This is a genomic window from Nocardioides sp. CFH 31398, from assembly GCF_022436705.1.
GTDB lineage: Bacteria > Actinomycetota > Actinomycetes > Propionibacteriales > Nocardioidaceae > Nocardioides.
The window spans coordinates 56771-113636 of sequence record NZ_JAKUHT010000010.1; the positions used below are offsets into that span (position 1 = coordinate 56771).

The window sequence follows — 56866 nt, forward strand, 5'->3', positions numbered from 1 at the left end:
ATCCGCGGTGCCACGTCGGCCACCACCTCGTCCTCGCTGGCGACGTAGAGGCCGGGGACGTCACCGCGCGGCACGACCACGGCGTTCGGGGACAGCAGGACCAGCCGGTCCGCGCAGTCCGCCTCGGCTGCGCACAGGGCGAGGACGGCGTCCGCGCCCGCGCTCGCGCCGACCAGGGCCACCTCGCGCGCCCCGTCCGTGCGTGCCCGCTCGACCGCCGCGGCGAGCGCCTGGGGCGTGATCTCCTCCGTCGCGACGACGGTGGCGCCGTCCTCGGCGATCACCGTGGCCTGCTCGGCCCAGCTGGCCGCGTCGTACGACGCCCCGTGGGCCAGCACGACGGTGCGGTCGCCGTCGCCCCACACGAACGCGGGCCCGCCGCCGACCTCGACCTCCTCGGCCCCGTCCGGCGTCGACGAGCACGCCGCCAGGAGGGCGGGCAGCAGCGCGACGGCGCCTAGAGCAGCGACGCGGCGTCGGCGTCCAGCCACCACGTGCGGTCCCCGCCCCTCACCCCGCGGGCCGGCGTCTCGTCGACCGTGCCGTCCTCGGCCAGGGCGCGTCGCACGGCGTCCGCCTTGGCTTCGCCGCTGACCAGGAACCAGACCTCCTCGGTGCGCTCGAGCGCGGCGAAGGTGAGCGTGACGCGCTCCGGCGGTGGCTTCGGGGAACCCGTGACGCCGACGGCGAGGTCGTCGGCCCCGAGCTGCGCGAAACCGGGGAACAGCGAGGCGACGTGACCGTCGGGCCCCACTCCCAGCATGACGAGGTCGAACCCGCCACCGCCCTGGCTGCGCACCTCGTCGGCGTAGGCCGCCGCCGCCGCGTCGACGTCGGCGTGGCCGTCGTCGGTGGTCGGCATGCGGTGGACGTTCGCGGCCGGGACGCCCAGGGGCTCGAGGAGGTCGCGCACGGTCGCCCGGTCGTTGCGCTCGTCGGAGTCCGCGGCCACGTACCGCTCGTCGCCCCACCAGAACGTGACCCGCGTCCAGTCCACCGACGACGTGTCGAGCGTCGGCACCAGGGCGTGGATCCGTTCCGCGATGGTCCCGCCGGTGAGGGCGACGGCGGGCTCGCGGCCCTCGGCCTGCCAGGTCGCCAGCCGGTGCACCAGGGCGACCGCCACGCTGTGCGCCAGCGCGTCGGCGTCGGGGTGGGTGCGGACGGTCGGTGCGGAGTCGTCGGCGCTCATCGGCTGCGGTGCTCGCGGTAGTAGGCGATCAGCGCCTGCGTCGAGGCGTCCTGCGCGGCGAGGGCGTCGGCGTCGCCGGCGAGGGCGGGTCCCACCTCGAGGGCGAGCTTCTTGCCGAGCTCGACGCCCCACTGGTCGAAGGAGTCGATGCCCCACACGACGCCCTGCGTGAACGTGATGTGCTCGTAGAGCGCCACCAGCTGCCCCAGCACGGACGGCGTCAGCGCGGGCGCCATGATCGAGGTGGTCGGCCGGTTGCCGGTGAACACGCGAGCCGGGACGACGGCCTCGTCGGTCCCCTCGGCCCGGACCTCGTCGGCCGTCTTGCCGAAGGCCAGCGCGCGGGTCTGGGCGAGGAAGTTGGCCAGGAACAGCTCGTGGACGTCGGTGTCACCGTCCGAACGCGGGTACGACGGCTCCGCGAAGGCCAGGAAGTCGGCCGGGATCAGCCGCGTGCCCTGGTGGATCAGCTGGTAGAACGCGTGCTGGCCGTTGGTGCCGGGCTCGCCCCAGAACACCTCGCCGGTGTCGGTGACGACGGGTGAGCCGTCCCAGCGGACGCCCTTGCCGTTGGACTCCATGGTCAGCTGCTGCAGGTACGCCGGGAACCGGTGGAGCAGCTGCGAGTAGGGGAGGACGGCGTGGGTCTGGGCGCCGAGGAAGTCGGAGTACCAGACGTTGAGCAGCCCCATCAGCATCGGCACGTTCTCCGCGGGCGGGGCGGTGCGGAAGTGCTCGTCCATGGCGTGGAAGCCGGCGAGCAGGTCGGCGAACCGCTCGGGCCCGACGGCGATGACGAGGGAGGTGCCGATCGCGGAGTCGAGGGAGTAGCGACCGCCGACCCAGTCCCAGAAGCCGAACGCGTTGTCGGGGTCGATGCCGAAGTCGGCGACCTTGTCGAGGGCGGTCGAGACGGCGACGAAGTGCTTCGCGACGGCCTCGGCGTCGTCCACGCCCGCCGACGACAGGCCCTCCAGGAGCCACGACCGGCACATCCGGGCGTTGGTCAGCGTCTCGAGCGTCCCGAAGGTCTTGCTGGACACCACGAACATCGTCGTCGCCGGGTCGAGCCCCTGCAGGGTCAGCGCCACGTCGGTGGGGTCGATGTTCGACAGGAAGCGGCACTCGAGGCCCTCCTGCCGGTACGGGGCCAGCGCCTCGTAGGCCATGACGGGGCCCAGGTCGGAGCCGCCGATGCCGATGTTCACGACGGTGCGGATGCGCTCGCCCGTGACACCGGTCCAGGAGCCGTCGCGGACCTTCGTGGCGAACGCGTAGACCCGGTCGAGGACCTCGTGGACGTCGGCGACGACGTCCTGACCGTCCACGACCAGCTGGGCGTCCCGCGGGAGCCGCAGGGCCGTGTGGAGCACGGCGCGGTCCTCGGTGACGTTGATCCGCTCGCCGGCGAGCATCGCGTCGCGGCGGGCCTCGACGCCCACGGCGTCACCCAGGGCGAGCAGCGCGTCGAGGACGTCGCCGTCGAGCAGCGCCTTCGACAGGTCCACGTGGAGGTCGGCCGCCGCGAACGACAGCCGCTCGACGCGGCCGTCGTCCTCGGCGAACCAGGCGCGCAGGTCGGGGGCGAAGCCGTCCGCCAGCGTCCGCAGCCGGTTCCAGGCCTCCGTCGTGGTGGGGTCGACGGGCTGGTCGGGCGCCGCCCCCTGGCTCATGCCGACTTCTCCAGCTGGTCCTTCACCGTCTGGGTCAGCTCGGCCCAGGAGTCGTCGAACTTGTCGACACCCTCGTTCTCGAGGACGACGTACACGTCCGCGAGGTCGAGGCCGACGCCCTCGAGCGCGTCGAAGACCTGCTGGGCCTCCTCGGCGCGGCCGGTGACCTGGTCACCGGTCACCTCGCCGTGGTCGGCGAAGGCGTCCATCGTCTTCTCGGGCATCGTGTTCACGGTGCCGGCGACGACGAGGTCGGTGACGTAGAGGGTGTCGGGGTAGTCGGGGTTCTTGACCCCGGTGGACGCCCACAGCGGACGCTGCACGTGCGCCCCGGCGTCGGCGAGCGCCTGCCAGCGGTCGGAGGAGAAGACCTCCTGGTACGCCGCGTACGCGAGCCGGGCGTTGGCCAGCGCCGCCTTCCCCTTGAGCGCGGCGGCCTCGTCGGTGCCGACCGCGTCGAGGCGCTTGTCGACCTCGGAGTCCACGCGCGAGATGAAGAACGACGCGACGGACTGGATCGAGGACAGGTCCTTGCCCGCCTCCTTCGCCGACTCCAGCCCGGTGAGGTAGGCGTCCATGACCGCGCGGTAGCGGTCGATGGAGAAGATCAACGTGACGTTGACGCTGATGCCCGCGCCGATCGTCTTCGCGATCGCCGGCAGGCCCTCCTCGGTCGCGGGGATCTTGATCATGGCGTTGGGCCGGTCGACGGCCGCCCACAGCGCCTGGGCCTGCGCCTCGGTGGCGTCCGCGTCGCGGGCCATGCCGGGGTCGACCTCGATCGAGACGCGGCCGTCGGCGGGCTCGCCGGAGAACACGGGGGCGAGGACGTCGCAGGCCTCGCGGACGTCGTCGGTGGTGATGGTGAAGATCGCGTCGTCGACGCCGACGCCCTTGCCGGCCAGCTCGCGCAGCTGCTCGTCGTAGGCGTCGCCGGAGCCGAGGGCGGAGGCGAAGATGGACGGGTTGGTCGTGACGCCGACCACCGACTTCTCCTTGACGAGCTGCTCGAGGTTGCCGGTCCGCAGGCGCTCACGGGACAGGTCGTCGAGCCAGATGGAGACGCCGGCGTCGGCCAGGGTCTTGAGACGGTCGGTCATGGGTCCTCCTCGAGGAGCGTTCGAAAGGGTCGGTGGGTCAGGCGCTCGCGGCGCCGACGCTGGCGATGCTGTCGTGCGCGGCCTGGGCCACCGCGGCGGCGGTGATGCCGTACTCGGTGTAGATGCGCTCGTAGTCGGCGCTGGCGCCGAACGTCTCGATCGAGACGACCCGGCCGTGGTCACCCACGACCTCGCGCCAGCCCTGCGCGACGGCGGCCTCGACGGAGACCCGGGCGCGGACGGTCGGCGGGATCACCGAGTCGCGGTACGCCGCGTCCTGGGCGGCGAACCACTCGCGGCACGGCATGGACACCACGCGGGCGCTGACACCGTCGGCCGCGAGCTGCTCGCGGGCGGCCACGGCGAGCTGGACCTCCGAGCCGGTGCCGACGAGGACGACGTCCGGCTCCGAGCCGTCGGCGGTGTCGAGCAGCACGTAGCCGCCGCGTGCGACACCCGCCGCGTCGCCCCAGGCGGTGCCGTCGACCTCGCCGCGCGGGAAGGTCGGCACGTTCTGCCGGGACAGCACGAGGCCGGCCGGACGGTCGGTGTGCAGCATGATCGTGTGCCAGGCGGCGGTGACCTCGTTCGCGTCGGCCGGGCGGACGACGTCCAGGCCCGGGATGGCGCGCAGCGCGGCGAGGTGCTCGATCGGCTGGTGCGTGGGGCCGTCCTCGCCGAGCCCGATGGAGTCGTGGGTCCACACGTAGGTGACCGGCAGGCCCATGAGGGAGGCGAGGCGGACGGCGGGCCGCATGTAGTCGGAGAACACCAGGAAGGTGCCGCCGAACACGCGCGTGCCGCTGTGCAGCGCGATGCCGTTCATGATCGAGCCCATGCCGTGCTCGCGGATGCCGAAGTGCAGCACGCGGCCGCCGTAGGGGTCGCCGGTGAACTTGGCGCTCGAGCGGTCCTTGGGCAGGAACGAGTCGGCGTCCTCGATGGTGGTGTTGTTCGAGCCCGCGAGGTCGGCCGAGCCGCCCCAGAACTCGGGCACGGTCGCCGCGATGGCCTGGATCACCTCGCCGGACGCCTTGCGCGTCGCGACGCCCTTCTCGGATGCCTCGAAGGTGGGCAGGTCGGCGTCCCAGCCGCCGGGCAGCTCGTGCTGGCGCAGCCGCATGAGGGTCGCGAACCCGTCGGGGTTCTCGGCCTTCCACTGCTCCATGCGCTCGTCCCACGCGGCGCCCTCGGCGGCACCGCGCTCACGCAGCGCGCGGGTGTGCTCCAGGACGCCCTGCGGCACCTCGAAGGTGCGGTCCGGGTCGAAGCCGAGGATCTTCTTCGTGGCCGCGACCTCCTCCTCGCCGAGCGCGGAGCCGTGCGAGGAGCCGGTGCCCTGGGCGTTGGGGGCGGGCCAGGCGATGATCGTGCGGAGCTCGATGAAGCTGGGGCGGTCGGTGACCTGCTTGGCCTCCTGGATCGCCTCCCACAGCTTCTCGGTGCTCTCGGCGTACCCGTCGGACTTGTCGGTCCAGTCGACGACCTGGGTGTGCCAGCCGTAGCCCTCGTAGCGCTGCGTGACGCTCTCCGAGAGCGCGATCGAGGTGTCGTCCTCGATGGAGATCTGGTTGGCGTCGTAGATCAGCGTGAGGTTGCCGAGGCGCTGGGTGCCGGCCAGCGACGAGGCCTCGCTGGCGACGCCCTCCTGGATGTCGCCGTCGGAGGCGAGGCAGTAGACGTGGTGGTCGAACAGCGAGTCGCCGTCCGCCGCGGAGGGGTCGAGCAGGCCGCGCAGGTGCCGGCCGGCCATCGCCATGCCGACGGCGTTGCCGATGCCCTGGCCCAGGGGACCGGTGGTCGTCTCGACGCCGGTGGTGTGGCCGTGCTCGGGGTGACCGGGGGTCTTGCTGCCCCAGGTCCGCAGCGACTTGATGTCGTCGAGCTCGAGGCCCCACCCGCCCAGGAAGAGCTGCAGGTAGAGCGTCAGCGACGAGTGGCCGCAGGAGAGGACGAAGCGGTCACGCGCGATCCAGTCCGCGTCGGCGGGGTCGTGGCGCATGACCTTCTGGAACAGCAGGTACGCCGCCGGCGCCAGGCTCATGGCCGTGCCGGGGTGGCCGTTGCCGACCTTCTGCACGGCGTCCATGGCGAGCACGCGGACGGTGTCCACGGCGCGGTCGTCGATCTCGGTCCAGTCCAGCTGGGGGTGGGTGCTCACGTGGTTCCTTCACGATCCGTGCCGGTGTCGGTGAACCCGGTCCGTGGGGAGCGCGACGTTCGGTGGGACGTCGGCTCGGGTCACCTCGAGCCTACTGTCGTCAGCGGGCTAGACTCGACCGGGAGTGCGTGCGATGGACACGTGGTACTGACGACCACGTCCTCGTGCCCGCGAGCACCGGCGCCATGCACCCCATCACCCCGTCGTCCAGTTCTGCGAGGACCTTTCGTGACCCGATCCGGCCCGCCGGCCGCCCACGGCCGCGCAGCCGGTGTCCCACCGCGCCCGGCCGACGCCGGCGTGGTGGACGCGCCGGTCGGACGGGCGTCCGCCCGCGACGTCGTCGCGGCGTACGTCGGGCTCACGAAGCCCCGCGTCATCGAGCTGCTGCTGCTGACGACGGTGCCCGTGATGTTCTTCGCGGCCCGCGGCGTCCCGCCGCTCGGGCTCGTCGTCGCGACCGTGGTCGGCGGCACCCTGTCCGCCGGCTCGGCGTCGGCGCTGAACTGCGTCTACGACCGCGACATCGACGAGCAGATGCGCCGCACCCGGCGCCGGGCGCTCCCGCGTCACATCGTGTCGCCGCGCGCCGCCCTCGTGTTCGGTCTCGCGCTGGGCGTGGTGTCGACCGTCGTCCTGGCGGTCTGGGTGAACTGGCTGTCCGCCGGGCTGTCGGTGGCGGCGAACGCGTTCTACGTCCTCGTCTACACGATGGTGCTGAAGCGCCGTACCGCCCAGAACATCGTCTGGGGCGGCCTCGCGGGCTGCTTCCCGGCGCTCATCGGGTGGACGGCGGTCACGAACGAGCTCGCGTGGGCGCCCGTCATCCTGTTCCTGGTGGTCTTCTTCTGGACGCCGCCGCACACCTGGGCCCTCGCCCTGCGCTACCGCGAGGACTACCGCCAGGTCGACGTGCCGATGCTGCCGGTGATCAAGCCGGCCGCCACCGTCGCGACGCAGATCATCGCCTACAGCGTCGTCATGGTCGCGACCTCGCTGCTGCTGTGGCCGATCGCCGGCACCGGCTGGTTCTACCCGCTCGCCGCGACCGTGCTCGGCGCGGTCTTCCTCGTGGAGGCGGTCGCCCTGCGCCGCCGGGCCCGCGGCACCGAGGACCTCTCGGAGATCCGCCCCATGCGGCTGTTCCACAGCTCGAACCTCTACCTGTCGCTGCTGTTCGTCGCCGTCGCGATCGACCCCCTGGTCCAGCGCTCCTTCGGCTGACGCCGCGTCGACGGCTTCTCCCGCTGGTCGGGAGAACGTCCCGACCCGCGCGATCGTGCGGGTGGGGTGCAACCGATCGGCGGTCTGGCGCGTCTCAGGTGGTGACGGCGGTGGACCCGTCCACGGGGGTGCGGGTCCGCCGTCGTACCAGCGGGCGCGCGGAGAGGACGACGGCGGTCAGCGAGGCCGAGATGAGCGCGGCGCCGAGCATGTGGATCGCGACGAGCACGACCGGCAGGTCGGTGAAGTACTGCACGAAGCCGACGACGCCCTGCGCGAGCTCCAGCCCCAGCAGCAGGCCGGTCGCGGCGGCCACGCGGGCGGCCCCGGCGCGGCGCGCCAGGACGAGCAGGACGACGGTCGCGGCGACGAGCGCGTAGACGGACCAGGCGTGCACGTGGGACATCCACTGCGGGTCGAGCCCGGTCCGGCGGGCGTCGAGGTCGCCGGCGTGCGGCCCGGAGCCGGTGACGACGGTGCCGAGGTAGAGCGAGAGCCAGCCGAGGGCGAAGACCACGAGGGTGGCGCGTCGCACCGGCAGCGGCGCGGCGCCGCGCTCGGGCCCCCGGAGCTCGTCGAGCAGCAGCACGCAGACCGCGATGATCGCCATCGACACCAGGAAGTGCAGGGCGACGATCCAGGGGTTCAGCTGGGTCAGGACGGTCACGCCGCCGAGCACGGCCTGCGCGGGGATGCCCAGGAACACGACGAGGGCCAGCCGGCTCGCGCGTCGCCGGCCGCTGCGCCAGGCGGCGAGCAGCGTGAGCACCGCCACCAGGGCGACGGCGAAGGTCAGCAGACGGTTGCCGAACTCGATGGCCCCGTGGAGGCCCAGCTCGCCGTGGCTGACGTAGGACTCCTCGCTGCACCGGGGCCACGTCGGGCACCCGAGGCCGGACGCGGTCAGTCGCACCGCGCCGCCGGTCACGACGATCAGCACGTTGGCCACGAGGTCGGCCACGGCCAGCGGCCACAGCCACGGCACGAGACGGTCGAGGGGGCGCAGCAGGGTGCTCACGCGCCCATTCTCCCTGTCACTCCCAGCGGAAGAACCTCGACGCCAGGCTGGCGCCGAGGGCGGCCCAGACGGCGAGGACGACGAGGGGCAGGACGGCGAGGGTCCCGTCGAGGAGGGCGGCGCGCAGCGCGTCGCCGAGCGCCGCCGACGGGAGCAGCGCGAGCACCTCCGACGCCGCGCCGTACGACGAGCGCGGCAGGACGACGGCCCCGCCGGCCAGGAGCAGCAGGTAGACGAGGTTCGCGACCGCGAGGGTGGCCTCGGCGCGGAGCGTGCCGGCGAGGGTGAGCCCGAGGCCGGCGAACGCCGCGGTGCCGAGCAGGGCGCAGGGCACCGCGAGCAGCAGCCCGAGCGGGTCCGGCGACCAGCCCAGGGCCAGGGCCACCGCGCCGACCACGACGACCTGCACCGCCTGGACGACGAGGAGGCCGCCGACCTTGCCGAGCAGCAGCCCGGAGCGGGGGAGCGGGGAGGCGCCGAGCCGCTTCAGGAGCCCGTAGCGGCGCTCGAACCCGGTGGCGATGGCCAGCGAGGTGAACGCGGTCGACATCACGGCCAGCGCCAGCACGCCCGGCGTGAGCGCGTCGACCGGGTCGGCGCCGTCCAGGTCGATCCCGAGGCGGCCCGCGGCGACGACGCCGCCGACGAGGGCGATCACCGGGATGACGACGGCGATGAGCAGCTGCTCGCCGTTGCGCAGCAGCAGGCGGGTCTCCATCGAGGCCTGGGCGCGCACCATCGCGGCGTACGGCGCGGCGCCGGGTCGCGGCGCGAAGGTGCCGTCGGCGCCGGTGCGGGCGGTGTCCTGCTGGGTCATGCCGCGTGGCCCCCCTCGCCGGGGGCGAGCGTGCGCCCGGTCTCGGCGAGGAAGACGTCCTCGAGGGTCATGCGACCCATGGTCAGCGACTCCGGCACGACGCCGAAGTCCTCGCACCAGGCGGAGACGACCGACAGGGTGCTGGCGTCGGCGGGCCCGGTGACGACGAGGCTGTACTCGTCCACGGGCAGCACCTCGGTGGCCGCGCCGAGCGCGGCGGCCAGCGACTGCGGCGCCCCGGCCGGGAACGGCTCGGTGACGACGAGGCGGATCGTGGCGTCGCCGCGGCCGCGGGTCAGCGCCAGCGGGGAGCCCGAGGCCACGACACGGCCGTGGTCGACGAGGTGGACGAGGTCCGCGAGCCGCTCGGCCTCCTCCATGTAGTGGGTGGTGAGCACCGTGGTCACGCCGTCGTGCTGCAGCTCGCGCAGCAGGTCCCAGGTGGTGCGGCGCACGGCGGGGTCCATGCCCGCCGTGGGCTCGTCGACGAACAGCAGCTCGGGGCGCCCGACGACCGCCATCGCGAGCCCCAGGCGCTGCTGCTGCCCCCCGGAGAGCCGCCGGTACGGCGTGCGGCCGCACTCGGCGAGGCCCAGGCGCTCGACCAGCAGGTCGAGGGGGAGCGGGTGCGCGTGCAGCGCCGCGACGTGCCGCAGCATCTCGACGGCGCGGACGCCCGACCAGGCACCGCCGCCCTGGAGCATCACGCCGACGCGGGGCAGCAGCGCCCGCCGGTCGCGGACCGGGTCCAGACCCAGCACGCGGACGGTGCCGCCCTGTGGACGCCGGTAGCCCTCGCAGGTCTCGAGGGTCGTCGTCTTGCCGGCGCCGTTGGGGCCGAGCACGGCGGTGATCGAGCCCCGGGCGACCTCGAGCGACAGCCCGTCGACGGCGGTGGTGGCGCCGTACCGCATCACGAGGTCGGAGACCTGGACGGCGGGCGGGGCGGGCACCGGGCAAGTCTAGGGAGGATGCTGCGAGCCGCCCCGGAGCCCCGACACCGGCTCCGGCACCGGCCCCGGCGCCGGCCCCGGCACCGGCTCAGGACCAGCCGCGCACGATCGCTCCGAGCGCCAGGGCGAAGCCGGAGCAGACGAGCACCAGGTACGGCCCCCACAGCCGCCGCAGCCACGGGTGGAGCACCCGGGCGAGCCACCACACGACCAGGGCGACGGCGGCCATGCGGAACCCGCGGCCGACCGTCGTCCAGGCGGCCAGGGCGCCCAGGTCGACGCCGGTGGTGCCGGCGAGGTGGGCGTAGACCTTGACGGGGATGCCGGACAGGGCCTGGGCCACCACGCCGGTGGGCCCGCCGGCGAGGTCGGCGGCGGCCGCGTCGACCATCCGGTCGGTGGTCCACGGCAGGGGGACGCCGACGCCGTGCGCCGCGGCCCACGCGTGGGTGACGACGCCGACCACCGAGCCGGCGACCACGCCGAGCGCCCAGCGGGGCACCTGCGCCGGCACGGCGGCGGCCAGCAGCACGAGCGCCATCTCGGCCATGACCGGCCAGCTCCACGCCTCCGCGAGGCCCCACCCGACGGCGACCACCAGGCCCGCGCGGGAGGCGGCCAGTCGGGCGGTGGCGCGCCACAGCCGCGACGTCCGAGGGCGGGCGGGGCCCTCGTCGAGCATCCCGACGACCGCGTCGCGCAGCGCCTCGGTGTCGGTCGTCGCCGGGTCGAGGGGCTCGCCCACGCGGACCTCGAGCGGCCCCGGGGTGAGCCGCCCGTTCTTGGGGAGCAGCTCGCGGGTGCCCAGCACGGCGACGGGGACGACGGGCACCCCGCAGTCCCGGGCCAGCCGGAGCGCGCCCGAGCGGAACTCGCCGACGGTGCCGTCCTCCGTGCGGGTGCCCTCGGGGTAGACCACGACGGTGTGGCCGCGCTCCAGGGCGGGCCGCACGGCGTCCAGCATGGCCTCGTACGCGCCGTCGCAGCCTCGACGCACGGGCAGAATCCCGGCCAGCCCGGTAGCGACCAGGCGCCGCCAGCCGACGTCGAACCAGTAGTCGGCCGCCGCGGCGAAGACCGGCCGCGACCCGGCCGGGAGGGCCGCGAGGAGCGCCGCGGTGTCGCCGTGCGAGGAGTGGTTCGCGACGACGATGCGCCCGCCGGTCGTGCCGGGGCCCTCGAGGTGCTCGCCGCCCGTGGTCCGCAGGCCGCCGGTGAGGGCGGTGACGACGCGCCACAGGGTCCGTCGGGCGAGGGAGGCGATCCTGCTCACGCGCCTGCTCACGCGCGTGCTCATGCGAGGCCCCCCGTCAGGACGGCCGCGAGCGGCAGGACGAGCAGGAGCGAGTCGACGCGGTCCAGCAGGCCGCCGAAGCCGGGCAGCCAGCCGCCGGCGTCCTTGACCCCGGCCTGCCGCTTGACCATCGACTCCACGAGGTCGCCGAGGACGCCGCCCAGGCCGACGGCCAGCACCAGGCCGAGCGACAGCTCGCCGAGCAGGGTGAGCACGAGGGCGGTGCCGACGACCGCGCCGAGGAGACCACCGACGGTCTTGTTCGGCGACAGCGGCGACAGCGGACGGCGGGCCCAGCCGAGGCGCCGGAGGCCGGTGCCGCCGCACCAGGCCGCGACGTCGGCGGCCGCGGCGGCGAACGCCACGAGGTAGGCGTCCTCCCAGAGCAGGACCAGGTGGGCCAGCGACCAGCAGATCCACACGGAGCCGAAGGCGGTCATCGCGGAGCGGCGGACGCCGTCGGCGAGGTCGCCGCCGAGCACCGAGGGCACGGCGGAGAGCAGCACGACCAGCGGGGCGAGCCCCAGCAGGTCGGGCGCCAGCCACGCGGCCACGGGGTAGCCGACGGCGAGGACGAGCAGGACCGTGCGGTCGACGTCGGTCAGCCGAGCCAGCCGCGCGTACTCCCGGACCGCCACGACGGCCAGGACGGCGGCGAGCACGGCGGTCGTGCCCCGGCCGGCCCAGATCGGCAGGCCGACGACCGGCACGATCAGCGCCCACGTCGTCCACCGCTGCGTCAGGGCGGGACGCCGCGACGCGGCCACGGCGAGCCCGGCCAGGGCCAGGACGCCGAGGGTGACCCAGAACAGGAAGACGGCGCGGCCGGTGACGTCGAGGGAGAGCGGGCCGAGGTCGACGTCCAGGCTCAGCGAGGAGGTGTCGAAGCCGGCCCACCGGCGCCACGGCGAGAAGGTCGCCTCGAGCCAGCCGGTCATCGGGCCGCTCCCGCCAGCTCGCGGTGGGCCGCCACCAGCCGCAGGACGGCGGTGACGACGGAACCCACCGCCACGACGGCGCTGACGCCGACGATCCACGCGGGGACGGCGGCGGCGAGGACGACCAGCGCGCACCGCTCGGTCTTGCCGACGGGGCCGCCGTTGCGGCGGCTCGCGCCGGCGCCGGCCGCGGCGAGCGAGGCGAAGGTGGGCAGGGTCGCCGCGAGGGCCGCGACCGTGACGGCGAGGACGCCGACGCCGTCCCAGCCGCCGGTGCGCGCCGCCAGGACGGCGAGCCCGGCGAGGACGACGAGGTCGGAGACCCGGTCGCCGACCTCGTTCAGGACGAATCCCCACGGGCGCGAGACGCCGCGGGCCCGGGCGACGGCGCCGTCCAGGTTGGCGCCGCCGAGACGCACGGCCAGCGCGGCCAGGGCGGGCAGCCACCAGCCGGCGGCGACGAACCCGGCTGCGCCGACGGCGCCCGCCACCCCCGCGCCCGTGAACAGGTCGGGGGAGAGGTCGCGCCGCACGGCGGCGTCGACGAACCGGCCCAGCCGGCGCGTGTACCAGGGCTTGAGGGCGTACAACCCACTCAGGACGCTGCTCGTGCTGGTGCTCATGACTCGAGGCTGTCCGCGCGGCGCCCCGGGCACCTGCGCCGTCGTACCCGACCTCCTGGGCACGGGTACTCAGGTACTTAGGTGAACCTCACTTGAAGGTCCCCGGCAATAAGGTCACACTCGTGTTGTGGAATTGATCGAGGCAACCGACGCGCCCACCCGGGCCCGTGTCGCCCGGTCCGTCCTCGAGAACGGCCCGTCGACCGCGGCCCAGCTCGCGGAGCGGCTCGGGCTCACGCCCGCCGCCGTCCGCCGCCACCTCGACCAGCTGGTCGCCGACGGCTCCGTGGAGAGCCGTCAGCAGCGCCAGCGGGGCGCCCGTGGGCGGGGCCGCCCGGCGCGCGTGTTCGCCCTCACCGAGTCCGGTCGCGACCACTTCGACCAGCAGTACGACGACCTCGCGGCCGACGCGCTGCGGTTCCTGGCCGAGACCGCCGGCGACGACGCCGTCATGGAATTCGCCCGGCGCCGGGTGGCGTTCATCGAGCATGACCACTCGAGGCTCATGGCCGACGACCCCGACCGCGACCCGGCCGAGGCGCTGGCGACGGTCCTGACGCGCGGCGGGTACGCCGCGGGGGTGCGGGAGAGCCCCATCGGCCAGCAGCTGTGCCAGCAGCACTGCCCCGTCTCCCACGTCGCCCACGAGTTCCCGCAGCTGTGCGAGGCCGAGACCCACGCGATCAGCGCCGTGCTCGGCCGCCACGTCCAGCGCCTCGCGACGATCGCCCACGGCGACGGCGTGTGCACGACCCACGTCCCCGACGTCCCGCACGACAAGCACGAGACGACCGGCTCCACCAGCACGACCGACCCCGCGAAGGATGGTGCGTCCTCATGACGACCGAGACCCAGCCCACGATCGAGCAGCTGAACCCCGGCCTGGAGGGCATCGGACGGTACGAGTTCGGCTGGAGCGACTCCGACGCCGCGGGCTCCGTGGCCAAGCGCGGCCTCTCCGAGGAGGTCGTCGCCGACATCTCGAGCAAGAAGAGCGAGCCCCAGTGGATGCTCGACCTCCGCATGAAGGGTCTGAAGCTCTTCCACCGCAAGCCCATGCCGACGTGGGGCTCCGACCTCGACGGCATCGACTTCGACAACATCAAGTACTTCGTGCGGTCCTCCGAGAAGCAGGCCGCCACGTGGGACGACCTGCCCGAGGACATCAAGAACACCTACGACAAGCTCGGCATCCCCGAGGCCGAGAAGCAGCGTCTCGTCTCCGGCGTCGCCGCGCAGTACGAGTCGGAGGTCGTCTACCACTCGATCCGCGAGGACCTCGAGGAGAAGGGCGTCATCTTCGTCGACACCGACACCGCCCTGCGTGAGCACGAGGACCTGTTCAAGGAGTACTTCGGCACCGTCATCCCGGTCGGCGACAACAAGTTCGCCGCGCTGAACACCTCGGTGTGGTCGGGCGGCTCCTTCATCTACGTCCCGCCGGGCGTGCACGTCGACATCCCGCTGCAGGCCTACTTCCGGATCAACACCGAGAACATGGGCCAGTTCGAGCGGACGCTGATCATCGTCGACGAGGACGCCTACGTGCACTACGTCGAGGGCTGCACCGCCCCGATCTACTCGTCGGACTCGCTGCACTCCGCGGTCGTCGAGATCATCGTGAAGAAGGGCGGCCGCTGCCGCTACACGACCATCCAGAACTGGTCGAACAACGTCTACAACCTCGTCACCAAGCGCGCGACCTGCGAGGCCGGCGCGACGATGGAGTGGGTCGACGGCAACATCGGCTCCAAGGTGACGATGAAGTACCCGGCCGTCTACCTCATGGGCGAGCACGCCAAGGGCGAGACCCTGTCCATCGCCTTCGCCGGCGAGGGCCAGCACCAGGACGCCGGCGCCAAGATGGTTCACGCGGCGCCGCACACCTCGAGCTCGATCCTGAGCAAGTCGGTGGCGCGCGGCGGCGGGCGCACGTCGTACCGCGGCCTCGTGCAGGTCAACGAGGGCGCGCACGGCTCGAAGTCCAACGTGCTCTGCGACGCGCTGCTGGTCGACCAGATCAGCCGCTCCGACACCTACCCGTACGTCGACGTCCGTGAGGACGACGTCTCGATGGGTCACGAGGCGAGCGTGTCGAAGGTCTCCGACGACCAGCTCTTCTACCTGATGTCGCGCGGCATGGAGGAGGACGAGGCCATGGCGATGATCGTCCGCGGCTTCGTGGAGCCGATCGCCAAGGAGCTCCCCATGGAGTACGCCCTCGAGCTCAACCGCCTGATCGAGCTGCAGATGGAGGGCGCGGTCGGCTGACCGGCCCCGTCCCCACCCGTCCCACGACCCACGAAGAGGTACACCGCACGTGACTGTGACCGACCAGACCGCCGGGGCGGCGAGCACCGCCCTCGAGTCGGTGGAGAGCGCGCTCGAGATGGCGCGGGTGGACAGCCACCTGCACCCCGAGGGCTCGTTCGACGTCGACGCCCACCCGGTCCCGACCGGCCGTGAGGAGATCTGGCGCTTCACCCCGCTCAAGCGCCTCCGGGGCCTGCACGCCGACGCGGCCCTCGCCGCCGACGCCGTGCGGACGTCCTGGACCGCGCCCGACGGCGTGCGGGTCGAGACCGTGTCCGGCGAGGCCGCGCGAGAGCTCCGCGGCGTGAGCGGGCTGGTCCCGAACACGCTGGTCTCGGCGCGGATCCTCGCCGAGACCGAGGGGACCCTGCTGGTCGACGTCCCGGCGGAGGCGGAGCTCACCGAGCCCGTCCTCGTCGAGGTCGCCGGCGAGGGCGTGGACCCGACCGGTGGCGCCCACGTGGTGCTGCGCTTCGGCCACCACAGCAGCGCCGTGGTGGTCCTGAACCACACCGGCTCCGCGTCGCTGGCCGAGGTCGTCGAGGTCGTCGTCGGTGACGGCGCGCAGGTGTCCGTCGTGTCGCTGCAGGACTGGGCCGACGACGCCGTGCACCTCTCGCACCAGCAGGCCAGCGTGGGGCGCGACGCGTCGTACAAGCACGTGGCGGTCACCTTCGGCGGCGACGTCGTCCGGATGGACGCCAACGTCACGTACGCCGGTCCCGGGGGCGAGGCCGAGCTGCTCGGGCTCTACTTCGCCGACGAGGGCCAGCACCTCGAGCACCGCCTCTTCGCGGACCACAACGCGCCGCGGACGAAGAGCAACGTCGTCTACAAGGGCGCGCTCCAGGGCGAGAAGGCCCGCACCGTGTGGGTCGGCAACGTGCTGATCCGCAAGGAGGCGGAGGGGATCGAGACGTACGAGGAGAACCGCAACCTCGTGCTGACCGACGGCTGCCAGGCCGACTCCGTGCCCAACCTGGAGATCGAGACGGGGGAGATCGAGGGGGCGGGCCACGCCTCGACGATCGGTCGCTTCGACGACCTCCAGCTGTTCTACCTCCGCTCGCGCGGCATCTCGGAGTCCGAGGCCCGCCGCCTGGTGATCTTCGGGTTCTTCAACGACCTGATCCGCAAGGTGGGCGTCCCGGAGCTCGAGGAGCAGCTGCTCAGCACCGTCGAGCAGGAGCTGCGCCGCAACGTCCTCAAGGGCTACGAGCCCGTCAGCACCGGTCCGGTCGCATGAGCGGGACCGACGACGCGGCGTTCGAGCGCGTCTGCAGCCTGGAGGACGTCCCCACCGGCGAGGCGCTCGGCGTCAAGGCCGGCGACCTCGAGATCGCCCTGGGTCGCGACGGCGACGAGGTCTTCGCCATCCAGGACCTCTGCTCGCACGCCGAGGTCGCCCTCAGCGAGGGGGAGGTCGCCGTCACCGGCGGCACCTGCCAGATCGAGTGCTGGCTGCACGGGTCGATGTTCGACCTGCGCACCGGCAACCCCACCGGCCCGCCCGCGACCGACCCGGTCGCCCTGTTCCCCGTCGAGGTGCGCGCCGACGGCGTGTACGTCGACCCCACCCGGACGCTCAACGGCGTCACCCCCGGCTGAGTCCGACCCCGGACCGCCACCGAACGAGGAGATTGCATTGAGCACGCTGGAGATCACCGACCTGCACGTCTCGGTCGCGACCGAGGACGGCCCGAAGGAGATCCTCAAGGGCGTCACCCTGACCATCGAGTCGGGCCAGGTCCACGCGATCATGGGCCCGAACGGCTCGGGCAAGTCGACGCTGGCCTACTCCATCGCCGGTCACCCGAAGTACGACGTCACGAGCGGCTCGGTGACCCTGGACGGCGAGTCGGTCCTCGACATGAGCGTCGACGAGCGCGCCCGCGCCGGCCTGTTCCTCGCGATGCAGTACCCGGTCGAGGTGCCCGGCGTCTCGGTCGCGAACTTCCTGCGGACCGCGAAGACCGCGATCGACGGCGAGGCCCCGAAGCTGCGCACCTGGGTGAAGGACGTGAACGCCACCCTCGAGCGCGTCGACCTCGACCCGACGTTCTCCCAGCGCTCGGTCAACGAGGGCTTCTCCGGAGGTGAGAAGAAGCGCCACGAGATCGCGCAGCTCGAGCTGCTCGACCCGAAGGTCGCGATCCTCGACGAGACCGACTCGGGGCTCGACATCGACGCCCTGCGCATCGTCTCGGAGGGCGTGAACCGCTTCTCCGACAAGGGTGACCGCGGTGTCCTGCTCATCACGCACTACACGCGCATCCTGCGCTACATCAAGCCCGACGTCGTCCACGTCTTCGTGAACGGCCGCATCGCCGAGCAGGGCGGCCCGGAGCTCGCCGACCAGCTCGAGGCCGAGGGCTACGACAAGTACACGAAGGCCGCGACGGCCTGAGCGCCGCCGGCCCCACGGCGCCCGGCCCGACCGACCCGACCGACCCAGAGAGGTGACCACGATGGACGGACTGCTTCCCCAGCTGGACGTCGTCCGCAAGGACTTCCCGATCCTCGAGCGCACGCTCGCGGGCAACCGTCCGCTGGTCTACCTCGACAGCGCCAACACCTCGCAGAAGCCCCAGTGCGTGATCGACGCGATGGTCGACCACCTCGAGCACCACAACGCCAACGTGGCCCGCGCGATGCACCAGCTCGGCGCGGAGTCCTCCGAGGCCTTCGAGGCGGCCCGCGACACGGTCGCGGAGTTCCTCGGCGCCCCGTCCCGTGACGAGGTCGTGTTCACCAAGAACGCCTCCGAGGCCCTCAACCTCCTCGCCAACACCATGGCGTGGGCGGGCGAGCACCAGGTGGGCGAGGGCGACGAGGTCGTCGTCACCGAGATGGAGCACCACTCGAACATCGTCCCGTGGCAGCTGCTGACGCAGCGCACGGGCGCGACGCTGCGGTGGTTCGGCCTGACCGACGACGGCCGGCTCGACACCTCCGACATCGACGCGCTCATCACGGAGCGCACCAAGGTCGTCTCGCTGACCTGGGTGTCGAACATGCTGGGCACGGTCAACCCGATCGCCGACATCGCCCGCCGCGCCCACGAGGTCGGCGCCGTCGTCGTCGTGGACGCCGCGCAGGCCGCGCCGCAGATGCCGATCGACCTGGCCGCCATGCCGGTCGAGGAGCGGCCCGACGCGCTGGTCCTCACCGGCCACAAGACCGTCGGCCCCACCGGCATCGGCGTGCTGTGGGGGAGCCGCGCGCTGCTGGAGGCGCTCCCGCCCTTCCTGGGCGGCGGCGAGATGATCGAGACCGTCCGCATGGAGGGATCGACGTACGCCGGCCTGCCGCACAAGTTCGAGGCCGGGACGCCGCCCATCGTCGAGGCCGTCGGGCTCGGCGCCGCGCTGCGCTACCTCTCGGACCTCGGCATGGACGCCGTCGCCGCCCACGAGCGCGCGATCACGGCGTACGCCCTCGAGGGCCTGTCCACCGTCCCGGGCGTCCGCGTCATGGGCCCCGGCGTCGGCGAGGAGCGCGGGGGCGCCATCTCGTTCGAGCTGGCCGGCGTGCACCCGCACGACGTGGCGCAGGTGCTCGACAGCCGCGGCGTCGCCGTGCGTGCGGGCCACCACTGCGCCCGTCCGGCGCACGCCCGCTTCGGGGTGCAGTCGACCACCCGCATGTCGTCGTACCTGTACACCACGCCCGCCGAGATCGACGCCTTCGTCGAGGCGCTGGAGGCGGCCCGCACGTACTTCGGGGTGAGCGCATGACCGCCGGTGGCACGGGTCAGGACCTGGACGCGCTGTACCAGGAGATCATCCTCGACCACTACAAGAACCCGCTCCACGCGGGCCTGCGCGAGCCCTACGAGGCCGAGGTCCACCACGTGAACCCGACCTGCGGCGACGAGGTGACCCTCCGGGTGCACGTCGCGCCCGGCGAGGACGGCGACGTCGTCTCCGACGTGTCGTACGACGCCGTCGGGTGCTCGATCTCGCAGGCCTCCACCTCGGTGATGAGCGACCTGCTCATCGGCAAGCCCGTCGCCGAGGCCCTCGCCGTCCACGAGGAGTTCCTGGCCCTGATGCAGGGCAAGGGCGCCGTGGAGCCCGACGAGGACGTCCTGGAGGACGGCGTCGCCTTCGCGGGCGTCGCGAAGTTCCCCGCCCGGATCAAGTGCGCGCTGCTGGGCTGGATGGCCTGGAAGGACGCCGTCAGCACGGCCGGCACGAGCAGCACCCAGACCAACGGAGGTACCGCATGACCGAGCCGCAGACCCAGCCCACCGGCGCCGTGGACCACGGCGACGACCTGCCCGAGGTCCGCGTGGACGGCGGCGCCGCCGCGACGTCGACCGTGACCGTGGACGACGTCACCGAGGCGATGAAGGACGTCGTCGACCCCGAGCTCGGGATCAACGTCGTCGACCTCGGCCTCGTCTACGGCGTCCACGTCGACGAGGACTCGAACGCCGTCATCGACATGACGCTGACCTCCGCGGCGTGCCCGCTGACCGACGTCATCCAGGACCAGACCTCCGCCGCCCTCGAGGGCCTCGTCAACGAGGCGGCGATCAACTGGGTCTGGATGCCGCCGTGGGGCCCCGACAAGATCACCGAGGACGGTCGTGAGCAGCTCCGAGCCCTCGGCTTCAACGTCTGACGAGGCCGTCGAGGCCTTCTGGGTCGAGGCCCGCCGCCGGGCCAAGCTGGAGTCGCTGCCCGGGTACTTCGGCCCCTCGGTGCTGGCCTCGGTCCGCCCGCCGGCCTGGGCCTTCGGCGACGACCGCGTCACCGCGGACGAGCTGCTGGGCCTCGTGCTCGACGGTGAGAAGACCGCGACGGCCAGCGCCGCCGACGACTACGCCGGCGACGACAACCCGCTGCCCGAGGTGGGCGCGCTGTCGATCGTCCTCGACGGCTCCGGCCGCCCCCGGGCGCTGATCGGGACCACCGACGTGCGGGTCGTGGCCTTCGACGACGTCGACGCCGACCACGCGGCCGCGGAGGGCGAGGGCGACGGGTCCCTGGAGCAGTGGCGCACCGAGCACGAGCGCTTCTTCACCGACCACGACCCGCTCGGGCGGGGGTTCCGGCGTGACATGCCGGTGGTCCTCGAGCGCTTCCGGCTCCTCCACCCGAAGCCTCCCGGGCCCCCGCGCCGCTGAGACGGGCGTCCGGGCCCGGTCACCGCGCCACCGCTACGGTCGGACGGATGCCGACTCCCCGCCGCCGCGCCCTGGCCTCCGCCCTCGCCCTGGCCTGCGCGGCGGTCCCGCTGGCGGCCTGCACGGCGCCGGCCTCGACGGGCCCGTCGGCCGCCGAGGACCCCGGGGCGGCCATGCCCCCGGGGCCGGCGCAGACCGACGACCGTCGCCCGAACATCGTGATGGTGCTGGCCGACGACCTCGGCTGGGGTGACGTCTCGACCAAGCGGATGAACGACGGCAACGCCAACGACTTCCTGCGGACGCCGCGCATCGACCGGCTCGCCGCGGAGGGGACCACCCTCGTCAACGCGTACGGCGAGCCCGCCTGCGCGCCCAGCCGGATGAGCCTGCTCACCGGTGACTACAACCAGCGCGTCGACAACAACGTGTACGGCGGGGTCGACCTCGACACCCTGTCCGGGCCGGCGAGCAAGCGGCGGCCGCCCGCGCTGCGCGGCATCCCGCACGGCGACGAGGAGGGCCGCACCGAGCTGCGTCCGGAGACCATCACGGTCCCCGAGATGCTCTCGGCCGCCGGCTACGCCAACGCTCACGTCGGGAAGTTCCACGTCACCCGCAGGGCGTCCGACATCACCGAGCACCACGGCTTCGACCTGAACTACGGCGGCCGCCAGTCCGGCGGGGTGTCCGACTACCACGCGGAGCCCACCGCCGACGGCCCGCAGTTCGACGAGAAGGTCGGGCCCGAGCTCGACGAGTTCGCCGGCGACTACACCGCGGCGTACGTCGAGCGGAACGTCGCGCCGTACTCGAGGGGGGTGCCGCGCCGCGACCTCGACGCCCTGGTGGGCACGCCCAAGCACGTCACCGACGCCGTCGGTGACGCCGCCCTCACCTCCATCGACCGCGGCGCCGCCACCGGCGGCCCGTTCCTCGCCTCCGTCAACCACTACGCCGTCCACACGCCGGTCGCCCCCGAGCAGGGCCGTGACGACCTGCTGGCGAAGTACCGGCGCCTGAAGCGGTCCTACGACGGCGACGGCCCCGCCGTGCCGGCGTACGCCGCCCTGGCCGAGGGCATGGACCAGACCGTCGGCCGGATCGTCGACCACCTCCAGCAGACCGAGGACCCCCGCGACCCCGGCCACCCCCTGGCCGACAACACCGTCGTCGTCGTGCTCTCCGACAACGGCGGGCGCCGGACGTACAACGCGCAGCGACCGGAGCCCGTCGGCGCCTCGAACGGCCCGCTGCGCGGTGAGAAGTTCCAGCTCTGGGACGGCGGGGTGCGGGTGCCGTTCGTCGCGTGGAGCGGCTCGGAGCGCCTCGTGCGCCGCGGCGTCGTGGACCGCTCGATCGCCCACGTGACCGACCTGTCCGCCACCTTCGTCGACTACGCGCGCGTCCCCGGGGCCGACCGCAAGCCCATCGACGGGTTCTCGCTGCGCGAGGTCTTCTCCGACGGGGTGCACCAGGGCCACCCGCTGCTGTTCCACTTCCCCGGCTACTCGCTCGGCAAGGGACGCGACCAACGGCCCGTCACCGCCCTGCGCACCGGCCGCTGGAAGGTGCGGTACTCCTACGAGTCCCGACGGCTCCAGGTCTTCGACCTGGCCGACGACCTCCGGGAGCGCGACGACCTGGCGCCGCGGCGCCCCGCCCTGGCGCGACGCCTCGGCGAGCGGATGGTGGACGAGCTGCGTCGCCTCGACACCCCGCTCGCGACGGTCCGCCGGGGCAGCGGCCCCCAACGGGTGCGCGTCGTCCCCGGCACCATCACCTACGCGGACGGGACGATCACCCGCCACGAGCGCGCCACCACGCTGCGGGTCCGCGGCGGCGAGGAGATGCCGTTCGTCCTGCCGCCCGCGGGGAGGTAGGCCCCCGTGCGGGTCGGGCCCCTCGAGCTCACTGCGGTGACGCCCGACGACGTCGACGAGCTGTGGCCGCTGCTCTCCGACGAGCGGCTGTGGGCGCACGAGCCCGACTCCGTGCACCCCGACCCCTCCGTCACCCGCGCCTACCTCGAGCGGGCCGCCGCCCGCTGGGACGCCGGGCTGAGCTACTGGACCGTCCGGCTCGCCGCCACCGGTGAGGCGGTCGGCTCCGGCGGCGCCCAGCACCACACCCGCGGCGGCGCCGACCACTGGAACCTGAACTACCGCATCGCCGTCGACCACCAGGGCCGCGGGTACGCCGGCCTGCTCGTCGCCGCCGCGCTGGCCGCGGCCCACGAGGCCGCCCCGGAGCGCCCCTGCGTCGCGTGGATCGACGCCCACAACCCGGCCTCGATCGCGGTGGCCCGGCGCGCCGGCCTGCGTGACCTCGGGCTCCGGGACAACCCGGCGGACCGGCCCCGGCTGGCCTGGGCCGACCGGGAGCTCGACGACGCGGTCTACCCGCTCGTGGAGCCCCGGTGAGCGGCACCCGCGCCGTCCTGGTCCCCCGCGAGCGCTGGGCGCGGTGGGTCGAGAACTTCACGGCCTCCCACGGGCCCACCGGGTGGACCGTCGTCGACGGGGCGCTGCACGGGGACGCCGAGGACGGCTCCACGGTCGTCGTGCGGCTGCCCTTCGACGCGTCGTACGACGGCGGGCCGGACGGCCTCGCGGACGCCGCCGGCGCCGCCGTCCCCGACGACTGGGGCGTGCTGCTGGTCCGCCGCGGCGGCTACGCGGTGGCCCGGCTGGCGGTCGAGGAGCTGCGGGCGACCAAGGTCGGCTCGCGCCACGTGCAGGGGCGCACCGCCGCCGGCGGGCAGTCGCAGCAGCGCTTCGCCCGGCGCCGCGCGGGCCAGGCGCGGGTCGCGTTCGAGGCGGCCGCCGACCAGGCCGCCCGGCTGCTCGACGGCCTCGGCACGGTCGTGCTCGGCGGTGACCGCGAGGGGGTGTCGACGGTCCTGGCGGACCCCCGCCTGCGGTCGTTGGCGCCCACGACGGCATGGTTGGACGTCCCCGAGCCCCGGCGGGACGTCCTCCTGGCCGCCGTGGCCGACGCCCGGGCCCTGCGCCTCGCGGTGACGAACGCCGGGTAGCCGGAGGCGCGTCCAGCCGTCCCACGACCGGGGAGACCCCATCCACCCGACCCGCACCGCCCGCCTGACCGCCCTCGGCTGCCTGCTCCCGCTGGCCGCCTGCTCCGTCGGCGTCGACGAACCGGGTCGCGCGGCCCCGCAGCAGCCGAACGTGGTGGTGGTCCTCGCCGACGACCTCGGGTGGGGCGACCTGTCGACGGGCCGGACGAACGGGGGCCACCCGCACCGGCTGCACCGCACACCGGCGATCGACGACCGGGCGCGCGAGGGCGTCGTGTTCGACAACGCCTACGCGGCCCAGACCTGCGCGCCGAGCCGTGCCGCACTGCTGACCGGCATGTCCGCGCCGCGGCCGGACAACGGCATCTTCGCGGTCACCGACCTCGACCGCGTCGGCGCCGCCGAGCCGATGCTCGAGGGCGCTGCGCAGGGGAGGGGCGACGGGGCGACGGTGATCCCGCAGCGGGCCACGACCGTCGCCGAGGCGGTGCAGGAGGTCGGCTACGCCACCGGGTACGCCGGCAAGTTCCAGATCACCGGCGGCGCCTCGAACATCGTCGACCACCACGGCTTCGACGAGAACCTGGGCGGCGGCAACACCGGCGCCGCGGACTCCTACCACGCCGAGCGCCACCCCGAGGGCCACCGCGGCCGTCGGTTCGACGACAAGGTGTGGCCCACGCTCGACCGGTTCGCCGAGGACTACACCGAGGAGTACGTGCGGACGCGCATCGCGCCGTACTCGCACGACGTGCCGCCCGGCGAGGTCGACAAGCTCGTCGGGACCCCCAAGCACCTCACCGACGCGCTCACCGACTCCGCGACCGACTTCATCGACCGGCACGCCGACCGGCCCTTCCTGTTCTGGATGTCCCACGTCGCCGTCCACGACCCGATCGACACGAGGCAGCCGCGCCGCGACCTGCTCGCGAAGTACCGCGCGATGCGCCGCGACGCCCGCGACGACGACCAGGCCACGGCGTACGCCGGCCTCGTGGAGGGCCTCGACCAGTCGGTGGCCCGCACCGTCGACCACCTGATGAAGACCGAGGACCCCCGCAACCCCGGTCGCCCGCTCGCCGAGAACACCATCGTCGTCGTCACCTCCGACAACGGCGGCCGCACCGACCTCGGCGCCTCGAACGGGCCGCTGCGCGGGCAGAAGGGGCTGCTGCTGGAGGGCGGGATCCGGGTGCCGTGGATCGTGTGGAGCGCCAACCCGGACCTCGTCGAGCGCGGCAGGCTCAACCACTCCGTCATCGACGGCACCGACCTGTACGCCACCGTGGCCGACTACGCCGGCGCCAGGCCGCGGCCGGAGGCCCCGCTGGACGGCCGCAGCCTGCGCGGCGCGCTGCAGGCGGGGGAGACCCTCGACGGACCCCGGTTCGGGCACGTGCCCGGCTACCTGGTCTCCGGCGTCCGCGACCAGCGGCCCGGCTCCTGGGTCCGGCACGGGCGCTGGAAGCTCGCCCACGACTACGAGACGCAGACGTTCACGCTCCACGACGTCGAGGCGGACCCCGGGGAGCGCCGCGACCTCGCCGGACGCCGGCCCGAGGAGGTCCAGCGGCTGGGGACGACGCTGCTGGAGTGGCTCGACGAGACCGACGCCCCCCTCGCCACCGTGCGGCGCACGACGGGCCCGGTGCGCCTCACCGTGCACGGGCGGACCTACGCCGACGGCGAGGTCACCGTCCACCCGCGGCCCGAGCGCCTCGTCGTGCGGCCGGGCGAGGAGATGCCGTTCGTGCTGCCCGCGGCGTCCTGACCCGCGACGACCGGCCCATGCCCTAGGTTCGGCCCATGCCCAGCACCCCGTCGGTGTCCGTGCCCACCGAGGCCGGCGCGATGCCGGCCCACCTCTGGCTCCCGGCGTCCGGCACCGGACCGGGGATCCTGCTGCTCCAGGAGATCTTCGGCATCAGCCGGTACGTCGAGCAGCGGGCGCAGGACCTGGCGGACCTGGGGTACGTCGTGCTCGCCCCGGAGATCTTCTGGCGCCTCGGCGTCGACCGCGTCCCCGAGGGTCCGGCGGCGCTGGACGACGCCATGGCGGTGGCCGGCCGGTGCGACTGGGACGCCGCGGTCGCCGACGCGGTCGCCGCCCTCGGCGTGCTGCGTGAACGGCCCGAGACCGACGGCCGCGCCGCGGTGGTGGGATTCTGCTTCGGCGGCGGTCTCGGCTTCGCGGTCGCCGCGCACGCCGACGTCGACGCCCTCGTCGCCTACTACGGCTCCGCGCTGCCCGGCCTGCTCGACCTGGCGCCCCGGGTCACCGCCCCGTCGCTGCACCACTTCGGCACCGCCGACTCCTTCATCCCCCTCGAGCAGGTCGCGCAGGTCGAGGCCGCCGTCGTGCGCGACGGCGTCGAGCTCGTGACGTACGCGGGAGCCGACCACGCCTTCGACAACCCCGACCTGCCGTTCCACGACCCCGACGCGTCGGTGAAGGCGTGGGCCCGGACCACGGACTTCCTCGCCGACCGGCTGCCGGTGCCGGCCCGCTGAGCCGGCGGACGGGGAGCGACGCCGTGTGGCAGCCGGACCCGGCCTGGGAGCCCCTGGGGTCGGGGAGCTCCCCGACCTGCCTGGGTGCCTGGCTCGCGCACGACGAGGGGCCCGTCGTCGTGACCCGGCTGGTGGCACCGGTCCCCGGCGACCCGTCGGAGTACGACGACCCCGGCCACGCGGCGTACTGGCGACGGCCGGCCGAGGTGGCCCGTGCCGGGCTGGTGACCGCCACCCCGGGCCTCGCCGGGCCCGAGGCCCTGGCGGTCGACGAGGACGAGGCGGGCATCACCCTGCGGCACCGCCAGGTGCCGCCCGAGGCCCCGACCGGCCTCTTCGCCGCGCGGGGGATGGGCCGCTTCGCCGCCGCGGACCTCGGCACCCACCGCTGGCTGGCCCGGGACCCGCTGCCCGACCGGCTGCGTCTGGTCGAGCGGAACGGCGGCTGGCCGACCCTGGGGCGCACCACCGCCGCCGACGTCGCCGACCACCTGTGGTCGCGCCGCCGGCTGCTGCTGGACCGGGTGGCCGCCCTGCCGCAGGTGGCGCAGCACGGCGACCCGGTGCCCGCCAACCTGGTCGGCCGGGACGGCGAGGTCGTGCTGGCCGTCGACTGGTCCACCCTGGGCCGCGGCCCGGTCGGGGCGGACCTCGGCTACTGGTCGCTGTCCACGCGCGAGGAGCTCGAGCCGCTCGTCGAGGCCTACCTCGGTGGGCTGCCCGAGGGTCTCGCCACCCGCGAGCAGGTCCTCCTCGGCGCGCGGACCGTCGCCGTCCTCACGGTGCTGAGCCGCGCGGAGTGGGCGCTGTCCCGGGTGGCGAAGGGGGAGGGGGCCCTGGCCGGGAAGCTGCGCCACCCCGCCGTGGCGCCGCACCTGCGGGCGCTCGCCCGGCAGGCGCCGCACGTGGAGGCGCTGCTCTAGGACCGCGCCGACGACGGGGCGCAGGTCACACCCGGACGCCGCCCGTCGATGCGGGCGGGCGCCGCGGCTCGCCGTACGATCGACCACGTCATGATCACCGCCCAGAAGCTCGAGATCCGGGTCGGTGCACGGCTCCTGATGGAGGACGTGAGCTTCCGTGTCACCGCCGGTGACAAGGTCGGGCTGGTCGGCCGCAACGGTGCGGGCAAGACCACGCTGACGAAGGTGCTCGCGGGTGACGCCCTCCCGGCGTCCGGCTCGGTGTCGAACACCGGCGAGATCGGCTACCTGCCCCAGGACCCGCGCACCGGCGACCTCGAGGTGCTCGCCCGCGACCGGATCCTGTCCGCGCGAGGGCTCGACGCCGCCGTCGCGAAGATGCGCCGCGCCGAGCAGGAGATGACCAGCGACGACCCCACCACCCGCGAGCGCGCCATGCGCCGCTACTCGCGGGCCGAGGACGAGCTGCACGCCGGCGGCGGGTACGCCGCGGAGTCCGAGGCGGCGACGATCGCGGCGAGCCTCGGCCTCGAGGACCGCATCCTCGGCCAGCCCCTGCGCACCCTGTCGGGCGGCCAGCGCCGCCGCGTCGAGCTGGCGCGGATCCTCTTCAGCTCCGCCGAGGTCCTGATCCTCGACGAGCCCACCAACCACCTGGACGCCGACTCGATCGTCTGGCTGCGCGAGTTCCTGAAGTCGTACGCCGGCGGCTTCATCGTGATCAGCCACGACAACGCGCTGCTCGAGGACACCGTCAACAAGGTCCTCCACCTGGACGCGAACCGCGGGCGCATGGACGTCTACAACATGGGCTGGCGCCGCTACCAGCAGCAGCGGGAGACCGACGAGAAGCGCCGCCGGCGCGAGCGGGCCAACGCGGAGTCGAAGGCCAAGACGCTCACCGACCAGGCCAACAAGATGCGCGCCAAGGCCACGAAGGCCCAGGCCGCGCAGTCCATGCTCAAGCGCGCCGAGAAGATGATGGCCGGGGTCGAGGAGGAGCGTCGCGCCGACAAGGTCGCGAAGATCAACTTCCCGAAGCCCGCCGCGTGCGGCCGCACCCCGCTGACCGCCGCCGAGCTGTCCAAGTCGTACGGCTCGCTGGAGGTCTTCACCGACGTCGACCTGGCGATCGACCGTGGCAGCCGCGTCGTCATCCTCGGCCTCAACGGGGCGGGCAAGACCACGATGCTCCGGATCCTCGCGGGCGTGGACCGTGCCGACACCGGCAAGGTCGAGCCCGGCCACGGGCTCAAGCTCGGCTACTACGCGCAGGAGCACGAGACCCTCGACACCTCGCTGACGGTGCTCGAGAACATGCGCCACGCGGCGCCGCAGCTCACCGACACCGAGGCCCGGACCGTGCTGGGCTCCTTCCTGTTCTCCGGGGACGACGCCACGAAGCCGGCCGGGGTGCTGTCCGGCGGCGAGAAGACCCGCCTGGCGCTGGCCATCCTGGTGGTCTCGTCCGCGAACGTGCTCCTCCTCGACGAGCCGACCAACAACCTCGACCCCGCCTCCCGCGAGGAGGTGCTGGCCGCGATCCGCTCCTACGAGGGCGCGATCATCCTGGTCAGCCACGACGAGGGCGCCGTCCAGGCGCTGGAGCCGGACCGGGTCCTGCTGCTCCCCGACGGCGTCGAGGACCACTGGAACGACGACTACGCCGACCTGGTCGCCCTGGCCTGAGGCGCGAGCACGCTCGTCGCGGTCGTGGTCGACCGGCCGCGCAGCGTGACGTCCTCGTGGTGGACCCAATGGGCCGCCTCGTCGCCGCCCGCCGTCTCGACACTGGTGCGGGTGACGAGGATGCAGCCCTCGACGTCCTTGGCGAGCTCGGTGAGCCGGGCGGCGGTGTTCACGGCGTCGCCGATGACGGTGTACTCGAACCGCTTGGCGTCGCCCACGTTGCCGGCGACCGCCTCGCCGGTCGACACCCCGATGCCCGCCCGGATCTCGGGGACCTCCTCGAGCAGCCGCTCCGCCATGCGCCGGGCCGCCGCGAGGGCCGCCCCGGCGTGGTCCTCGTGCTCCACCGGCGCGCCGAAGACGGCCAGGACGGCGTCGCCCATGAACTTGTTGACCAGGCCCCTGGCCCGGTCGATCTCGTCGACGACGACGGCGAAGAAGCGGTTCAGTACCTCCACGACCTCGGTGGGCTCGTTGTCGACGGCGAAGCCGGTGGAGCCGACGATGTCGATGAAGAGCACCGAGACGGTCCGGATTTCCCCGCCCAGCTCGACCTCCCGACGGACGGCGGCGTCGGCGACCTCCTGGCCGACGTGGCGGCCGAACAGGTCGCGGATGCGCTCGCGCTCCTTCATCCCGGTCACCATCTCGTTGAACCCGGCCTGGAGCCGGCCGAGCTCGGTGCCGTCGTAGACGACGACCTCGACGTCGAGGTCGCCCCGCTCGACGAGCGCGAGGGCGTCGCGCACCGCGAGGATCGGCGCGACCACGGCGCGGGCGTTCAGCAGCGTGATGAGGGCGCCGAAGGTCAGCACCACGCCCGCGATGACCAGGATGATCACCCGCAGCCGCTCCAGGCTGATGTCGTCGCGGGTGAAGGACAGGATCGCGACGGTGAACAGCCCCGCGGTGGGGACGCCGGTGCCCAGCGACCAGAACAGCATCATGCGGCGGCGCACGCCGGAACCGCGGTCGAGCGGCGGACCGTGGCCCATCAGCGCCCGCGCGGCGATGGGGCGCAGGGCGAACTCGCTGAACAGGTAGGCGATGGAGCAGACCACGACGCCCGAGATGCCGTTGGTGAGGGCGACCGCGATCCACAGGTCCGGCTGGAGGATGACGGTCAGCGTGGTGAAGAGGAGCGCGGCGGTGGCCCACAGGCCGCCCTGGATGGCCGTCAGGCGCAGCGGCACCCGCAGGGCGCGGCGGCGGTCCCGCTCGTCCGGCTCGCGGCCCTCGCTGGCCCAGCGCAGCGCACGGAGCGCCCACGCGGTGCCCCACACGGCGCCGACGACCACCGCGACCCCGACGTATACCGGGATGGCGATCGCGGCGGCGAGGAGCAGGTCGGAGTTCGGGGGAGGGCCCGGGACGACGAGCATCGACAGCCCGACGACGACGAGCGCGCCGATGACGTTGGTGGACACCAGCAGGACGGTGAGCATCACCTGGACCCGCAGGCGCAGGACCCGGCGGCCCTGGTCGGGTGAGCCGAGCAGGAAGGAGCCGAACGCGTTCCCGCGTCCGCGCCGTCCCACCACGTCCCTCACGCGCGCTGACTCTACGCAGTACAAGTGTTCACTCGACGGCAGGTTGACCTCGAGCGCGCTTGAGGGTGCAACCTGACGGGGAACAGGGGTCGGGGACCCGGTGTTGGACCGGGGCTGGGCGCACGGCGCGCCGGTACGGACGAGGAGGTGGGCGATGTCGGGGATGACCGGAGCGGGCATGGCCTGGCGCCACCTCCGCACGGACCGCTCGGCGGTCAGCCAGGGGCTCAAGCGGGACACGTTGCGGCGGGTCCTGCGCTTCGCCGTGCCGCACAAGCGGCTGATCAGCATGTTCCTCGCACTGACCGTCGTGGACGCCGGCCTGCTGGTCGTCACGCCGCTGCTCGTGAAGTACATCATCGACGACGGCATCCTCGGCGGCGACGGGACGCTGGTGACGCTGCTGGCCCTCGGGATGGTCGGCACCGCGCTCCTGAGCGCCCTGCTGAGCGTCGGCATGGGCTGGTTGTCGTCGCGGATCGGCGAGGGCCTCATCTTCGACCTGCGCACCAGGGTCTTCGGCCACGTGCAGCGCCAGTCGCTGGCGTTCTTCACCCGGACGCAGACCGGTGCCCTCGTCTCCCGGCTCAACAACGACGTGATCGGGGCGCAGCGGGCCTTCACCTCGACGCTGTCCGGGACCGTCTCCAACATCATCGCGGTGGTGGTCGTCGGCATCACCATGGTCGCGCTGAGCTGGCAGGTCACACTGCTGTGCCTCGCCACCTTCCCGCTGCTGTTCTTCGTCTCCCGCTGGGTCGGCACGCGTCTCGCCGGCCTGACCCGCCAGCAGATGGAGGCCAACGCCCAGCTCGGCAACGTGATGACCGAGCGGTTCAACGTCGGCGGCGCGATGCTGCTGAAGCTGTTCGGGCGCCGCGAGGAGGAGGACGAGGCGTTCGCCGGCAAGGCGGCCCAGGTCCGTGACCTCGGCGTCCGCATCACGCTGCTGACGCGCATCTTCGGCGCCGCGATGATGACGGTGCCCGCCCTCGCGACGGCCCTGGTCTACGGCGTCGGCGGCCACCTCGCCCTCAACGAGGCGGTGACCATCGGCACCCTCGGCGCACTCGCCACGCTGCTGCTGCGCCTGCTCGGGCCGCTGCAGGGCCTCGCCAACGTCCGGATCGACGTCATGACCGCGCTGGTCAGCTTCGAGCGCGTCTTCGAGGTCCTCGACCTGCCCTCGATGGTGACGGAGAAGCAGGACGCCGTCGCGCTGCCGCCCGGCGCCTCCGGCGTCGAGCTCGACCACGTCGCGTTCACCTACCCCCGCGCCTCGGAGGTCTCCCTTGCATCGCTGGAGGGCGTCGCCCGGACGGAGGAGGCCGAGCACGGTCCCGTCCTGCACGACGTCTCGCTGCGCGTCGAGCCCGGCCAGATGGTCGCGCTCGTCGGACCCTCCGGTGCCGGCAAGTCGACGATCACCCACCTCCTCGCGCGCCTGTACGACGTCCAGTCCGGCGCCGTGCGGGTCGGCGGGCACGACGTCCGCGACGTGACGCTCCAGTCGCTCGAGGACACCGTGGGGTACGTGACCCAGGACGCCCACATGTTCCACGAGACGATCCTCGACAACATGCGGTACGCCCGCCCCGACGCGACCGAGGAGGACGTCTGGCACGCCCTCGAGGCCGCCCAGGTCGCCGAGCTCGTCGGCTCGCTGCCCGAGGGCCTCGACACGGTGGTGGGTGACCGGGGCTACCGCCTGTCCGGCGGAGAGCGCCAGCGTCTCGCCATCGCCCGGCTGCTGCTGAAGGCCCCGCCGATCGTCGTCCTCGACGAGGCGACCGCCCACCTCGACGGCGAGTCCGAGCGCGCCGTCCAGCGCGCCCTCGACGCCGCCCTGGAGGGCCGGACCTCCCTCGTCATCGCCCACCGCCTCTCGACGGTGCGCCACGCGGACCTGATCGTCGTCCTCGAACACGGCCGCGTCGTCCAGTCGGGCACCCACGCCGAGCTCCTCGAGCGCGGCGGCCTCTACGCCCAGCTCCACGCCACGCAGTTCGTCGACGACACGGCCCCCGCCGGCGCCTGAGTGACCGTCCGGTGTCGCTCGGCGACACCGATCGGTCATCCTGTCGGGCATGGACCTGGGTCTGCGGGACAAGGTGTTCGTGGTGACCGGCGGTGCGCGGGGTCTCGGCCGCGCCACCGCCGACGTGCTGGTGGGGGAGGGAGCGCGCGTCGTCCTCTCCGGGCGCAGCGAGACCACCCTCCGGGCGGCGAGCGACGCGCTCGGGGACGCCTGCGCCACCGTCGTCGCCGACAACGCCGATCCGGGGACCCCGCGGCGTCTGGTCGACGCCGCCCGCGAGCTGTTCGGCGGCCTGGACGGCGCCCTGGTCAGCGTGGGCGGGCCCCCGCCCGGCTCGGTGCTCGGCACCTCGGACGAGGACTGGTCCCGCTCCTTCGAGTCGGTCTTCCTCGGCGGCGTCCGGGTCGCCCGGACGATCGCCACGGAGCTCGAGGACGGCGGCGCCCTTGCGCTGGTGCTGTCGTCGAGCGTGCGGGCGCCGCTGCCGGGCATGGCGATCAGCAACGGGCTCCGTCCGGGCCTCGCGATGGTCGCGAAGCAGCTCGCGGACGAGGTCGCGCCGCGTGGGGTCCGCGTGAACAGCCTTCTGCCGGGCCGCGTCGGCACCGAGCGGGTCGCCGAGCTGGACGAGTCGACCGGCGACGCCGAGGCCGCCCGCGAGCGCGCGCTGGCCACCATCCCGCTCGGCCGGTACGGCGACCCGGCCGAGTTCGGCCGCGTCGCCGCGTTCCTGCTCTCGCCGGCGGCGTCGTTCGTCACCGGCGTCTCGCTGCCGGTGGACGGCGGGATGCTGCGGTCGCTCTAGTCCGGAAGGCGATCCGGGGCGCGGTCGAGGACGGCGATGATCATCCAGCTCCGCGCGTGCAGGGTGAGCCGATCACCGCCGCGGGAGCTGGTGACGTGCCGCACCCGATCGAGCCGGTCGGTCAGCGCGACGTCGACGCACAGGCTGACCGGCCCCGGGATGCGGGACGTGATCCGCAGGCGCTCGCCGTCCTGACGGTAGGAGCCCTCGACCACGTTGCAGTACGTCCGCCCGTCGACGACGCCCTCGCCGGGCCACGGACCCGGGGTGAACCGGACGGCGGGCCGCGCCGCCCGCTCGGACAGGAGACCGCGACCGTCGCTGCCGACCAGCGCCTCGACGGACCACCTCCCCTCGAGGGGCGGCCCCTCGGCGGGCGTCGGGGGGACGCGGTGGAGACGGGCCACGGGCTCGCCGGACCCGTCCACGAGCACGACCCCCCGCCCCATGTCGTCCACGCCCGCGACGTCGTCGAGGCGGGTGAGCAGCGGGACCGAGTGCCGGCAGGCCATCGCCTCGGAGGCGAGGGGGCCGAACGAGAGCGCGGCGCCGTCCTGCTCGTACCCGCGGCCACTTCACGTAGCAGCGGACGAGGGTCGACTGTGCGAGGTCCTCAGCGGCGTGCCGGTCGAGGCCGAGCAGCACCCCCGCCTGCACGAGGCGTCGCCACTGGCCGTCCACGAACGCCGCGTACGCCGCTCGCTGTCGTTCCTCCACACCCTCAGGACGAGGGTCGGGTGCCGATCGGTTCCCTGGCGCCCTCGCCGTCGCGGTCCGCGTCGTCGGCCTCAGGAGCCTTCGCCGGCCTCGACCCCTTGACGCCACGCCGACCGGGGCGCGGGCCGCGCCACTCGTCGTACGCGAGGTACACCAGGCCGAAGATCGCGAGCAGGCCGAAGAACCACCACTGCAGGCCGTAGAAGAAGTGCGGGCCCTCGCTGAGCTCGGGCAGCCCGTTGGGGTCCGGCGCCGCGGCCGGCGCCGGGTCCTCGGACTCCAGGTCGACGAACCCGCCGTACACCTCACGGTCGAGGGCGGGTCCGATCTCCTCGCTGGAGATGGCGCGGGTGGACTGGTCGGTGACCGTGGTGGAGTCCGTGGCGTCGGTGCGGGCCCAGCCGACGACGGTGACCTCGCCGGTCGGCGGGGCCGGCACCTCCGTGGGGGTGGCGCCGCTGTTGCCGGTGGGCACCCAGCCCCGGTCCACCAGCAGGGACGGACCGGCGGCGGTCTCGAGCGGGACGACGACGTCCGCGCCGGGCATGCCGTCACGGGTCCGGTAGCGGACGATCACGGTGTCCTCGGGCACGTAGGTGCCGGTGGCCTCGACGCGACGCCACTGGTCGGAGGCGGCGACGTCGCCGCCGACGGGCATGACCTCGTCGGGCGCCGCGGGCGGGGCCACCTCGTTGCGCTCGATCACCGCGTTGCGGTCGCGGCGCTCGTCGAGGCGGTGGAACTGCCACTCGCCCAGCAGGTAGGCCAGCCACGCGAGGAGCACGACCACCACGAAGAACAGCACCCACCGCCGCGAGAGGAGGAAGCGGAAGGAACCCACGTCCACAGGCTATCCGGGCACCCGAGGAGTGGCCTGTGCCACGTAGGCTGGACAGATGCTTCCCCTCCCGCTCGCCGACCGGTACGGCCGTGTCGCGACCGACCTCCGGGTCTCGCTCACGGACCGGTGCAACCTGCGCTGCTCGTACTGCATGCCGCCGGAGGGGCTCGACTGGTTGCCCACGGACCAGGTGCTGACCGACGACGAGGTGGTCCGCCTCGTCGACATCGGCGTCAGCCGCCTCGGGGTCGAGGAGGTCCGATTCACCGGTGGCGAGCCGCTCGTGCGGCGCGGGCTCATGGACATCGTCCGTCGCGTGCACGAGGCGCACCCGGACCTCGAGCAGTCCATCACCACCAACGCCCTCGGCCTCGCGCGCACGGCGCACGCCCTCAAGGAGGCGGGCCTCACCCGGGTCAACGCCAGCCTCGACACGATCCGGCGCGACACCTTCGCCCAGATCACGCTCCGGGACCGCCTGGACGACGTGATCGCCGGCCTGGCCGCCGCCCGCGACGCCGGGCTCGGCCCGGTCAAGGTCAACGCCGTCCTGCTGCGCGGGCACAACGAGGACCAGGCAGCCGAGCTGCTCGCCTGGGCCCTCGGCGAGGGCTACGAGCTCCGCTTCATCGAGCAGATGCCGCTCGACGCCCAGCACGGCTGGAGCCGCGAGCGCATGGTGACCGCCGAGGAGACCCTCGCGCTGCTCGAGCGGTCGTTCACGCTGACCGCCGCCGAGGAGCCCCGCGGGAGCGCGCCCGCCGAGCTGTTCACCGTGGACGGCGGCCCCGGCACGGTCGGCATCATCGCGTCGGTCACCCGCCCGTTCTGCGGCGCCTGCGACCGGGTCCGGCTCACGGCCGACGGCCAGGTGCGGACCTGCCTGTTCGCGCGCGAGGAGTCCGACCTGCGCGCGTCCCTGCGCGGCGGCGCCTCCGACGAGGAGATCGCCGAGCGCTGGCGGACGGCGATGTGGGGCAAGGCCGCGGGCCACGGCATCGACGACCCGTCGTTCCTGCAGCCCGACCGGCCGATGTCCGCCATCGGGGGCTGACCCCCGTCCGGCTCAGTCGTCCTCGTCGGTCGCGGAGTGCGGCCGGACCTCCTTGAGGAACCCGCGGGCGGTGAGGAAGTCACCGAGTGTCGAGCGGTGCTCGTCGCACGCCAGCCACACCTTGCGCCGCTCCGGGGTGTGGATCCGCGGGTTGTTCCACCGCAGCGCCCACACGGCGTCCGCCGTGCACCCGCGCGCCGAGCACCGCGGGGTCGCAGGACCGGGCCGCTCGGTCGTCGGCTCGGTCGTCGGCTCGGTCATTGCACGCTCTCGGGGAGGTCGGGGCGGTCGTCACAGCACGATGCCGGACGACCACGGGGGAGGCCGTCCGGCATCGTCGGCCCGACTCGGACGGGGGAGACCGAGCCGGGCGACGTCAGTGTGGCACGCGGTGCCGCGGCTGCCAACGAAACCCGGACAGGGCCGTGGAGGACGACCCGGTCAGGAGGCCCGGCGGGCGGGCTCGCCGGCGGTCAGCTGCTGCAGCTGCGGGTCGACCGGCGCCATGCGGAAGTCGTCGTCGCGCCGGAACGCCGCGTTGGCGAGGACGACGGCGATGTAGGGCAGGAACACCGCCCCGGCGACGAGGATCCAGCGGAAGATGTTGTCACCGACGACGAGCGCGCCGATGAAGCAGATCGTGCGGAGGCTCATCGAGTAGAGGTAGCGCTTCTGGCGCCGCTTCTGGTCCTCGCGGGGATCGTCGGCCGCGGTGGTGATGCGTACCGCCGACTGCCGGCCGTCGCGCTTGCCACGCTGCTTGTCGCCGTGCCCGGTCACTCGCCCACCTTACGTCGCAGGTCCTGGGTACTGTCGCTGCACCCAGCACTCCCGGTACCCATCAGAGAGGTCTGAGATGACCAACCGCACCTACCGCATCTCCGAGGTCGTCGGCACCTCCCCGGACGGCATCGACCAGGCGATCCGCAACGCCGTCGAGCGCGCCAGCCAGACCCTGCGTCACGTCGACTGGTTCGAGGTCACCCAGGTCCGCGGCCACGTGATCGACGGCCAGGTCGACCACTTCCAGGTCGGGCTCAAGCTGGGGTTCCGCCTCGAGGACGACTGACCGGCCGCACCTGAGCCTGCGAAGGTGCGACGCCGGTCAGGTCGAGCGAGCGTGCGACCGAGGAACGAGGTCGCATCCGCGGGTCGAGACCCGGTGAGGAGCACGGCCGCCCGCACGTCCGGTTCTCCCTTACCCGCCGGTAGTCGCTAGCGTCACCGCTCGTGAGCAGATCAGTGCTGGTGACCGGAGGCAGCCGCGGGATCGGGCGCGCGGTGGCCGAGGCCTTCCTCGCCCAGGGCGACCAGGTCGCGGTCACCTCGCGCGGCGGCGGCGGGCCCGAGGGTGCGCTCGACCTCGTGTGCGACCTGACCGACCCGGCGGCCGTCGAGGCGGCGTTCGCGGAGATCGAGGAGAAGCAGGGCCCGGTCGAGGTGCTGGTCGCCAACGCGGGCATCACCGACGACACGCTGCTGCTGCGCATGAGCGAGGAGCAGTGGGCCGGCGTCATCGACACCAACCTCACCGCGACCTTCCGGCTCGTGAAGCGGGCGTCGAAGGGCATGCTCCGGCTCCGCCGCGGACGCATCGTGCTGATGTCGTCCGTGGTCGCGCTGCTGGGCTCGCCCGGCCAGGTCAACTACGCCGCGTCGAAGGCCGGCCTCATCGGCATCGCGCGGTCGCTGACCCGCGAGCTGGGCAGCCGGTCGATCACGACGAACGTCGTCGCCCCCGGCTACGTCGAGACCGACATGACGGCGGGTCTGCCGGAGGAGCAGCAGGCGGCGTACAAGCAGCAGATCCCGCTGGGCCGGTTCGCCGCGCCCGAGGAGGTCGCCGGCACGGTGACCTGGTTGGCCTCGGACGCCGCGGCGTACGTCTCGGGGGCCGTGATCCCCGTCGACGGCGGCCTCGGCATGGGCCACTGACCCCGCACGGACCCCGACGAGTAGGAGACAGCCATGGGCATCCTGGACGGCAAGACGATCCTGGTCGCGGGCGTGACGATGGACTCCTCCATCGGCTTCGCGACCGCCCGGTTCGCGCAGGAGCAGGGCGCGACCGTCCTGATCTCCAACTTCGGGCGCGCGCTCGGGATCACCCGGCGCATCGCGAAGCGGCTCCCGGTCGAACCGGTGGTCCTCGAGCTCGACGTCACCGACGACACGCACCTCGACGGCCTGGCCGAGACGCTGCGCGGCCACGGCGTGGAGCGCCTCGACGGGCTCGTGCACTCCATCGCCTTCGGCAACCCCGAGACCCTGCTCGGCGGCGACTTCATGACCGGTCCCTGGGAGGACGTCGCGCAGGCGGTCCAGGTGTCGGCGTACTCGCTGAAGTCCCTGACCCAGGCCGCGCGGCCCCTCCTCGGTGAGGGCTCGTCGGTCGTCGGGCTCACCTTCGACGCCACGACGGCGTGGCCGGCGTACGACTGGATGGGCGTGGCCAAGGCCGCGCTCGAGTCCACCTCCCGCTACCTCGCCCGCACCCTCGGCCCGGAGGGCGTCCGCGTGAACCTCGTCTCCGCGGGCCCCCTCAAGACCCTCGCCGCCAAGGCCATCCCCGGCTTCGAGAAGCTCGAGGCGACCTGGGACGAGCGCGCGCCGCTGGGCTGGGACAACGGCGACCAGGGCCCGACCGCCCGCGCGGTCTGCGCCCTGCTGTCCGACCTGTTCCCGGCGACGACCGGGGAGATCGTCCACGTCGACGGGGGCTTCCACGCGATCGGAGCCTGACCAGTAGCGTCACGCCGTGACCTCACTCGTCGAGCTCCGCGTCCTCGAGGGGCCGAACCTCTACTTCCCGCGGGCGGCCGTCAAGCTGACCCTGGACGTCGGTGGGCTGAGCGACCTGCCCGTCGAGACCGCACGCCGCTTCGCGGCCCGCATCGGCATGCCCACCAGCCGTCCCGGCGAGCCCGGGTCGGGCTTCCGCCAGCGGTTCGTGGCGCGGGCGCTCGCGCGCCTGGTCCGCTCCCTGGCCGCCGAGGCGGGCACCAACCGCCTCGCCGTGCGCGTCCGGGCGACGGCCGAGCCCGACCGGCTGGTCGTCGCCTACCCGTGGCGGCACCGAGAGCGCGCCCAGACGATGGGGCGCGCGGTGGCCGACGTCCTGGACGCGCTGCAGCAGCACGCGTCGGGCACCGGTGACGGCGCCGACCCCGAGACCCTCGTGGAGCGGGCCGCCGCCACGGTCGCGGCCAGCGAGGCGGGGGAACGGCCGCGGACCCTGACGCCCCGCGTCCCGGTCGTGGCGGTCACCGGCACCAACGGCAAGACCACCACCTCGCGCTGGGTCGCGCACATGGGCCGCGTCGACGGCCGGCTCGTCGGCTGGTCCAACACCGACGGCGTCTACGTGGACGGCGTGATGGTCGAGTCCGGCGACTACTCCGGCCCGAGCGGCGCGGGACGGGTGCTGGCCCACCCCGAGGTCCAGCTGGCCGTCACCGAGACCGCCCGCGGCGGCATCCTGCTCAAGGGCATCGGGCTGACCCGCAACGACGTCTCCGTGGTCACCAACGTCACCGCCGACCACCTCGGCCTGCACGGGATCGACACCGTCGACCAGCTGGCCGAGGTGAAGTCCGTCGTCCCGCGCATCACCCGCCCCGACGGCTGGGCCGTCCTCAACGGCGACGACCCGCGGGTGCTCGCGATGCGCCAGGTCACCCGCGCGCGGCCGTGGGTGTTCTCCCGCGACGCCGACTCGCCGGCGGTGCGCGACGTCCTCGCCGACAACGGTCGCGCCACGACGGTGATCGACGGCTGGATCAGCGTGCTGGCCGCCGACGCCGACGCCGACCCCCTGGTCGAGCTGGTCGACGTGCCGATGACCCTGGCCGGGCTGTCCCGCTTCAACGTCGAGAACGCGCTCGCCGCCGCGTCAGCCGGCCTGGCCATCGGCCTCGACCGTGCCTCCGTCGTCGAGGGCCTGCGGACCTTCCTGCCGGACGCCGAGCACAACCCGGGCCGCATGAACACGTTCAGCGTGCCCGGGCCCGACGGGCGGGGCCCGACCGTCGTCGTCGACCTCGCCCACAACGAGGCCGGGCTCGAGGCGCTCCTCGAGATCATGGCCGGGGTGCGCCGTCCCGGTGGGCGCCTGCTGCTGGGTCTCGGGGTGGTGGGCGACCGGACCGACGAGCTCATCGACAAGCTCGCCGAGATCGGCGCACGCGACTCCGACGTCCTGGTCATCGGGCACAAGGAGCGCTACCTGCGGGGTCGGACGACGGAGGAGCTCGAGGTGCTGATGCGTGCCGGCGCCGAGCGGGTCGGTGTCACCGATGTGCCGTCGTACCCGACGGAGCTGGCGTCGTTGCAGGCCCTGGTCGACCAGGCCGGCCCGGACGACGTCGTCGGCCTCATGTGCCACGCCGAGCGGCAGGAGGTCTACGACTGGCTGGCCTCCGTCGGCGCGACGTCCGACGGACCCGGGGAGCTCGCCGCCAAGGTCAGGGCCGCCGCAGCACCGGAGGCGCAGACCGGGTAGAACGGGGCATGGCCAACTCTCGGGGCCCCTCGCGGCCGACCCTGCTCCTCCTCACCTCCCTCCTCGCCGGCACCACCGGCCTCGGGGCCGCCGGCACGGCCGCCACGGCCGCACCCCCGGCACCCCCCGGCTGCCTGGACACCTCGGTCGAGCCGACCGTCGAGCAGGCGCGCGTCGACCGGCCGGCGCCGCAGGCGGTCCTGCGGCGCAGCCGCGCCGGCGAGCGCGTCGAGGCGTTCACCGGCGACCTGTGCGCCGCCGGCGACCGGGCCGAGGCACGCCGCGTGGTCCGCGACCACGGGCGCGACCTGTGGACCTGGGCCACCGACCGCGCCCAGGGCCGTGAGCGGGTCCGCGGGAACCTCCCCGGTGGCGACGACCGGCCGCTCTACTGGGCGCGGGTGTCGATGACCCGCGTGCTGGCGCAGTGGGGTGCCGCCCAGGACGAGCCCGTGGCCGGGCTGACCGACCGGCTCGAGACCACCAGCCGCGGCCAGGACACCCTCGACGTCCCCACCGAGCGCCGCGCGACCAAGGTGGTCGTCACCGGGTTCGACCCCTTCACGCTGGACGCGGACACCCGCATCGGCAACCCCTCCGGCGCCGTCGCCCTCGCCCTCGACGGGCGGACGATCCGCACCGCCGACGGCCCGGTGCGCATCGAGACGGCCATGTTCCCCGTCCGCTGGGACGACTTCGCCGCCGGTGAGGTCGAGCGCACGCTGGCGCCGTACGTGCAGCGGGGACCGCAGGGCCTGGACGCCCTCGTCACCGTCAGCCAGGGCCGCCCCGACCGGTTCGACCTCGAGGTGTGGAACGGCGCCAACCGGGGTGGCTTCGCGGACAACGAGAACGTCGAGCGGACCGGGCTCGTCCCGATCCCCGAGGGCTACCCGACCGTCCGCCCGCAGCCGCAGTTCACCCTCAGCGACCTGCCGATGGACGCGATGGCCGCCCGTGACACCGGCGACTACGAGGTGGTGGTCAACCACGAGATCACCGAGAAGGACCCCGCCACCGGCGAGGAGCGGACGACGACCGACGGGCCCACGCCCGGGTTCCTCGCCGTCGCCGGCGGCCCCGGTGACTACCTCTCGAACGAGATCGCCTACCGCGCGACCCTGCTGCGCGACGGCGTGCGCAGCTGGAACGTCGGCGGCCACGTGCACACCCCCGTCCTCGGTGTGCCCGCCGGGGACAGGCTGACCGACGAGGCCTACGAGCAGCGGCGGGCGGCCATGGTCACCCAGACCATCCGCCTCGTGCGCGCGGCGCTCGAGGAGCGGTAGCGGCCCTACTCCGCCGCGCTGGGCACGTAGTCCGGGTCGGCTCCGGGAGCGTCCTCGGACGCCCCGGAGCCGGCGTACGCCTGGTTCGACCAGTTCTCGAGCTCCGACATCACGGCGGCGTGCTTGTCGACGCACACCACGACGAGGTCGCCGCGGTTGGCGCGGCCCATCGCGTGGCGGACGGCCTCGATCTCGTCGAGGACCTCCTCGACCTGCCGACAGCGCGCGCCGTCCGCCATCGCCTCGCGGACGCCCTCGACGACGAACCCGGCGACCTCGCCGCGCTCGCGACCCCGCAGGCCCTCGTCCTCGCGGACGATGACGACGTCGAAGTGGCGGGCGGCGATGCGGCCGAGCTCGCGCATGTCGTCGTCGCGGCGGTCGCCGGCGGTGGCGATGATGCCGATGCGTGAGGGCCGGTCGGCGGCGTTCGCGGCCATCGCGTCGCCCACGCGGTCGACGAAGTCGCCGAGCATCGCCATGCCCGGCGCGTTGTGGCAGTAGTCGACGATGACGCTGACGCCGGAGACCTCGACCTCGTTGAGGCGGCCGGGGGAGAGGTAGTAGCTCGTCGAGAACGTCCGCAGGCCCTGGCGGATGTCGTGCAGCGGCGCGCCCTGGGCGAACGCCGCCGCGGCCGCGGCGAGGGTGTTCTGGACGTTCATGCGGGCGCGGCCGCCGAAGGTGGCGGGCAGCAGGTGGGTCCAGGCGAGCTGCATGTCACGACGGCCGTGCTTGACGACGATCATCTCGCCGCGCTCGGACGGCTCGAGGACCAGCGCCTTGCCGCCGCGGCGGCAGTGGGCGTCGATCATGTCGCGCGTCTCGCTGCCCGGCTCCGACATCGAGAACCAGACGACCTCGCCGGAGCACTTGCGGCGCATGTCGGCCACCAGCGGGTCGTCGGCGTTGAGGACGGCGGCGCCGTTGCGCGGCACGGCCTCGACGAGCACGGACTTCACGTCGGCGAGCTGCTCGACGGTGTCGACGCCGCGCAGGCCGAGGTGGTCGGGCTGCACGTTGATGACGACGGCGACGTCGTTGCGCTCGTAGCCGAGGCCCTCGCGCAGGATGCCGCCGCGGGCGACCTCGAAGACGGCCATGTCGACGCGGGGGTTTTGCAGCACCATCCGCGCCGAGCGCGGCCCGGACGCGTCGGCGCGGATCACCAAGCGCTCGTCGATGACGACGCCGTCGGTCGAGGTCATGCCGACCTTGCGACCCATCCCCTTGAAGATGTGGGAGATCATCCGCGACGTCGTCGTCTTCCCGTTCGTGCCGGTGACGGCGACAATCGGGATGCGCGACGGCGCGCCGGGCGGGAAGAGCATGTCCACCACGGGCTTCGAGATGAACTGCGGCTCGCCGATGGTCGGGTGGGTGTGCATCCGGAAGCCCGGGGCGGCGTTGACCTCGCAGATCGCGCCGCCGGCCTCGCGGACCGGCGCGGTGATGTCGGGGCAGATGAAGTCGATGCCGGCGATGTCCAGCCCGACCATCCGGGCCGCCTCCTCGGCGATCTCGACGTTCTCCGGGTGGGCCTCGAAGGTGCGGTCGATGGAGATGCCGCCGGTCGACATGTTGCCGGTCAGCGCCAGCTTCACGGTCGCGCCCTCGTCCGGGACGTCGGACATCTCGTAGCCCTGCTCGCGGACCAGCTCGACGGCCGCGCCGTCCACCTTGATGCGGGTGAGGACCTTCTCGTGGCCGACCCCGCGGCGCGGGTCGGCGTTTGCGGTGTCGACGAGCTGCTCGACGCTGCTGACGCCGTCCCCGGTGACGGAGGCGGGGACGCGCTCGGCGACGGCCACCATGCGGCCGTCGATGATCAGGCAGCGGTAGTCCTTGCCGGTGATGAACGACTCGACGACGATCCAGCCGCGCCGCGACTCGCCCTTGGCGATCTCGAAGGCACCGCGGACCTCGTCGGCGTCCTGGAGGTCGAGGCACACGCCGCGACCGTGGTTGCCGTCGAGGGGCTTGACCACGACCGGGTAGCCGATGCGGTCGGCGACGCGGACGGCCTGCTCGGCGGTGCGGACCGAGTCCTGCTTGGGCACGGGGAGGCCCGCCGCCCCGAGCAGCTTCGTGGTGAGGTCCTTGTCGGAGGCGACGTCGACGGCGATGGCCGAGGTCTCCGAGGTCATCGTGGCGCGGATGCGCTTGGCGTGGACGCCCTGGCCGAGCTGGACCAGCGAGTACTGGTTCAGCCGGATCCACGGGATGTCGCGGGAGACGGCCTCGTCGATGATCGCCTGCGTCGAGGGGCCGAAGGCGGTGCGCTGCGCGCGGCGGATGAAGTCGTCGAGCTCGACGTCCCAGTCGAACTCGGGGTCGGCCTCGACGAGGTGGTTGACGAGCCGGACGGCGAGCCGGCCCGCGGCGAGCCCGACCTGCTCGTCGGCGTAGCCGAAGATGACGTTGTAGCGGCCGGGGTGGCCCTTGACCATGCGGGTCTTGCCGCGGCGGATGTCGTGGCCGACCACCTGCTGCAGCGCCAGGGCGCAGTGCTCGGCGACGTGACCGAGCCAGGTCCCCTCGTGGAGCCGCTCGACGAAGCCGCCGCGCTTGCGACGCGAGCAGGTGTGCTCGCGCAGGCCCGGCAGCATCTCGACGAGGTTGTCGGTGAAGCCCGGCAGCGTGTTGCTCGGGTACTCCTCGAGCACCCCCAGGTCCACCACGAGGTGGATGGCCCGGTCGTAGGACCAGACGTTCGGGCCGCGGTAGACCCGGGTCTCGACGATGGTCAGGTCAGGGGTCGGGCGCTCGGTCATGCCTGCTCGCTCCTCTGCTCGGCGCTGGACTGCTCGGCTGGCCTGGTCTCGGTACGGCGGGCGGCGCGGGCCTTGCGGCGGCGCAGCGTGGTGGGGGAGACGTCGTCGGCGGCGATGTCGCGCGCCATCTTCCGCAGGTCGTTGCCGGCCTCGGCGAGCTCGGCGGCGTCCTCGGCGCTGACGCGGGTCTCCCGGGGCACGAGCGTGCGGCTGGTCAGGTCGAAGGCCGAGCCCTGCGGCAGCACGTGCAGCACCACGCCGCTGGCGAGGATGGTGGCGCTGCGCTTGGCCTCGTAGGCGTTGGTGACGATGCGGGAGGGGTCGAAGATCGTCACCGCGCCCTTGCCGAGGACGCGCAGGACCTGACGGCCCTCGACGGCCTCGACGCCCTCGCCGGCCTCGGCGGCCTCGGGGTCGCCGGGCTCGGTCTCGACGATCGCGGCGGTGTCCTCGTCGACGCCGATCCCGAGCAGCTGCGGCGACTGCGCGGTGATCATGAGCAGGCGCCCGTAGCGGTTGCGCTGGTCGAAGTGCTGGTCGATGACGCTCGCGTCGAGCAGTCCGAGCCCGGCGGCGACCTGGGTCATCCGCTGCTTCGGGGTCGAGCCCGGTCCGCCGAAGGCGACCATGTGGCTGGACTGGATGCTGGCCCCCGCCGACGTGCCCGCCACGACGGCGCCCCGCTCGTGGGCCGCGACGATCGCGTCGCCCACGGGCGTGCCGCACACGGTGGCGGACAGCTTCAGCTGGTTGCCGCCGGTCATGAACACGCCGGTCGCCTCGTCCAGGCGGCGGACCAGCTCGGGGTCGCCGGCCGCCTCGCGGGACTCCGGGCGCACGGCGACGACCTCGCCGGCGCCCTCGCGCCGGAACAGCGCGTCGTACACCTCGACGATCTCGGGGCCGAGCGACGAGGCGGTGGGGATCACGGCGATCCGGGCGTCCGGGCCGCCCGCCGCGGCGACGAAGGCCTTGAGGATGGCGCGACCGCGCAGCTTGTCCTCGGCGCCGCCGATGATCATCAGGGGTCCGCGGGACATGGCGATCACCCTAGGGTGTGACCATGGCCTCCCGGACCCTGGTCGTCGTGCGGCACGCGAAGGCGGAGCGCCAGGCCCCGACGGACTTCGAGCGGCGGCTGGCCGATCGCGGCCGGGTGGACGCCGCCGACCTCGGCTCCTGGCTCGCGGAGCAGGGCGTCGTGCCCGACGCGGGCCTGGTCTCGGCGGCGCAGCGGACCGACGAGACCTGGGACGCCGTCGCTGCGGCCGCGGGCTGGACCTGCCGCCCGCGGCTGACCCGCAGCCTCTACCTCGCCGACGAGGCCGTGGTGCTCCAGCAGGTCCGCGAGTTCGACGACGACGCGACCACCGCGGTCGTGGTCGGGCACAACCCGACCATGCACGCCCTGGCGGTCTGGCTGGACGACGGCGAGGGGGACGCGGCCGCCCGTGGCGCGATCGCGTCGAGCTACCCGACGTCCGCGGCGACCGTGCTGACGTTCGAGGGCTCCTGGACCGACCTCGCGCCCGGCACCGCCACCGTCCGCGCGGTCCACGTCGGCCGGGGCTAGGACGTCGAGTCGGCGCGTCCTCCCACCTCGAGAACGTGCCGGCTCATCAGGTGGCGCCGTCGGCGTCGGCGGCGTCGGCGGCGTCGGCGGCGTCGGCCGCGTCGGCGGCCTCGACCTCCTCACGGGTGATGCCGAGCAGGTAGACGATGGTGTCGAGGTAGGGCACGTTCACGCTGACCTCGGCGGCGCGACGGACGGCGGGCTTGGCGTTGTAGGCGATGCCCAGGCCCGCCGCTGCGAGCATGTCGAGGTCGTTGGCGCCGTCGCCGATGGCGACCGTGGCGCCCTCGCTGACCCCGGCCTCCCGGGCGAACTCCCGCAGCGCGCGGGCCTTGGCGGCCCGGTCGACGACGTCCCCGACGATGCGGCCGGTGAGGCGGCCGTCGACGATCTCGAGCTCGTTGGCGCGGGCGAAGTCGATGCCGAGGTCGGCGGCGAGGCGGTCGGTGACCTGGCTGAAGCCGCCGGAGACGATGGCGAACCGGTAGCCGAGGCGGCGCAGGGTGCGGACCATCGTGCGGGCGCCGCGGGCGAGGCGGAGGTCGGCGTACACCTCGTCGAGCGCGGACGCCGGGACGCCCTCGAGGCGGGCGACCCGCTCGTGCAGCGACTGGGCGAAGTCGATCTCGCCGCGCATCGCGCGCTCGGTGACCTCGGCCACCTCGTCGGCGCAGCCGGCGTGGGCGGCGAGCATCTCGATGACCTCGCCCTGGACGAGCGTGGAGTCGACGTCCATGACGATCAGACGCATGCCGCGGCGCTGGAGGCCGGCGGGCTGGACGGCGAGGTCGACGCCGAGGCGGGCGGACTCCTCGGCGAGCGTCGTCCGCAGCTGCTCGGGGTCCGCGCCGGACACGTGCAGGTCGATGGCCGTGACCGGGTAGCGGGCCATGCGCTCGATGCGGTCGATGTTGGCGCCCGCGTCGGCGATGACGGCGGTGATCTCGGCCATCGCGGTCGCCAGGAGCGGCGCACCGATCACGGTCACGTGGGACCGCCCGGCCGGTCGCGACGAGTTGTCGCCGGTGCCACGCTCCAGCTCGACCTGCATGTCGAGCTCGGACGCCGCCTGCCCCACGCGGGCCTCGAGCGCCTCGAGGTCGGACGGCACCGTCACCAGCAGACCGAGGATGAGTCGACGCCGCAGGATGACCTGCTCGACGTCGACGACCTCGACACCGGCTTGGGCCAGCGTGGCGAGCAGGGTGGCGGTCACCCCGGGGCGGTCACGACCGGTGAGCGTGACCAGCAGCGTCTCGGGGTGGGCGTCGCTCATCACGGAGGAATCTAGGGCACGCCTACCGCGGCCAGCCCTCGGGCGAGCAGGCGGCGACCAGGCCGCGGCGGCCCGCCCGGGCCAGCGGGTCCAGCGCCTCGCGCCGGGCGGCCACCTCGGCCGCCGTCCGGGCGCCGCCGTCATCGACCAGCGCGAGGTCGACGATCCCGAGCACGCGCATCGCCCGGCCGGCCAGCTCGACGCAGCGCGGGGGCACCCCGGGGACCGGCTCGGCGGCGACCGTGCGCCGCAGGTCCATCAGCTCGTCGGCCACCTCGGGGCGCCAGGCGGCCACGTCGAGGTCGGCCAGCGCCGTCGCGCCGAGGGTCAGCGCCTGCCGCAGGGCGCGGTCGGCCTCCCCGACGTCCGGCACCTGACGGCGCCGCGCCGGGTAAGCCGTCCACAGCACGCCGCGACCGACGCGCTCGGGGACGAGCCCCCAGCCGTCCTGGCCCGGCAGCAGGGGACCGAGGACGACTGCCTCCCCGGCCTCGAGCGCCGCGTCGTTGAAGGCCCGCGGCCCGCCGAGCCCGACCGGGTCGCCCTCCGTCGGGAGCGCCAGACCGGCCTCCTCGGCCCCCGCCGAGCGCAGCGCGCCGACGGCGAGCGCCCAGCCGACCGGCTCGTCGTGGCCGGGCAGCCCCGCCACGCGGTGCGCCGCGTCGTCGCCGGTGATGCCCGCGAGGGCGTCGTCGCCCGCGGCGTCGCCGCGCAACCAGGCCGTGAGCCACCACGCGAGGCGGCCTGCGTCGGGGAGTCCTGCGTCCACGACCCGCCAGGCTACGACGGGCGCGGCCGGACGGGGCGGGGGAGTCGCTAGGGTCGTCGCATGCCCGCCGTCCTCGAGCTCGCAGACGTGGTCGTGCGGCGCGGGAGCGCCACCCTGCTGGACGGCGTGACCTGGGTCGTCAAGGACGGCGAGCGGTGGGTGATCCTCGGCCCGAACGGTGCCGGCAAGACCACGCTCATGCAGGTCGCCGCCGCCCAGATGCACCCCACGTCGGGTTACGTCGGCGTGCTCGGCGAGCTGATCGGCCGTGTGGACGTCTTCGAGCTGCGGCCCCGCATCGGCCTCACCAGCGCCGCGCTCGCCGAGCGGGTGCCGCGCGGCGAGACCGTCCGTGACCTCGTCCTGTCCGCGTCGTACGGCGTGGTGGGCCGCTGGCGGGAGGCGTACGACGACCTCGACCACGGCCGGGCCGACGACCTGCTGCGCGAGGTGGGCGTCGTCCACCTGGCGGACCGCACGTTCGGGACCCTCTCCGAGGGTGAGCGGAAGCGGGTCATGGTCGCGCGGGCCCTGATGACCGACCCCGAGCTGCTGCTGCTCGACGAGCCCGCCGCCGGCCTCGACCTGGGCGGCCGGGAGGACCTCGTCTCCACCCTGTCCACGCTCGCCTACGACCCCGAGTCGCCGGCGACGGTGCTGGTGTCGCACCACGTCGAGGAGATCCCGCCCGGGTTCACCCACGCGCTGCTCCTGCGGCAGGGCAAGGTCGTGGAGGAGGGCCCCATCGAGGAGGTCCTCACGGCCGAGTCGCTGTCAGCGACCTTCGGGATGCCGTTGGTGCTCGACCACGTCGACGGCCGCTGGGCCGCGCGGCGTCGCACGCGGCACCGCTGACGCGAGAGTCGGCGTGCGGGTCCGGGAGGGCATGGTCGGCGTCGTGCAGCGACGCGGTCGCCCCCGCCTGCTGCCGCCGGGGCGCCACTGGCTGGTCCCGGGCCTCGACCGGTACGTCGGGGTGGTCGACGCCGGTCCTCAGGTCCGGCAGGTCCCGGTGTTCACCGCCGTGGACCGCGACGGAGCCACGGTCTCGCTCGGCCTGCGGCTGGCCTGGACCGTCAAGGACCCCGTGGCCGCGGTCACCGAGATCGTGCGCGTCGCCGAGGGCGTCGAGCAGCTCGCGGTCGTCAGCGCGCGGAACCACGTGGGCGCCGTCGGGGTCGAGGAGGTGCTCGTCGGCAGCGGCGCCCTCGCCGAGGGCGTGCGCGAGGTCCTCGCCGAGGCGTGCCAGCGGTGGGGCGTCGCCGTCGACCGGATCGAGGTCACCCACCTGACCAGGGGCCACGGCTAGGGTCGGGGCATGGACTTCGAGCCCTGGCAGGCGTGGCTGGGCCTGGGCGCCCTGCTGGCGATCGCCGAGGTCCTCGGGACCGAGCTGATCCTGCTCATGCTCGCCGTCGGGGCCATGGCCGGGATGGTCGCCGCCCTCGCCGGGCTCGGCGTCGAGCTGCAGGTCATCTCCGCCGCCCTCGTCTCGGTGGCCATGCTGGCGCTGGTCCGCCCCTCGGTCCTCAAGCGGCTCCACCAGGGGCCCGAGCTGCGTCACGGGCACACGCGGCTCGTCGGCAGCCGGGCCCTGGTCACCGAGGAGATCACCGCGACCGCGCCCGGGCGGGTCAAGCTGGACGGCGAGATCTGGTCGGCCGCGCCGTACGACGAGCACCTGACGATCGCGCCGGGCGAGACGGTCGAGGTGTTCGAGATCCGGGGCGCGACGGCGTACGTGCACCCGGTGCCGCGCCTGGAGTCCTAGACCGTCGCTAGCCTGGCCGCACTCGATCCCGAGGGGGAACCCGTGAGCGTCACCGTTCTCGTCCTGCTGGTCCTGATCGCGCTCCTCGCGGTCGCGGTGCTGGCCAAGACCGTCAAGATCGTGCCGCAGGCGCGTGCCGGGATCGTCGAACGCTTCGGCAAGTACCAGGGGACCCTGGACCCGGGCCTGAAGCTGATCGTCCCGTTCATCGACCGCGTGCGGTACCTCATCGACCTCCGCGAGCGGGTCGTGTCGTTCCCGCCCCAGCCGGTGATCACCGAGGACAACCTGACGGTCTCGATCGACACCGTCATCTACTTCCGGGTCACCGACCCCGTGGCGGCGACGTACGAGATCGGGGACTACATCCAGGCGGTCGAGCAGCTGACGATGACGACGCTGCGCAACATCGTCGGCGGCATGACGCTGGAGGACACCCTCACCAGCCGCGACTCGATCAACGGCGGGCTGCGCGGCGTCCTCGACGAGGCGACGGGCAAGTGGGGCATCCGGGTCGGCCGCGTGGAGATCAAGGGCATCGACCCGCCGCCGTCCATCAAGGACTCGATGGAGAAGCAGATGCGCGCCGACCGCGACAAGCGCGCCCTGATCCTCACCGCCGAGGGCCAGCGCCAGTCGGCGATCCTCACCGCCGAGGGCAGCAAGCAGTCCGCCATCCTCACCGCGGAGGGCGAGCGCGAGGCCGCCATCCTGCGGGCCCAGGCCGAGCGCGAGTCGTCCATCCTGCGGGCGCAGGGTGAGGGGCAGGCCATCCAGACCGTCTTCCAGGCGATCCACGACGGCAACCCGGACCAGTCGCTCCTGGCCTACCAGTACCTCCAGATGATGCCGAAGATCGCCGAGGGCGACGCCAACAAGGTGTGGATCGTGCCCAGCGAGATCACCAAGGCCCTCGAGGGCCTGGGGTCGACCATGAACAGCATGCGGGGCATCCCGGACGACGTCGGCGGCCCGCGTGTCCGCGTGGACACGAGCACCCCCTCGCTGGCCAAGGAGACCGAGGCCGACGAGTCGCTCTCGGAGGCCCAGGCCGACGTGCGCGCCGCGATCGCCGAGGCCCAGCGGGCGGCGACCCCGGGTGCGTCGTCGGGCTCCGCCGAGCCGGAGGCACCCGGCACCCCGTGAGCCCCGCGGAGATCGCCGCGATCGTCCTCGCGGGGATGGGCGCCGGCCTCATCAACACGGTCGTCGGGTCCGGGACCCTCATCACCTTCCCCACGCTGATCGCGTTCGGCGTCCCGCCGGTCACGGCCAACGTCTCGAACTCGATCGGGCTCGTGCCCGGATCGATCTCGGGGGCGATCGGCTACCGCCGCGAGCTGGCCGGCCAGCGGCGGCGCATCCTCAAGCTCGGCCTCGCGTCGTTCCTCGGCGGCGTGGCGGGCGCGGCGCTGCTGCTGGCGCTCCCGGAGTCCGCGTTCGCCGCGATCGTCCCGGTCCTGATCGTCCTGGGCGTGCTCCTCGTCCTCGCGCAGCCGCGCATCTCGCGGTGGGTCGCGCGGCGTCACGAGGCCAAGGGCACCGCCGGCGACCGGCCCGCGGACGGCGGCTGGTGGGTGTGGCCCTCGATCCTCGGCACCGGCGTGTACGGCGGCTACTTCGGCGCCGCGCAGGGCGTCCTGCTGATGGCCGTGATGGGGATCGGCATCGACGAGGACCTGCAGCGCCTGAACGGCGTCAAGAACGTCCTCGCCGCGATCGTGAACGGCGTCTCCGGCGTCGTGTTCGTCGCCGTCCACTTCCTCGTCGAGCCGTACGTCGACTGGTGGATCGTCCTCTACATCGGCGTCGGCGCGGTGATCGGTGCGCAGATCGGCGCGAAGGTGGGCCGTCGGCTGCCGCCGTTCGGCCTGCGGATCGTCATCGTGGTCGTCGGCGTCGCCGCCGTCGTGTCCTTCCTCGTCGGCAGCTGAGCCGGACCGCGCAGGCCGTGAGCCCGACCGTCGTCGACCGGGTCGCCGTCCAGCGGCGCACCCTGCGGGTCGTCGTCGCCTCCCAGGTGCTCGGCGGTGCGGGGCTCGCGGCGGGCATCACCGTCGGGGCGCTGCTGGCCCAGGACATGCTCGGCGGGACCGGTGCGGCGGGCCTGCCCGTCGCGCTGTTCACGCTCGGCAGCGCGCTCGCGGCGTACCTGGTCGGGCGGGTCTCGCAGCGCGCCGGACGCCGCGTGGGCCTGGCCGGGGGCTTCCTCGCCGGCGCGCTCGGGGCGGCGGGCATCGTGCTCGCCGCCGTCCACGACCTCGTGCCGCTGCTGCTGGTCTCGCTGCTCGTGTACGGCGCCGGGACCGCCACCAACCTGCAGGCGCGCTACGCCGGGACCGACCTCGCGGCCCCCTCCGAGCGGGGGACGGCGATCTCGGTCGCGATGGTGTCGACCACGTTCGGGGCCGTCGCCGGGCCGGCGTCCGTCGACCTGCTGGGGTCCCTCGCGGCCTCCTGGGGCCTGCCCCCGCTGACCGGCCCGTTCGTGCTCGGCGGCGCGGCGTACGGCGCCGCCGGGCTGGTGCTGCTCGTCCTGCTCCGGCCCGACCCGCTGCTCGTGGCTCGCCGCCTCGCCGCGGCGGAGGCTCCGGCGCACGACCGCGACCTCCCGTCGGTCGTCGCCCTGCCCGGCGGCGTCGGCCTGGGGGCCACCGTGATGGTGCTGACGCAGGTGGCGATGGTCGCGATCATGACGATGACCCCGGTGCACATGCGCGCGCACGGCCACGACCTCGGCGACGTCGGCCTCGTCATCGGGCTGCACGTCGCCGCGATGTTCCTGCCGTCGCTCGTCACCGGACGCCTCGTGGACCGGGTCGGTCGCCTGCCGATGGCCGTCGCGGCCGCCGCCGTCCTGCTCGCCGCCGGCGTCGTGGCCGCCGTGGCGCCGGCGGACTCGCTGCCCACTCTCGTCCTGGCCCTCGTGCTGCTGGGGCTCGGCTGGAACCTGGGCCTCATCAGCGGCACCGCGCTGCTCGTCGACGGGACGACCCCCGAGCGCCGCGCCCGCACCCAGGGCACCGTGGACGTCCTCGTCGCGCTCGCCGGCGCCTCCGGCGGCGTCCTGTCCGGGCTCGTCGTCGACGCGACCAGCTTCGCCGTGCTGTCGCTGGGCGGGGGAGCGCTCGCCCTGCTGCTCGTCCCCGCCGTCGTCCGCCAGCGCACGGTCGCCGAGTCGGCACGTCTGCGCACCTGAGCGGGGTCGAGTCGGCACGTCTGCGCACCTGAGCGGGGTCGAGTCGGCACGTCTGCGCAGTGGGTGAACACGTCCCGCGGCCAGGGCGCGTCCGGAAGGGGCCGTTGTCACGGTGGCCCGTGTCGAGATGCGCCACTCGTCGGCCCCGAGCTCCGCGGAGGTGCCGGGCGGCACGGTGATCGAGCCCGCCCCGGTGCGCAGATGTGCCGACTCGACGCTCCCTGGGTGCGCAGACGTGCCGACTCGGCGGTCAGTCGAGGAAGCGGTCGGCCCAGTCGGCGAGCGCGTCGTGGACGCGGGTGAGGGCGGGCTCCTCGGACAGGACGACGTCGTGGCGGGCGCCCTCGACGGCGACGACCTCGACGCGGGGGCCGATGCGGGGGGCCCAGCGCCACATGTGCTCGACGTCGAGGACGACGTCCGCGCTGCGCAGGTCGTCGGCGCTGAGGGGCGGCTCGGCGCTGCGGTCCGAAGTCAGCACGAGCACCGGCACGTCAACGTGCAGCCCGCGGTGCAGCTCGGCGTGGGCGCGGCGGATGGCGCGCAGCCAGCCGAGGCGGACGGGGAACGACTCCACCGGCTTCCACCTCAGGTCGTAGGTCTGCCGGCCCCCGTGGTCGCGGTGCAGGCTGCGGCCGTAGCCACCGTCGACGGTCCGGGGGACGACGACACCGGGCAGCACTGCGCCGACGACGTCGATCACCCGCGTGCCGACGGTGCGCAGCAGCGTGGAGCCCTGGAGGTCGAGCCACGGCGCGTTGAGGACGACGCCCGCCACGGTGCCGGCCTGCACGTCGCGGCGGTCCTCGCACCACAGGGCGACGACGAGCGCACCCGTCGAGTGGGCCGACACCACGAGCCTGTCGTGGCCGTCGCGGACCGTGATCCGCTCGTACGCGGCGTCGAGCTCCTCGGCGTACGTGCGCACGTCCTGCACGTCGGTCGGGGTCTGGTGCGGCAGCAGCGAACGGCCGTACTTGCGCAGGTCGAGGGCGTAGAAGTCCCAGCCCCGCGAGGTCCACCAGGCGGCGAAGTCGGTCTGGAAGAAGTAGTCGGCGAAGCCGTGCACGTGCAGGACAGCACCTCGGGCGACGGTGCCCTCGTCGGCGGGACGGTGGACCAGCGTCGCGACGACCGAGCCCTCCGCGTCGTCGGCGAGCGGGATGGTCTCCGCCGTCCACGGCGGCCCCAGCACGTCCTGCATGCCGGGATCCTCGCACCCCGCGGGGCGTCAGATCAGGGCGGCCGCGAGCTCCTGGGCGGTACGACGGAGCAGCGGGACCGCGTCGCCGACCAGCCCGTCGGTCATGCGGGGCGCGGGCCCGGAGACGGAGATCGCCACCCGGGGCTCCTCGGTGGGGACGACGACCGCGACGCAGCGCACGCCGACCTCCTGCTCCTCCTCGTCCATCGCGTAGCCGAGGCGCTCGATCTCGTCGAGCCCGTCGCACAGCTCCTCGAGGTCCGTGAGCGTGTGCGGGGTCCGGGGCGCCATGCCGGTGCGGGTCAGCAGGGCGCGGGCCCGCTCGCGGGGCATGCGGGCCATGATCGCCTTGCCCACGGCCGTGCAGTGCGGGTCGACGCGGCGCCCGACCTCGGTGAACATCCGCATGGAGTGCCGGCCGGGCACCTGCGCGACGTAGGCGATGCGGTCGCCGTCCAGGACGGCGAGGTTGGCGGTCTCGCCGAGCTCCTCGACGAGCCCGGCGAGCGCGCGCTCGGCGCCCACGCCGACGCTGGAGCCGGCGGTCGCGCCGAGGGGGACGAGCCGGAAGCCGAGCGCGTAGCGGCGGTCGGGGAGCTGGCGCACGTAGCCCCGGGCGCGCAGCGTGCCGAGCAGCCGGTGGGCCGTCGGGAGTGCCGTCCCGGTGGCCGCGGCGAGGTCGGCGATCGTCATCGCCCCGCCACGCGAGGCCAGCATCTCGACGAGGTCGAGCGCGCGGTGCAGCGACTGCACGCCGCCTCTCTCACCCGAGGTTGACACGCTCTCGCCGCCCTCCGTAGTTTTCCGTGGACAGGAAACACACTTCCACAATGCGGAAACTCGGGCAAGCAATGTCGGTCGAGTTCCGCCGTCGACGATGAGGGAGCCAATGACGTCTGCGTCAACGTCCGGGCGGGTCCAGGCAGGGGGGCTCGACGTCGCCGCCGAGCTGCACCGGTTCGTGGAGGAGGAGGGACTCCCGGGCTCCGGTCTCGAGTCCGACTCCTTCTGGGAGGGGCTGGCGGCGCTGGTCGCCGAGCTCTCGCCGCGCCACCGCGAGCTCCTGGCCGAGCGCGACCGCATCCAGGCCGCGCTCGACGACTGGCACAGCGCGCACCCGGGGACGCCGGAGCCCGACGCCTACAGGTCCCTCCTGCGGGACCTCGGCTACCTGCTCGAGGAGCCCGCCGAGGTCAGCGTGACCACGAGCGGCGTCGACCCGGAGGTCGCCGGGATCCCCGGCCCGCAGCTCGTCGTCCCGCTTCTCAACGCCCGCTTCGCGACGAACGCGGTGAACGCCCGCTGGGGCTCGCTGTACGACGCCCTGTACGGCTCGGACGTCGTCCCCACCGACGGCGACCTCGCCCCCGGCAGCGACTACAACAAGACCCGCGGCGACGAGGTCATCCGCCGCGGCCGTGAGCTCCTCGACGCCCACTGGCCGCTGGACGGCGCCTCCCACGCCGACGTCACGGCGTACGCCGTGGACGGCGACGGCCTGGCCGCCACCGTCGACGGCGAGGCCCGGCGCCTCGCCGAGCCGCAGCAGCTCGTCGGCTACCGCGGCGACGCGGCCTCGCCGGAGGCCGTCGTCCTGGTCCACCACGGCCTGCACGTCGAGATCCAGGTCGACCCCGACGACCAGATCGGCAGCACCGACTCCGCCGGTGTGAAGGACCTCCTGCTCGAGTCCGCGGTCTCCACGATCATGGACCTCGAGGACTCCGTCGCCGCCGTGGACGCCGAGGACAAGGTGCTCGGCTACCGCAACTGGATGCGCCTCATGGACGGCACGCTGTCCGAGGAGGTCACCAAGGGCGGGAAGACGTTCACCCGCGCGATGAACGACGACCGCGTCTACACCGCGCCCGACGGCGCCGGCGAGGTCACGCTGCACGGCCGCTCGCTGCTGTTCATCCGCCAGGTCGGCCACCTCATGACCACCGACGCCGTGCGCGACGCGAACGGCGACCCGGTGCCCGAGGGCCTCCTCGACGCCGTGATGACCGGCCTCGGCAGCCTGAAGGACGTCCAGGGCCGCACCGAGCGCCCCAACTCCCGCACCGGCGCGGCGTACGTCGTGAAGCCGAAGATGCACGGTCCCGACGAGGTCCAGCTCGCCGTCGACCTCTTCGCGGGCGTCGAGCGGCTCCTCGGCATGGAGCCCCTGACGATCAAGATGGGGATCATGGACGAGGAGCGGCGCACCTCGCTCAACCTCAAGGCCTGCATCGAGCGCGCCCGCGAGCGCGTCGTCTTCATCAACACCGGCTTCCTCGACCGCACCGGCGACGACATCCACACCTCCATGCAGGCCGGCCCCATGGTCCGCAAGGCCGACATGAAGAAGACCGACTGGATCGAGGCCTACGAGGACCTCAACGTCGACATCGGCCTCGAGTGCGGCCTGCTCGGCCGCGCGCAGATCGGCAAGGGCATGTGGGCCGCACCCGACAGCCTCGCCGCGATGTACGAGGCCAAGATCGGCCACCCGCAGGCCGGCGCCACCTGCGCCTGGGTGCCCTCGCCGACGGCGGCGACCATCCACGCCCTGCACTACCACCAGGTCGACGTGAAGGCCCGCCAGGAGGAGCTCGCCGCGAGCGGCCGGCGCCGCGACCGCGAGCAGCTGCTCGTCGTCCCGCTCGGCGACCCCTCCCAGTGGTCCGAGGAGGACCGCACCGCCGAGATCGAGAACAACCTGCAGAGCCTGCTCGGCTACGTCGTCCGCTGGGTCGACGCCGGCGTGGGGTGCTCCAAGGTGCCGGACCTGTCCGGCGAGCCGCTGATGGAGGACCGCGCGACGTGCCGGATCTCGGGCCAGCACGTCGCCAACTGGCTCCACCACGGCGTCGTCACCCGCGAGCAGGTCGAGCAGACCCTGCAGAAGATGGCCGCCGTGGTC

55 protein-coding genes (2 of these 55 cut by a window edge) are annotated in these 56866 nt (G+C 73.7%); 33 read left to right on the forward strand and 22 right to left on the reverse strand.

Annotated features, from left to right (window positions below):
* The 5 genes in view from MJ876_RS09400 to tkt are tightly spaced (at most 37 nt apart) and all read right to left on the reverse strand, a layout consistent with a single transcriptional unit that may run on beyond the window.
* On the reverse strand, window positions 1–491 hold the 5' portion of the coding sequence (locus MJ876_RS09400; RefSeq protein ID WP_240236017.1) for an alpha/beta hydrolase. Its footprint begins 127 nt before the window's first position; 491 of the gene's 618 nt are visible here — the first part of the coding sequence; it begins with the start codon at window positions 489–491; its stop codon lies off the left edge, out of view.
* A complete protein-coding gene (pgl, locus tag MJ876_RS09405; protein WP_240236018.1) occupies window positions 458–1192 on the reverse strand; it encodes a 6-phosphogluconolactonase in 735 nt (244 codons plus the stop codon). Before pgl ends, MJ876_RS09400 begins: the two co-directional genes overlap by 34 nt.
* Window positions 1189–2865, reverse strand: coding sequence for a glucose-6-phosphate isomerase (pgi, locus tag MJ876_RS09410; RefSeq protein WP_240236019.1), 1677 nt, complete (start codon window positions 2863–2865; stop codon window positions 1189–1191). The genes pgl and pgi overlap by 4 nt, the downstream gene beginning before the upstream one ends.
* Window positions 2862–3965 carry a transaldolase gene (tal, locus tag MJ876_RS09415; protein ID WP_240236020.1) on the reverse strand — a complete coding sequence of 368 codons (1104 nt, stop codon included), beginning with the start codon at window positions 3963–3965 and terminating at the stop codon, window positions 2862–2864. The genes pgi and tal overlap by 4 nt, the downstream gene beginning before the upstream one ends.
* A 37-nt stretch (window positions 3966–4002) precedes the next feature.
* Window positions 4003–6126, reverse strand: a complete 2124-nt coding sequence (tkt, locus tag MJ876_RS09420; protein WP_308192584.1) for a transketolase — start codon at window positions 6124–6126, stop codon at window positions 4003–4005.
* Window positions 6127–6426: 300 nt separating this feature from the next.
* Here tkt and MJ876_RS09425 point away from each other — a divergent pair, with 300 nt between their 5' ends.
* The gene (locus tag MJ876_RS09425) at window positions 6427–7350 is read left to right on the forward strand and encodes a heme o synthase (protein WP_240236076.1); all 924 of its coding nucleotides are present in this window, start codon (window positions 6427–6429) and stop codon (window positions 7348–7350) included.
* Between the two features lie 94 nt (window positions 7351–7444).
* Here the strand turns inward: MJ876_RS09425 and MJ876_RS09430 are convergent, their stop codons facing one another.
* From MJ876_RS09430 to MJ876_RS09455, 6 genes are all read right to left on the reverse strand, one after another.
* Complete coding sequence (locus MJ876_RS09430) at window positions 7445–8368, reverse strand: heme A synthase (protein WP_240236021.1); 924 nt, start codon at window positions 8366–8368, stop codon at window positions 7445–7447.
* A gap of 16 nt (window positions 8369–8384) precedes the next feature.
* Window positions 8385–9185, reverse strand: coding sequence for an ABC transporter permease (locus MJ876_RS09435; RefSeq protein ID WP_240236022.1), 801 nt, complete (start codon window positions 9183–9185; stop codon window positions 8385–8387).
* On the reverse strand, window positions 9182–10138 hold the full coding sequence (locus MJ876_RS09440) for an ABC transporter ATP-binding protein (protein WP_240236023.1): 957 nt from the start codon (window positions 10136–10138) through the stop codon (window positions 9182–9184). Before MJ876_RS09440 ends, MJ876_RS09435 begins: the two co-directional genes overlap by 4 nt.
* Window positions 10139–10226: 88 nt before the next feature.
* Window positions 10227–11423 carry a 1-acyl-sn-glycerol-3-phosphate acyltransferase gene (locus MJ876_RS09445; RefSeq protein ID WP_240236024.1) on the reverse strand — a complete coding sequence of 399 codons (1197 nt, stop codon included), beginning with the start codon at window positions 11421–11423 and terminating at the stop codon, window positions 10227–10229.
* Window positions 11424–11431: 8 nt separating this feature from the next.
* Window positions 11432–12370, reverse strand: a complete 939-nt coding sequence (locus tag MJ876_RS09450) for a phosphatidate cytidylyltransferase (protein WP_240236025.1) — start codon at window positions 12368–12370, stop codon at window positions 11432–11434.
* Window positions 12367–12993 carry a CDP-alcohol phosphatidyltransferase family protein gene (locus tag MJ876_RS09455; protein ID WP_240236026.1) on the reverse strand — a complete coding sequence of 209 codons (627 nt, stop codon included), beginning with the start codon at window positions 12991–12993 and terminating at the stop codon, window positions 12367–12369. Before MJ876_RS09455 ends, MJ876_RS09450 begins: the two co-directional genes overlap by 4 nt.
* Window positions 12994–13120: 127 nt before the next feature.
* Here MJ876_RS09455 and MJ876_RS09460 point away from each other — a divergent pair, with 127 nt between their 5' ends.
* From MJ876_RS09460 to MJ876_RS09535, 16 genes are all read left to right on the forward strand, one after another.
* Window positions 13121–13834 carry a metalloregulator ArsR/SmtB family transcription factor gene (locus MJ876_RS09460; RefSeq protein ID WP_240236027.1) on the forward strand — a complete coding sequence of 238 codons (714 nt, stop codon included), beginning with the start codon at window positions 13121–13123 and terminating at the stop codon, window positions 13832–13834.
* Window positions 13831–15264, forward strand: coding sequence for a Fe-S cluster assembly protein SufB (sufB, locus tag MJ876_RS09465; RefSeq protein WP_240236028.1), 1434 nt, complete (start codon window positions 13831–13833; stop codon window positions 15262–15264). The genes MJ876_RS09460 and sufB overlap by 4 nt, the downstream gene beginning before the upstream one ends.
* Window positions 15265–15382: 118 nt before the next feature.
* Entirely contained in the window at window positions 15383–16552 is a 1170-nt protein-coding gene (sufD, locus tag MJ876_RS09470) for a Fe-S cluster assembly protein SufD (protein WP_275694750.1), read from the forward strand.
* On the forward strand, window positions 16549–16914 hold the full coding sequence (locus MJ876_RS09475) for a non-heme iron oxygenase ferredoxin subunit (protein WP_240236030.1): 366 nt from the start codon (window positions 16549–16551) through the stop codon (window positions 16912–16914). Before sufD ends, MJ876_RS09475 begins: the two co-directional genes overlap by 4 nt.
* Before the next feature lie 37 nt (window positions 16915–16951).
* Window positions 16952–17713 (forward strand): Fe-S cluster assembly ATPase SufC, encoded by a 762-nt coding sequence (gene sufC, locus MJ876_RS09480; RefSeq protein WP_240236031.1) that lies wholly within the window; start codon window positions 16952–16954, stop codon window positions 17711–17713.
* Window positions 17714–17774: 61 nt separating this feature from the next.
* Window positions 17775–19043 (forward strand): SufS family cysteine desulfurase, encoded by a 1269-nt coding sequence (locus tag MJ876_RS09485; protein WP_374202466.1) that lies wholly within the window; start codon window positions 17775–17777, stop codon window positions 19041–19043.
* Window positions 19040–19537: a Fe-S cluster assembly sulfur transfer protein SufU gene (gene sufU, locus MJ876_RS09490; protein ID WP_240236032.1), complete on the forward strand. Its 498-nt coding sequence runs from the start codon at window positions 19040–19042 to the stop codon at window positions 19535–19537. Before MJ876_RS09485 ends, sufU begins: the two co-directional genes overlap by 4 nt.
* Window positions 19534–19935 carry a metal-sulfur cluster assembly factor gene (locus tag MJ876_RS09495; RefSeq protein WP_275694729.1) on the forward strand — a complete coding sequence of 134 codons (402 nt, stop codon included), beginning with the start codon at window positions 19534–19536 and terminating at the stop codon, window positions 19933–19935. Before sufU ends, MJ876_RS09495 begins: the two co-directional genes overlap by 4 nt.
* A complete protein-coding gene (locus MJ876_RS09500) occupies window positions 19901–20440 on the forward strand; it encodes an ASCH domain-containing protein (RefSeq protein ID WP_240236033.1) in 540 nt (179 codons plus the stop codon). Before MJ876_RS09495 ends, MJ876_RS09500 begins: the two co-directional genes overlap by 35 nt.
* 47 nt (window positions 20441–20487) lie before the next feature.
* On the forward strand, window positions 20488–22323 hold the full coding sequence (locus MJ876_RS09505) for a sulfatase-like hydrolase/transferase (RefSeq protein WP_240236034.1): 1836 nt from the start codon (window positions 20488–20490) through the stop codon (window positions 22321–22323).
* A gap of 6 nt (window positions 22324–22329) precedes the next feature.
* Entirely contained in the window at window positions 22330–22863 is a 534-nt protein-coding gene (locus tag MJ876_RS09510; RefSeq protein WP_240236035.1) for a GNAT family N-acetyltransferase, read from the forward strand.
* Window positions 22860–23477 carry an acVLRF1 family peptidyl-tRNA hydrolase gene (locus MJ876_RS09515; protein WP_240236036.1) on the forward strand — a complete coding sequence of 206 codons (618 nt, stop codon included), beginning with the start codon at window positions 22860–22862 and terminating at the stop codon, window positions 23475–23477. Before MJ876_RS09510 ends, MJ876_RS09515 begins: the two co-directional genes overlap by 4 nt.
* Before the next feature lie 151 nt (window positions 23478–23628).
* Complete coding sequence (locus tag MJ876_RS09520; protein WP_240236037.1) at window positions 23629–25248, forward strand: sulfatase-like hydrolase/transferase; 1620 nt, start codon at window positions 23629–23631, stop codon at window positions 25246–25248.
* A gap of 35 nt (window positions 25249–25283) precedes the next feature.
* Window positions 25284–25988 carry a dienelactone hydrolase family protein gene (locus tag MJ876_RS09525; protein WP_240236038.1) on the forward strand — a complete coding sequence of 235 codons (705 nt, stop codon included), beginning with the start codon at window positions 25284–25286 and terminating at the stop codon, window positions 25986–25988.
* A 23-nt stretch (window positions 25989–26011) separates the two neighbouring features.
* On the forward strand, window positions 26012–26911 hold the full coding sequence (locus MJ876_RS09530; RefSeq protein ID WP_240236039.1) for a phosphotransferase: 900 nt from the start codon (window positions 26012–26014) through the stop codon (window positions 26909–26911).
* Between the two features lie 90 nt (window positions 26912–27001).
* Window positions 27002–28600 carry an ABC-F family ATP-binding cassette domain-containing protein gene (locus MJ876_RS09535; protein ID WP_240236040.1) on the forward strand — a complete coding sequence of 533 codons (1599 nt, stop codon included), beginning with the start codon at window positions 27002–27004 and terminating at the stop codon, window positions 28598–28600.
* Here the strand turns inward: MJ876_RS09535 and MJ876_RS09540 are convergent.
* On the reverse strand, window positions 28573–30150 hold the full coding sequence (locus MJ876_RS09540) for an adenylate/guanylate cyclase domain-containing protein (protein WP_240236041.1): 1578 nt from the start codon (window positions 30148–30150) through the stop codon (window positions 28573–28575). The genes MJ876_RS09535 and MJ876_RS09540 overlap by 28 nt on opposite strands.
* 154 nt (window positions 30151–30304) lie before the next feature.
* Here MJ876_RS09540 and MJ876_RS09545 point away from each other — a divergent pair, with 154 nt between their 5' ends.
* Window positions 30305–32188 (forward strand): ABC transporter ATP-binding protein, encoded by a 1884-nt coding sequence (locus MJ876_RS09545; protein ID WP_240236042.1) that lies wholly within the window; start codon window positions 30305–30307, stop codon window positions 32186–32188.
* Window positions 32189–32237: 49 nt separating this feature from the next.
* The gene (locus MJ876_RS09550; RefSeq protein ID WP_240236043.1) at window positions 32238–32993 is read left to right on the forward strand and encodes an SDR family oxidoreductase; all 756 of its coding nucleotides are present in this window, start codon (window positions 32238–32240) and stop codon (window positions 32991–32993) included.
* Here the strand turns inward: MJ876_RS09550 and MJ876_RS09555 are convergent.
* Window positions 32990–33505, reverse strand: a complete 516-nt coding sequence (locus MJ876_RS09555; RefSeq protein WP_240236044.1) for an META domain-containing protein — start codon at window positions 33503–33505, stop codon at window positions 32990–32992. The two genes, MJ876_RS09550 and MJ876_RS09555, sit on opposite strands and share 4 nt — an antisense overlap.
* Window positions 33506–33714: 209 nt before the next feature.
* Complete coding sequence (locus tag MJ876_RS09560; RefSeq protein ID WP_240236045.1) at window positions 33715–34551, reverse strand: SURF1 family protein; 837 nt, start codon at window positions 34549–34551, stop codon at window positions 33715–33717.
* 55 nt (window positions 34552–34606) lie between these two features.
* On the opposite strand from MJ876_RS09560, the gene moaA reads away from it, so the two are divergent.
* The gene (moaA, locus tag MJ876_RS09565; protein ID WP_240236046.1) at window positions 34607–35605 is read left to right on the forward strand and encodes a GTP 3',8-cyclase MoaA; all 999 of its coding nucleotides are present in this window, start codon (window positions 34607–34609) and stop codon (window positions 35603–35605) included.
* A 12-nt stretch (window positions 35606–35617) separates the two neighbouring features.
* Here moaA and MJ876_RS09570 read toward each other — a convergent pair whose 3' ends face one another.
* The gene (locus MJ876_RS09570; RefSeq protein ID WP_240236047.1) at window positions 35618–35866 is read right to left on the reverse strand and encodes a hypothetical protein; all 249 of its coding nucleotides are present in this window, start codon (window positions 35864–35866) and stop codon (window positions 35618–35620) included.
* A gap of 180 nt (window positions 35867–36046) precedes the next feature.
* Window positions 36047–36385 (reverse strand): DUF3099 domain-containing protein, encoded by a 339-nt coding sequence (locus MJ876_RS09575; protein WP_240236048.1) that lies wholly within the window; start codon window positions 36383–36385, stop codon window positions 36047–36049.
* A 76-nt stretch (window positions 36386–36461) separates the two neighbouring features.
* Here MJ876_RS09575 and MJ876_RS09580 point away from each other — a divergent pair, with 76 nt between their 5' ends.
* From MJ876_RS09580 to MJ876_RS09600, 5 genes are all read left to right on the forward strand, one after another.
* Window positions 36462–36674, forward strand: coding sequence for a dodecin (locus tag MJ876_RS09580; RefSeq protein ID WP_240236049.1), 213 nt, complete (start codon window positions 36462–36464; stop codon window positions 36672–36674).
* Between the two features lie 161 nt (window positions 36675–36835).
* Entirely contained in the window at window positions 36836–37540 is a 705-nt protein-coding gene (gene fabG, locus MJ876_RS09585) for a 3-oxoacyl-ACP reductase FabG (protein WP_240236050.1), read from the forward strand.
* 33 nt (window positions 37541–37573) lie between these two features.
* Window positions 37574–38347: an enoyl-ACP reductase FabI gene (gene fabI, locus MJ876_RS09590; RefSeq protein ID WP_240236051.1), complete on the forward strand. Its 774-nt coding sequence runs from the start codon at window positions 37574–37576 to the stop codon at window positions 38345–38347.
* A gap of 16 nt (window positions 38348–38363) precedes the next feature.
* Entirely contained in the window at window positions 38364–40106 is a 1743-nt protein-coding gene (locus tag MJ876_RS09595; protein WP_308192585.1) for a Mur ligase family protein, read from the forward strand.
* A gap of 8 nt (window positions 40107–40114) precedes the next feature.
* Window positions 40115–41395: a hypothetical protein gene (locus tag MJ876_RS09600; RefSeq protein WP_240236052.1), complete on the forward strand. Its 1281-nt coding sequence runs from the start codon at window positions 40115–40117 to the stop codon at window positions 41393–41395.
* A 5-nt stretch (window positions 41396–41400) separates the two neighbouring features.
* Here MJ876_RS09600 and cphA read toward each other — a convergent pair whose 3' ends face one another.
* Both cphA and MJ876_RS09610 read right to left on the reverse strand, forming a co-directional pair.
* Complete coding sequence (gene cphA, locus MJ876_RS09605) at window positions 41401–44169, reverse strand: cyanophycin synthetase (RefSeq protein WP_240236053.1); 2769 nt, start codon at window positions 44167–44169, stop codon at window positions 41401–41403.
* Window positions 44166–45209, reverse strand: coding sequence for a cyanophycinase (locus MJ876_RS09610; protein ID WP_240236054.1), 1044 nt, complete (start codon window positions 45207–45209; stop codon window positions 44166–44168). Before MJ876_RS09610 ends, cphA begins: the two co-directional genes overlap by 4 nt.
* Before the next feature lie 23 nt (window positions 45210–45232).
* Between MJ876_RS09610 and MJ876_RS09615 the strand changes: the two genes are divergently transcribed.
* Window positions 45233–45742, forward strand: coding sequence for a histidine phosphatase family protein (locus tag MJ876_RS09615; protein ID WP_240236055.1), 510 nt, complete (start codon window positions 45233–45235; stop codon window positions 45740–45742).
* A 46-nt stretch (window positions 45743–45788) separates the two neighbouring features.
* Here MJ876_RS09615 and serB read toward each other — a convergent pair whose 3' ends face one another.
* Together serB and MJ876_RS09625 are read right to left on the reverse strand one after the other, a co-directional pair.
* Window positions 45789–47018 (reverse strand): phosphoserine phosphatase SerB, encoded by a 1230-nt coding sequence (gene serB, locus MJ876_RS09620; RefSeq protein WP_240236056.1) that lies wholly within the window; start codon window positions 47016–47018, stop codon window positions 45789–45791.
* 22 nt (window positions 47019–47040) lie between these two features.
* Window positions 47041–47787, reverse strand: a complete 747-nt coding sequence (locus tag MJ876_RS09625) for a hypothetical protein (RefSeq protein WP_240236057.1) — start codon at window positions 47785–47787, stop codon at window positions 47041–47043.
* 60 nt (window positions 47788–47847) lie between these two features.
* Between MJ876_RS09625 and MJ876_RS09630 the strand changes: the two genes are divergently transcribed.
* From MJ876_RS09630 to MJ876_RS09655, 6 genes are read left to right on the forward strand one after another with little or no spacing between them, the layout of a single operon-like run.
* The gene (locus MJ876_RS09630) at window positions 47848–48642 is read left to right on the forward strand and encodes an ABC transporter ATP-binding protein (RefSeq protein WP_240236058.1); all 795 of its coding nucleotides are present in this window, start codon (window positions 47848–47850) and stop codon (window positions 48640–48642) included.
* A gap of 13 nt (window positions 48643–48655) precedes the next feature.
* Window positions 48656–49096 carry an SPFH domain-containing protein gene (locus tag MJ876_RS09635; RefSeq protein WP_240236059.1) on the forward strand — a complete coding sequence of 147 codons (441 nt, stop codon included), beginning with the start codon at window positions 48656–48658 and terminating at the stop codon, window positions 49094–49096.
* A 9-nt stretch (window positions 49097–49105) separates the two neighbouring features.
* Window positions 49106–49558, forward strand: coding sequence for an NfeD family protein (locus MJ876_RS09640; RefSeq protein WP_240236060.1), 453 nt, complete (start codon window positions 49106–49108; stop codon window positions 49556–49558).
* A 42-nt stretch (window positions 49559–49600) separates the two neighbouring features.
* A complete protein-coding gene (locus MJ876_RS09645; RefSeq protein WP_240236061.1) occupies window positions 49601–50704 on the forward strand; it encodes an SPFH domain-containing protein in 1104 nt (367 codons plus the stop codon).
* Window positions 50701–51492: a sulfite exporter TauE/SafE family protein gene (locus tag MJ876_RS09650; RefSeq protein ID WP_240236062.1), complete on the forward strand. Its 792-nt coding sequence runs from the start codon at window positions 50701–50703 to the stop codon at window positions 51490–51492. The genes MJ876_RS09645 and MJ876_RS09650 overlap by 4 nt, the downstream gene beginning before the upstream one ends.
* Window positions 51493–51509: 17 nt before the next feature.
* Window positions 51510–52757 carry an MFS transporter gene (locus MJ876_RS09655; protein WP_240236063.1) on the forward strand — a complete coding sequence of 416 codons (1248 nt, stop codon included), beginning with the start codon at window positions 51510–51512 and terminating at the stop codon, window positions 52755–52757.
* A 250-nt stretch (window positions 52758–53007) separates the two neighbouring features.
* Here MJ876_RS09655 and MJ876_RS09660 read toward each other — a convergent pair whose 3' ends face one another.
* Both MJ876_RS09660 and MJ876_RS09665 read right to left on the reverse strand, forming a co-directional pair.
* Entirely contained in the window at window positions 53008–53961 is a 954-nt protein-coding gene (locus MJ876_RS09660) for an alpha/beta hydrolase (protein WP_240236064.1), read from the reverse strand.
* 27 nt (window positions 53962–53988) lie between these two features.
* The gene (locus MJ876_RS09665) at window positions 53989–54714 is read right to left on the reverse strand and encodes an IclR family transcriptional regulator (protein WP_240236065.1); all 726 of its coding nucleotides are present in this window, start codon (window positions 54712–54714) and stop codon (window positions 53989–53991) included.
* Window positions 54715–54850: 136 nt separating this feature from the next.
* Here MJ876_RS09665 and MJ876_RS09670 point away from each other — a divergent pair, with 136 nt between their 5' ends.
* Window positions 54851–56866 carry the 5' portion of a malate synthase G gene (locus MJ876_RS09670; protein ID WP_240236066.1) on the forward strand. It continues 171 nt past the right edge of the window, so 2016 of the gene's 2187 nt are visible here — the first part of the coding sequence; the start codon lies at window positions 54851–54853; the stop codon falls past the right edge of the window.

Bases quoted from the DNA above. Each gene is read 5' to 3' on its own strand.
- MJ876_RS09615 (WP_240236055.1), top strand. From the start codon at position 45,233: ATGGCCTCCCGGACCCTGGTCGTCGTGCGGCACGCGAAGGCGGAGCGC.
- sufB (WP_240236028.1), top strand. From the start codon at position 13,831: ATGACGACCGAGACCCAGCCCACGATCGAGCAGCTGAACCCCGGCCTG.
- MJ876_RS09505 (WP_240236034.1), top strand. From the start codon at position 20,488: ATGCCGACTCCCCGCCGCCGCGCCCTGGCCTCCGCCCTCGCCCTGGCC.
- MJ876_RS09485 (WP_374202466.1), top strand. From the start codon at position 17,775: ATGGACGGACTGCTTCCCCAGCTGGACGTCGTCCGCAAGGACTTCCCG.
- MJ876_RS09450 (WP_240236025.1), bottom strand. From the start codon at position 12,370: ATGACCGGCTGGCTCGAGGCGACCTTCTCGCCGTGGCGCCGGTGGGCC.
- MJ876_RS09535 (WP_240236040.1), top strand. From the start codon at position 27,002: ATGATCACCGCCCAGAAGCTCGAGATCCGGGTCGGTGCACGGCTCCTG.
- MJ876_RS09570 (WP_240236047.1), bottom strand. From the start codon at position 35,866: ATGACCGAGCCGACGACCGAGCCGACGACCGAGCGGCCCGGTCCTGCG.
- MJ876_RS09660 (WP_240236064.1), bottom strand. From the start codon at position 53,961: ATGCAGGACGTGCTGGGGCCGCCGTGGACGGCGGAGACCATCCCGCTC.
- MJ876_RS09630 (WP_240236058.1), top strand. From the start codon at position 47,848: ATGCCCGCCGTCCTCGAGCTCGCAGACGTGGTCGTGCGGCGCGGGAGC.
- sufU (WP_240236032.1), top strand. From the start codon at position 19,040: ATGACCGCCGGTGGCACGGGTCAGGACCTGGACGCGCTGTACCAGGAG.
- MJ876_RS09495 (WP_275694729.1), top strand. From the start codon at position 19,534: ATGACCGAGCCGCAGACCCAGCCCACCGGCGCCGTGGACCACGGCGAC.
- MJ876_RS09455 (WP_240236026.1), bottom strand. From the start codon at position 12,993: ATGAGCACCAGCACGAGCAGCGTCCTGAGTGGGTTGTACGCCCTCAAG.
- MJ876_RS09640 (WP_240236060.1), top strand. From the start codon at position 49,106: ATGGACTTCGAGCCCTGGCAGGCGTGGCTGGGCCTGGGCGCCCTGCTG.
- pgi (WP_240236019.1), bottom strand. From the start codon at position 2,865: ATGAGCCAGGGGGCGGCGCCCGACCAGCCCGTCGACCCCACCACGACG.
- moaA (WP_240236046.1), top strand. From the start codon at position 34,607: ATGCTTCCCCTCCCGCTCGCCGACCGGTACGGCCGTGTCGCGACCGAC.
- MJ876_RS09475 (WP_240236030.1), top strand. From the start codon at position 16,549: ATGAGCGGGACCGACGACGCGGCGTTCGAGCGCGTCTGCAGCCTGGAG.
- MJ876_RS09600 (WP_240236052.1), top strand. From the start codon at position 40,115: ATGGCCAACTCTCGGGGCCCCTCGCGGCCGACCCTGCTCCTCCTCACC.
- pgl (WP_240236018.1), bottom strand. From the start codon at position 1,192: ATGAGCGCCGACGACTCCGCACCGACCGTCCGCACCCACCCCGACGCC.
- MJ876_RS09550 (WP_240236043.1), top strand. From the start codon at position 32,238: ATGGACCTGGGTCTGCGGGACAAGGTGTTCGTGGTGACCGGCGGTGCG.
- tal (WP_240236020.1), bottom strand. From the start codon at position 3,965: ATGACCGACCGTCTCAAGACCCTGGCCGACGCCGGCGTCTCCATCTGG.
- MJ876_RS09435 (WP_240236022.1), bottom strand. From the start codon at position 9,185: ATGACCCAGCAGGACACCGCCCGCACCGGCGCCGACGGCACCTTCGCG.
- MJ876_RS09580 (WP_240236049.1), top strand. From the start codon at position 36,462: ATGACCAACCGCACCTACCGCATCTCCGAGGTCGTCGGCACCTCCCCG.
- sufD (WP_275694750.1), top strand. From the start codon at position 15,383: ATGGCGCGGGTGGACAGCCACCTGCACCCCGAGGGCTCGTTCGACGTC.
- MJ876_RS09610 (WP_240236054.1), bottom strand. From the start codon at position 45,209: ATGTCCCGCGGACCCCTGATGATCATCGGCGGCGCCGAGGACAAGCTG.
- cphA (WP_240236053.1), bottom strand. From the start codon at position 44,169: ATGACCGAGCGCCCGACCCCTGACCTGACCATCGTCGAGACCCGGGTC.
- MJ876_RS09545 (WP_240236042.1), top strand. From the start codon at position 30,305: ATGTCGGGGATGACCGGAGCGGGCATGGCCTGGCGCCACCTCCGCACG.
- fabI (WP_240236051.1), top strand. From the start codon at position 37,574: ATGGGCATCCTGGACGGCAAGACGATCCTGGTCGCGGGCGTGACGATG.
- MJ876_RS09555 (WP_240236044.1), bottom strand. From the start codon at position 33,505: ATGGCCTGCCGGCACTCGGTCCCGCTGCTCACCCGCCTCGACGACGTC.
- MJ876_RS09525 (WP_240236038.1), top strand. From the start codon at position 25,284: ATGCCCAGCACCCCGTCGGTGTCCGTGCCCACCGAGGCCGGCGCGATG.
- serB (WP_240236056.1), bottom strand. From the start codon at position 47,018: ATGAGCGACGCCCACCCCGAGACGCTGCTGGTCACGCTCACCGGTCGT.